51 protein-coding genes and 1 pseudogene are annotated in these 57671 nt (G+C 59.8%); 24 read left to right on the forward strand and 28 right to left on the reverse strand.

What is annotated here, in order from left to right; genetic code table 11:
- Nucleotides 1-253 precede the first annotated feature (253 nt).
- The 3 genes from BK665_RS31740 to BK665_RS31755 all read left to right on the forward strand — a co-directional run bounded on the left by BK665_RS31740 (nucleotide 254) and on the right by BK665_RS31755 (nucleotide 5046).
- A complete protein-coding gene (locus BK665_RS31740; protein WP_123410416.1) occupies nucleotides 254-736 on the forward strand; it encodes a MarR family winged helix-turn-helix transcriptional regulator in 483 nt (160 codons plus the stop codon).
- Between the two features lie 256 nt (nucleotides 737-992).
- Entirely contained in the window at nucleotides 993-1469 is a 477-nt protein-coding gene (locus BK665_RS31750; RefSeq protein WP_123410418.1) for a (2Fe-2S)-binding protein, read from the forward strand.
- 10 nt (nucleotides 1470-1479) lie between these two features.
- Nucleotides 1480-5046: a molybdopterin cofactor-binding domain-containing protein gene (locus BK665_RS31755; RefSeq protein WP_375538966.1), complete on the forward strand. Its 3567-nt coding sequence runs from the start codon at nucleotides 1480-1482 to the stop codon at nucleotides 5044-5046.
- 92 nt (nucleotides 5047-5138) lie between these two features.
- Here the strand turns inward: BK665_RS31755 and BK665_RS31760 are convergent, their stop codons facing one another.
- The 3 genes from BK665_RS31760 to BK665_RS31770 form a co-directional block, all read right to left on the reverse strand.
- A complete protein-coding gene (locus BK665_RS31760; protein WP_123410419.1) occupies nucleotides 5139-5795 on the reverse strand; it encodes a TetR/AcrR family transcriptional regulator in 657 nt (218 codons plus the stop codon).
- A 53-nt stretch (nucleotides 5796-5848) separates the two neighbouring features.
- On the reverse strand, nucleotides 5849-7297 hold the full coding sequence (locus BK665_RS31765) for a nucleobase:cation symporter-2 family protein (protein WP_123410420.1): 1449 nt from the start codon (nucleotides 7295-7297) through the stop codon (nucleotides 5849-5851).
- 286 nt (nucleotides 7298-7583) lie between these two features.
- Entirely contained in the window at nucleotides 7584-8477 is an 894-nt protein-coding gene (locus BK665_RS31770) for a LysR family transcriptional regulator (RefSeq protein ID WP_123410421.1), read from the reverse strand.
- A 100-nt stretch (nucleotides 8478-8577) separates the two neighbouring features.
- Between BK665_RS31770 and BK665_RS31775 the strand changes: the two genes are divergently transcribed.
- The gene (locus BK665_RS31775; RefSeq protein ID WP_123410422.1) at nucleotides 8578-9669 is read left to right on the forward strand and encodes a polyamine ABC transporter substrate-binding protein; all 1092 of its coding nucleotides are present in this window, start codon (nucleotides 8578-8580) and stop codon (nucleotides 9667-9669) included.
- A gap of 13 nt (nucleotides 9670-9682) precedes the next feature.
- The gene (gene speB / locus BK665_RS31780; protein WP_123410423.1) at nucleotides 9683-10642 is read left to right on the forward strand and encodes an agmatinase; all 960 of its coding nucleotides are present in this window, start codon (nucleotides 9683-9685) and stop codon (nucleotides 10640-10642) included.
- A gap of 152 nt (nucleotides 10643-10794) precedes the next feature.
- Here speB and BK665_RS31790 read toward each other — a convergent pair whose 3' ends face one another.
- Nucleotides 10795-11847: an aldo/keto reductase gene (locus BK665_RS31790; RefSeq protein WP_123410424.1), complete on the reverse strand. Its 1053-nt coding sequence runs from the start codon at nucleotides 11845-11847 to the stop codon at nucleotides 10795-10797.
- A 190-nt stretch (nucleotides 11848-12037) separates the two neighbouring features.
- On the opposite strand from BK665_RS31790, the gene BK665_RS31795 reads away from it, so the two are divergent.
- The 5 genes from BK665_RS31795 to BK665_RS31820 all read left to right on the forward strand — a co-directional run bounded on the left by BK665_RS31795 (nucleotide 12038) and on the right by BK665_RS31820 (nucleotide 15613).
- A complete protein-coding gene (locus BK665_RS31795; RefSeq protein ID WP_123410425.1) occupies nucleotides 12038-12754 on the forward strand; it encodes a helix-turn-helix transcriptional regulator in 717 nt (238 codons plus the stop codon).
- Nucleotides 12755-12806: 52 nt separating this feature from the next.
- Nucleotides 12807-13148, forward strand: coding sequence for a nuclear transport factor 2 family protein (locus BK665_RS31800; RefSeq protein ID WP_123410426.1), 342 nt, complete (start codon nucleotides 12807-12809; stop codon nucleotides 13146-13148).
- A gap of 184 nt (nucleotides 13149-13332) precedes the next feature.
- Nucleotides 13333-14451 (forward strand): cell division protein ZapE, encoded by a 1119-nt coding sequence (gene zapE, locus BK665_RS31810; protein WP_123410427.1) that lies wholly within the window; start codon nucleotides 13333-13335, stop codon nucleotides 14449-14451.
- A gap of 18 nt (nucleotides 14452-14469) precedes the next feature.
- Entirely contained in the window at nucleotides 14470-15051 is a 582-nt protein-coding gene (locus tag BK665_RS31815) for a DinB family protein (RefSeq protein WP_123410428.1), read from the forward strand.
- A gap of 70 nt (nucleotides 15052-15121) precedes the next feature.
- Nucleotides 15122-15613: a GNAT family N-acetyltransferase gene (locus tag BK665_RS31820; RefSeq protein WP_123410429.1), complete on the forward strand. Its 492-nt coding sequence runs from the start codon at nucleotides 15122-15124 to the stop codon at nucleotides 15611-15613.
- A gap of 87 nt (nucleotides 15614-15700) precedes the next feature.
- Here BK665_RS31820 and BK665_RS31825 read toward each other — a convergent pair whose 3' ends face one another.
- From BK665_RS31825 to BK665_RS31845, 4 genes are all read right to left on the reverse strand, one after another.
- Complete coding sequence (locus BK665_RS31825) at nucleotides 15701-15907, reverse strand: hypothetical protein (RefSeq protein WP_123410430.1); 207 nt, start codon at nucleotides 15905-15907, stop codon at nucleotides 15701-15703.
- 346 nt (nucleotides 15908-16253) lie between these two features.
- Nucleotides 16254-18494 (reverse strand): TonB-dependent siderophore receptor, encoded by a 2241-nt coding sequence (locus BK665_RS31835; RefSeq protein WP_123410431.1) that lies wholly within the window; start codon nucleotides 18492-18494, stop codon nucleotides 16254-16256.
- Nucleotides 18495-18705: 211 nt separating this feature from the next.
- Complete coding sequence (locus BK665_RS31840) at nucleotides 18706-20454, reverse strand: phosphoethanolamine transferase CptA (protein WP_123410432.1); 1749 nt, start codon at nucleotides 20452-20454, stop codon at nucleotides 18706-18708.
- A gap of 295 nt (nucleotides 20455-20749) precedes the next feature.
- On the reverse strand, nucleotides 20750-20929 hold the full coding sequence (locus BK665_RS31845) for a DUF6026 family protein (protein ID WP_123410433.1): 180 nt from the start codon (nucleotides 20927-20929) through the stop codon (nucleotides 20750-20752).
- A 273-nt stretch (nucleotides 20930-21202) separates the two neighbouring features.
- Between BK665_RS31845 and gnd the strand changes: the two genes are divergently transcribed.
- The 3 genes from gnd to BK665_RS31860 are packed head-to-tail and all read left to right on the forward strand — an operon-like array spanning nucleotide 21203 to nucleotide 24521.
- Nucleotides 21203-22183, forward strand: coding sequence for a phosphogluconate dehydrogenase (NAD(+)-dependent, decarboxylating) (gene gnd / locus BK665_RS31850; protein ID WP_123410434.1), 981 nt, complete (start codon nucleotides 21203-21205; stop codon nucleotides 22181-22183).
- Nucleotides 22180-23703, forward strand: a complete 1524-nt coding sequence (gene zwf, locus BK665_RS31855; RefSeq protein WP_123410435.1) for a glucose-6-phosphate dehydrogenase — start codon at nucleotides 22180-22182, stop codon at nucleotides 23701-23703. Before gnd ends, zwf begins: the two co-directional genes overlap by 4 nt.
- On the forward strand, nucleotides 23700-24521 hold the full coding sequence (locus tag BK665_RS31860) for an HAD family hydrolase (RefSeq protein ID WP_123410436.1): 822 nt from the start codon (nucleotides 23700-23702) through the stop codon (nucleotides 24519-24521). The genes zwf and BK665_RS31860 overlap by 4 nt, the downstream gene beginning before the upstream one ends.
- A gap of 144 nt (nucleotides 24522-24665) precedes the next feature.
- Here BK665_RS31860 and BK665_RS31865 read toward each other — a convergent pair whose 3' ends face one another.
- On the reverse strand, nucleotides 24666-25955 hold the full coding sequence (locus tag BK665_RS31865; protein WP_123410437.1) for an NHL repeat-containing protein: 1290 nt from the start codon (nucleotides 25953-25955) through the stop codon (nucleotides 24666-24668).
- Between the two features lie 264 nt (nucleotides 25956-26219).
- Nucleotides 26220-26486 carry a hypothetical protein gene (locus tag BK665_RS31870; protein WP_123410438.1) on the reverse strand — a complete coding sequence of 89 codons (267 nt, stop codon included), beginning with the start codon at nucleotides 26484-26486 and terminating at the stop codon, nucleotides 26220-26222.
- 343 nt (nucleotides 26487-26829) lie between these two features.
- On the opposite strand from BK665_RS31870, the gene BK665_RS31875 reads away from it, so the two are divergent.
- Nucleotides 26830-28155: a sigma-54 dependent transcriptional regulator gene (locus BK665_RS31875; RefSeq protein ID WP_123410439.1), complete on the forward strand. Its 1326-nt coding sequence runs from the start codon at nucleotides 26830-26832 to the stop codon at nucleotides 28153-28155.
- Nucleotides 28156-28213: 58 nt separating this feature from the next.
- Here the strand turns inward: BK665_RS31875 and fapF are convergent, their stop codons facing one another.
- The 9 genes from fapF to BK665_RS31920 all read right to left on the reverse strand — a co-directional run bounded on the left by fapF (nucleotide 28214) and on the right by BK665_RS31920 (nucleotide 36682).
- On the reverse strand, nucleotides 28214-29494 hold the full coding sequence (fapF, locus tag BK665_RS31880; protein ID WP_123410440.1) for a fibril amyloid transporter FapF: 1281 nt from the start codon (nucleotides 29492-29494) through the stop codon (nucleotides 28214-28216).
- 46 nt (nucleotides 29495-29540) lie between these two features.
- Nucleotides 29541-30308 (reverse strand): fibril amyloid subunit FapE, encoded by a 768-nt coding sequence (fapE, locus tag BK665_RS31885; RefSeq protein WP_123410441.1) that lies wholly within the window; start codon nucleotides 30306-30308, stop codon nucleotides 29541-29543.
- Between the two features lie 32 nt (nucleotides 30309-30340).
- The gene (gene fapD / locus BK665_RS31890) at nucleotides 30341-31021 is read right to left on the reverse strand and encodes a fibril amyloid maturation endopeptidase FapD (RefSeq protein ID WP_123410442.1); all 681 of its coding nucleotides are present in this window, start codon (nucleotides 31019-31021) and stop codon (nucleotides 30341-30343) included.
- A gap of 62 nt (nucleotides 31022-31083) precedes the next feature.
- Nucleotides 31084-32373 (reverse strand): amyloid-like fimbrin subunit FapC, encoded by a 1290-nt coding sequence (fapC, locus tag BK665_RS31895; protein ID WP_123410443.1) that lies wholly within the window; start codon nucleotides 32371-32373, stop codon nucleotides 31084-31086.
- 55 nt (nucleotides 32374-32428) lie between these two features.
- The gene (fapB, locus tag BK665_RS31900) at nucleotides 32429-33001 is read right to left on the reverse strand and encodes a fibril amyloid subunit FapB (RefSeq protein WP_123410444.1); all 573 of its coding nucleotides are present in this window, start codon (nucleotides 32999-33001) and stop codon (nucleotides 32429-32431) included.
- A 1-nt stretch (nucleotide 33002) separates the two neighbouring features.
- Nucleotides 33003-33440, reverse strand: coding sequence for a functional amyloid chaperone FapA (gene fapA, locus BK665_RS31905; protein WP_123410445.1), 438 nt, complete (start codon nucleotides 33438-33440; stop codon nucleotides 33003-33005).
- Nucleotides 33441-33771: 331 nt separating this feature from the next.
- Complete coding sequence (locus BK665_RS31910; protein ID WP_123410446.1) at nucleotides 33772-34296, reverse strand: AAA family ATPase; 525 nt, start codon at nucleotides 34294-34296, stop codon at nucleotides 33772-33774.
- Nucleotides 34293-34856 carry a nicotinamide riboside transporter PnuC gene (gene pnuC, locus BK665_RS31915; RefSeq protein ID WP_123410447.1) on the reverse strand — a complete coding sequence of 188 codons (564 nt, stop codon included), beginning with the start codon at nucleotides 34854-34856 and terminating at the stop codon, nucleotides 34293-34295. The genes BK665_RS31910 and pnuC overlap by 4 nt, the downstream gene beginning before the upstream one ends.
- A gap of 191 nt (nucleotides 34857-35047) precedes the next feature.
- Nucleotides 35048-36682 (reverse strand): methyl-accepting chemotaxis protein, encoded by a 1635-nt coding sequence (locus BK665_RS31920; protein WP_123410448.1) that lies wholly within the window; start codon nucleotides 36680-36682, stop codon nucleotides 35048-35050.
- Nucleotides 36683-36975: 293 nt separating this feature from the next.
- On the opposite strand from BK665_RS31920, the gene BK665_RS31925 reads away from it, so the two are divergent.
- The gene (locus BK665_RS31925; RefSeq protein WP_123410449.1) at nucleotides 36976-37806 is read left to right on the forward strand and encodes an undecaprenyl-diphosphate phosphatase; all 831 of its coding nucleotides are present in this window, start codon (nucleotides 36976-36978) and stop codon (nucleotides 37804-37806) included.
- Entirely contained in the window at nucleotides 37803-38231 is a 429-nt protein-coding gene (locus BK665_RS31930) for a DUF1294 domain-containing protein (RefSeq protein ID WP_123410450.1), read from the forward strand. The genes BK665_RS31925 and BK665_RS31930 overlap by 4 nt, the downstream gene beginning before the upstream one ends.
- Nucleotides 38232-38276: 45 nt before the next feature.
- Here the strand turns inward: BK665_RS31930 and BK665_RS31935 are convergent, their stop codons facing one another.
- Both BK665_RS31935 and BK665_RS31940 read right to left on the reverse strand, forming a co-directional pair.
- The gene (locus BK665_RS31935) at nucleotides 38277-38636 is read right to left on the reverse strand and encodes an MmcQ/YjbR family DNA-binding protein (protein WP_123410451.1); all 360 of its coding nucleotides are present in this window, start codon (nucleotides 38634-38636) and stop codon (nucleotides 38277-38279) included.
- Nucleotides 38633-39541, reverse strand: coding sequence for a LysR substrate-binding domain-containing protein (locus BK665_RS31940; RefSeq protein WP_123410452.1), 909 nt, complete (start codon nucleotides 39539-39541; stop codon nucleotides 38633-38635). Before BK665_RS31940 ends, BK665_RS31935 begins: the two co-directional genes overlap by 4 nt.
- 131 nt (nucleotides 39542-39672) lie before the next feature.
- Here BK665_RS31940 and BK665_RS31945 point away from each other — a divergent pair, with 131 nt between their 5' ends.
- Nucleotides 39673-40284: an FMN-dependent NADH-azoreductase gene (locus BK665_RS31945; protein WP_123410453.1), complete on the forward strand. Its 612-nt coding sequence runs from the start codon at nucleotides 39673-39675 to the stop codon at nucleotides 40282-40284.
- A gap of 263 nt (nucleotides 40285-40547) precedes the next feature.
- Complete coding sequence (locus BK665_RS31950; RefSeq protein WP_123410454.1) at nucleotides 40548-41585, forward strand: alpha/beta hydrolase family protein; 1038 nt, start codon at nucleotides 40548-40550, stop codon at nucleotides 41583-41585.
- A gap of 128 nt (nucleotides 41586-41713) precedes the next feature.
- Here the strand turns inward: BK665_RS31950 and BK665_RS31960 are convergent, their stop codons facing one another.
- Together BK665_RS31960 and BK665_RS31965 are read right to left on the reverse strand one after the other, a co-directional pair.
- Nucleotides 41714-42901, reverse strand: a complete 1188-nt coding sequence (locus BK665_RS31960) for an MFS transporter (RefSeq protein WP_123410455.1) — start codon at nucleotides 42899-42901, stop codon at nucleotides 41714-41716.
- A gap of 268 nt (nucleotides 42902-43169) precedes the next feature.
- The gene (locus tag BK665_RS31965; RefSeq protein WP_123410456.1) at nucleotides 43170-44759 is read right to left on the reverse strand and encodes an ABC-F family ATPase; all 1590 of its coding nucleotides are present in this window, start codon (nucleotides 44757-44759) and stop codon (nucleotides 43170-43172) included.
- A 480-nt stretch (nucleotides 44760-45239) separates the two neighbouring features.
- Here BK665_RS31965 and lpxO point away from each other — a divergent pair, with 480 nt between their 5' ends.
- Nucleotides 45240-46139: a lipid A hydroxylase LpxO gene (gene lpxO / locus BK665_RS31970; RefSeq protein ID WP_123410503.1), complete on the forward strand. Its 900-nt coding sequence runs from the start codon at nucleotides 45240-45242 to the stop codon at nucleotides 46137-46139.
- A 125-nt stretch (nucleotides 46140-46264) separates the two neighbouring features.
- On the opposite strand, the gene ligD is transcribed toward lpxO, so the two are convergent.
- Nucleotides 46265-48784 carry a DNA ligase D gene (ligD, locus tag BK665_RS31975; protein ID WP_123410457.1) on the reverse strand — a complete coding sequence of 840 codons (2520 nt, stop codon included), beginning with the start codon at nucleotides 48782-48784 and terminating at the stop codon, nucleotides 46265-46267.
- Between the two features lie 33 nt (nucleotides 48785-48817).
- Complete coding sequence (gene ku / locus BK665_RS31980; protein ID WP_123410458.1) at nucleotides 48818-49693, reverse strand: non-homologous end joining protein Ku; 876 nt, start codon at nucleotides 49691-49693, stop codon at nucleotides 48818-48820.
- Nucleotides 49694-49896: 203 nt separating this feature from the next.
- On the opposite strand from ku, the gene BK665_RS31985 reads away from it, so the two are divergent.
- Nucleotides 49897-50211, forward strand: coding sequence for a hypothetical protein (locus BK665_RS31985; protein ID WP_123410459.1), 315 nt, complete (start codon nucleotides 49897-49899; stop codon nucleotides 50209-50211).
- A gap of 48 nt (nucleotides 50212-50259) precedes the next feature.
- A complete protein-coding gene (locus tag BK665_RS31990; protein WP_123410460.1) occupies nucleotides 50260-51411 on the forward strand; it encodes a PQQ-dependent sugar dehydrogenase in 1152 nt (383 codons plus the stop codon).
- 116 nt (nucleotides 51412-51527) lie between these two features.
- Here BK665_RS31990 and rimI read toward each other — a convergent pair whose 3' ends face one another.
- Nucleotides 51528-52625, reverse strand: coding sequence for a ribosomal protein S18-alanine N-acetyltransferase (rimI, locus tag BK665_RS31995; protein ID WP_123410461.1), 1098 nt, complete (start codon nucleotides 52623-52625; stop codon nucleotides 51528-51530).
- A gap of 92 nt (nucleotides 52626-52717) precedes the next feature.
- Between rimI and BK665_RS32000 the strand changes: the two genes are divergently transcribed.
- Together BK665_RS32000 and BK665_RS32005 are read left to right on the forward strand one after the other, a co-directional pair.
- Entirely contained in the window at nucleotides 52718-54292 is a 1575-nt protein-coding gene (locus tag BK665_RS32000; RefSeq protein ID WP_123410462.1) for a RimK family ATP-grasp domain-containing protein, read from the forward strand.
- Between the two features lie 7 nt (nucleotides 54293-54299).
- On the forward strand, nucleotides 54300-55223 hold the full coding sequence (locus tag BK665_RS32005) for a magnesium transporter CorA family protein (RefSeq protein WP_123410463.1): 924 nt from the start codon (nucleotides 54300-54302) through the stop codon (nucleotides 55221-55223).
- Nucleotides 55224-55351: 128 nt separating this feature from the next.
- Here BK665_RS32005 and BK665_RS32010 read toward each other — a convergent pair whose 3' ends face one another.
- Nucleotides 55352-55687, reverse strand: coding sequence for a DUF2834 domain-containing protein (locus tag BK665_RS32010; RefSeq protein ID WP_123410464.1), 336 nt, complete (start codon nucleotides 55685-55687; stop codon nucleotides 55352-55354).
- Nucleotides 55688-55962: 275 nt separating this feature from the next.
- On the opposite strand from BK665_RS32010, the pseudogene ilvA reads away from it, so the two are divergent.
- Nucleotides 55963-56925 (forward strand): annotated as a pseudogene (gene ilvA, locus BK665_RS32015) (threonine ammonia-lyase, biosynthetic); the annotation flags it as partial.
- Between the two features lie 31 nt (nucleotides 56926-56956).
- On the opposite strand, the gene BK665_RS32020 reads toward ilvA, so the two are convergent.
- Nucleotides 56957-57262, reverse strand: coding sequence for an NIPSNAP family protein (locus BK665_RS32020; RefSeq protein ID WP_123410466.1), 306 nt, complete (start codon nucleotides 57260-57262; stop codon nucleotides 56957-56959).
- Between the last annotated feature and the right edge of the window lie 409 nt (nucleotides 57263-57671).

Genomic DNA, 57671 nt, shown 5'->3' on the forward strand with positions numbered 1-57671 from the left:
GATGTTTACCTGGATGATCAGGCGGTGGTGATTGGCGGGGTTGTGGTGGCGCCTGAAGCGCCCCGGGTTCGCTGACGTCCTCACAGCCACAGGAGATCCAATGTGGGAGCGGGCTTGCTCGCGAATACGGTGTGTCAGTCGATGTAAATGCTGACTGACACACCGTATTCGCGAGCAAGCCCGCTCCCACAGGGTTATGTGCTATCCCTTCAGACCAATGTCACCCTTGAGTCCACCCGCCAACCTGTCCATCATGCCTCCCCACCACTCATCGCCTTTCGAGTCCGCCGTGCCAGAAACTCCTGATGCTTCCTACGTTTTTTCCGAACAAGTCGGGCATTTGCTGCGCAAGGCCTATCAGCGGCACATGGCGATTTTTCAGCAGAATGTCGGTGATTCCCAGCTCACCGCCGTGCAATTCGTCACCCTGTGCGCCGTGCGCGATCACGGCCCCAGCTCCCTGACTGAGCTGGTCAAGGCCACTGCCGTGGACCAGGCGACCATTCGCGGTATCGTCGAACGGCTCAAGGCCCGGGAACTGATTACCCTCGAACCCGACCCGCAAGATCGGCGCAAAGTCATCGTGGGCCTGTCCGAAGCGGGCGACCGTCTGGTGCAGCAAACCGTGCCTTGCGCCGGGAAAATCACCGAACTGACCCTGAGCAACCTCAACCCGGCAGAACGGGTTGCCGTGCTGTTCCTGCTGCGCAAAATGATCGACGACCCGCAGGACTAAGGCGCAAAACCTGTGGGAGCGGGCTTGCTCGCGAATGCGGTGTGTCAGTAGACAAAAATATTGACTGACCCACCGCATTCGCGAGCAAGCCCGCTCCCACAGTTTTTTGTGTCTGGCATCGTTTTTGCTCCTGTTTCATGTAGTAGCCACTTCACCAGTCGAGTGTGTCGCGACGCCACAACCCAATTTGGCCCGCGACGTTTTTTTCGACCTTTTGGTGTAGTGGCCACTTCATCAAACGAAGCAGGCGAAGCGAATGAGCAGCCAGGAAATCACCGTAGCGCTTGAGGTCAACGGCCTCGTCACCACCGTCACCGCCATGGCGGACACGCCGTTATTGCTGATTTTGCGCAATGACTTGCAGCTCAACGGCCCCAAGTACGGCTGCGGCCTGGGCGAGTGCGGTGCGTGCACGGTGATCATCGACGGCGTGGCGGCGCGCTCTTGCGTATTTCCCCTGGCCGGCGCGGTGGATCGGCAGATTGTCACCCTCGAAGGCCTCGGCACTCGCGCCGAGCCGCATCCGGTGCAACAAGCCTTTATCGACGAGCAAGCGGCGCAATGCGGCTATTGCCTCAACGGCATGATCATGACCACCAAGGCCTTGCTCGACCGCATCCCGCACCCCAGCGAAACCCAAATCCGCAACGAACTCTCGGCCAACCTCTGCCGGTGCGGCACCCATATCGAAATCCTTCGCGCGGTGCTGCGTGCCGCCCGCCAAATGCCTTGAAGGTGGATCAATGACCATGACTGACTCCATCCCGCTTTCCATCCCGACCCGTGACCAACTGCTGGCCAAGACTGGCGTGCTGCTGATCGTCGACGACATTTTGCCGCCCTCCGGCCCGGTGGCGAAGGGCGGTACACCGCTGATCAAACCCAAGGAGCTGGGGCTGTTCATTGCCATCAGCGATGACGGGCGCGTGTATGGGTTCAACGGACATGTGGACCTGGGCACCGGCATTCGCACCTCGCTGGCGCAGATTGTTGCCGAAGAACTCGACCTGAATCTGGATCAGGTGTGCATGGTGCTCGGCGACACCGAGCGTGCGCCGAATCAGGGCGCGACGATTGCCAGTGCGACGTTGCAGATTTCTGCGATCCCGCTGCGCAATGCCGCGGCCGAAGCTCGGCGTTATCTGCTGGTAACAGCGGCGCAGCGTTGGTCGCTCGACGCTGGTAGCCTGAAAATCGAAGCCGGGGTCATTCGCGCCGAGGATGGCCGCAGCACAACCTTCGCCGAACTGGTCCACGGCGAACACGTTGAATTGCGCATCTCCGGCACCGCACCGCTCAAACCCGCCGAAGACTATCGACTGGTGGGCAAGGGCGCTGCGCGGGTGGACATTCCGGGCAAAGCCACCGGGGAGTTGACCTACGTCCACGACATGCGCGTGCCGGACATGCTCCACGGTCGGGTGATTCGCCCGCCCTATGCCGGGCTCGATTGCGGCGACTTTGTTGGCAACAGTCTGCTGGAAGTCGATGAAGCCTCCATCGCGCATATCGCCGGGATCGTGGCTGTGGTGGTGATCCGCGATTTCGTCGGCGTGGTGGCGTTGCGCGAAGAACAGGCGATCAAAGCTGCACAGGCGCTGAAAATCACCTGGAAAACCTGGAATCAAGGCTTGCCGGATTTGAGCGATGTCGAGCAGGCGATCCGCGATAACCCACGGGTGCAGCGGGTCGTCCTCGATCAAGGCAACGTCGACGAAGCCCTGGCCAACGCCAGTCAGCGCATGCCGCGCACTTACCTGTGGCCGTATCAGATGCACGGTTCCATCGGCCCGTCCTGCGCGGTTGCGGACTACCAGCCGTCCGGCAGCCGCGTGTGGTCCGGCAGCCAGAATCCGCATTTGCTGCGGGCCGATCTCGCGTGGTTGCTGGAGTGCGAAGAAGAATCCATCGAAATCATTCGCATGGAAGCCTCCGGGTGTTACGGGCGCAACTGTGCCGACGACGTCTGCGCCGATGCCTTGCTGTTATCCCGCGCCGTGGGCAAACCGGTGCGCGTGCAACTGACCCGCGAGCAAGAGCATCTGTGGGAACCCAAAGGCACCGCGCAACTGATGGACGTTGATGGCGGTTTGAACGCCGATGGCAGCGTTGCCGCCTATGACTTCCAGACCAGTTACCCGTCCAACGGCGCGCCAACATTGGCTCTGCTATTGACCGGGCGGGTCGAGCCGATAGCGGCGATGTTCGAGATGGGCGACCGCACCTCGATCCCGCCCTACGACTTTGAAAACATGCGCGTGACCATCAACGACATGGTGCCGATTGTCCGCGCCTCATGGATGCGCGGGGTGTCAGCGTTGCCCAACACCTTCGCCCACGAGTCTTACATCGATGAACTGGCCTTCGCCGCCGGCGTCGACCCGGTGGAATACCGCTTGCGCTATCTGCACGATGAGCGCGCCATCGACCTGGTGAAATCCACCGCCGAACGCGCCGCCTGGACCCCGCGCACCGCGCCGATGCAAACCCCGAATGAGGACCAGTTGCTGCGCGGTCGCGGCTTCGCCTATGCGCGCTACATCCACAGCAAATTCCCCGGTTTCGGCGCGGCTTGGGCGGCGTGGGTCGCGGACGTGGCGATTGACCGCCAGACCGGCGATGTCTCGGTCACGCGGGTGGTGATCGGCCATGACTCGGGGATGATGATCAACCCGGCCGGCGTGCAGCATCAGATTCACGGCAACGTCATCCAGTCCACCAGCCGCGTACTGAAGGAGCGGGTCACGTTCGAAGAATCGACGGTGGCGAGCAAGGAGTGGGGCGGTTATCCGATCCTGACTTTCCCCGAGGTGCCGCAGATCGACGTGCTGATGATGCCGCGTCAGGACCAGCCGCCGATGGGCGCTGGCGAGTCGGCTTCGGTGCCGAGCGCGGCGGCGATTGCCAATGCGATTTATGACGCCACCGGCATTCGTTTTCGTGAACTGCCGATCACACCGGAGCGGGTCTTGGCCGCGCTGAATGCGGGCACCTGCGATGAACCGCCGAAGTCTCCGACCAAGCGCTCGAAATGGCTGTTCGGTTCACTGTTTGCCGCGTTCGGCGCGGTGCTGGGGATAGCGGCGACAGCGTGGCCATTCCACGGTGAAATCGCGCCGATTGCGCCGCCGAGTGCCGGCACTTGGTCGGCGGCGACTTTGGAGCGCGGACGCCTGCTGGCGGCGGTCGGCGATTGCGCGGTGTGCCACACCGCACCGGGCGGCGCGACCAATGCCGGTGGTTTGGCGATGCAGACACCGTTCGGCACGCTGTACAGCAGCAACATCACGCCCGACGTGAAAACCGGGATCGGCAGTTGGTCCTACCCGGCGTTCGAACGGGCGATGCGCGACGGCATTGGCCGCGATGGGCGCAATCTGTATCCGGCGTTTCCCTACACCGCGTTTCGCAATATCAACGACGCGGACATGCAGGCGTTGTACGCGTACCTGATGTCGCAAGCGCCGGTCAGCCAAGCGGCGAAGGCCAATGACATGCGTTTCCCGTTCAACCTGCGGCCGTTGATGGCGGGGTGGAATGCGTTGTTTCTGCGCAAGGGGGAAATCAGTGTCCAACCGCAACGCAGCGAGCAGTGGAATCGCGGCAATTATCTGGTCAACGGTTTGGGCCACTGCGCGGCGTGCCATTCGCCGCGCAACCTGATGGGAGCGGAGAAGGGTGGTGCATCGTTCCTCGCCGGAGGCATGATCGATGGCTGGGAGGCGCCGGCGTTGAACGGGTTGTCCAGGTCGCCGACGCCTTGGACTGAGGATCAACTGTTCGGTTACCTGAGCACCGGTTATTCCGCTGAACATGGCGTGGCGACCGGGCCGATGGGGCCGGTGGTCACTGAGTTGGCGAAGTTGCCGAAGGAGGATATTCGGGCGATGGCGGTGTACCTGGCGTCACTCAATGGGGCGCAGGCTGAGGCGCAAGTGGTGGAGAAAGCGACGCGCCCGGCTCCAGGTTTGTCCCTGAGTAACGGCCAGCGGGTGTTCGAAGGTTCGTGCAAGGCCTGTCATGCCGATGGCCTGGGGCCGAAGCTGTTTGGCGTGAGCCCGTCCCTGGCCACCAACACCAATGTGCACAGCGATCTGCCGGACAATCTGATCAAGGTCATTCTGCAAGGCATCGATACCCCGGCGACCAAGGATCTGGGGTACATGCCGGCGTTCAAGGACAGTTTGTCAAATACCCAGGTGGCGGAATTGGCGGCGTATTTACGCAACCGGTTTGCGGGGAATGCGCCGGGGTGGGAAGGGTTGGAATCGAAGGTGGCGTATCTCAGGGCTAATCCCGGCAGCCACTAAAAGCTTCGCGAGCAAGCCCGCTCCCACATTGGTTTTGTGAACGCCACAGATCCCATGTGGGAGCGGGCTTGCTCGCGAAGAGGCCGGCCCCGTCACCGCAAATCCAACTCAGGCAACCTCATCACCCCCCTGACCACCAAATCCTGAATAAACCCCAACCAATCCTGCTGCTGCCCCTTGTCCGCCAAATCCTCCCCCAGAAACGAACTCAAGGTATGCCGGTTGGAGTTATAGAAATAACAAAGCGAGGCAATCATCAGATACACATGCTTGATGTCCAGCACCTCACGAAACAGCCCTTGTTCCTGGCCTGCCTCAATAATCGGCTTCAACACCCCGACCGCTTCCCCCGACAACCGCCGCAACTCGCTGGACTGCTGCGCATGCTTGCCGTTATGCAAATTCTCATTGCTCAGGATAGCCACGAATTCCGGGTTCTTGACGTAGTAATGCCAAACGAACGCCACCAGTTCCTGCAACGCCACCAACGGCTGGCTCAGGTCCAGCTTCAATCGGCTTTCGGCCTTGTTGAACTGCTCGTAGGTGTGTTCCAGCACGCAGATAAACAGCTGCTCCTTACTGCCGAAGTAGTAATAGAGCATGCGGTCGTTGGACTCGGCTTCCCGGGAAATGCTCTCGACCCGCCCCCCGGAATAACCGTCGCGGGTGAATACTTTCACCGCCGCTTCGAGGATCCGTGTGCGGGTCTGCTGGGCCTGGGCGGCCCGGATACCGGTTTTCTTGTTCAACGTGCGATCAACCTTGTGCCAGACAGAGTCGCATCGAATGTAGCACGGTCCTTTCAGCGGTTCAGGCTTGGGGCTGATTCGCTGGCCGGCGGGTTTTCCATGACTTGCAGGATCGAGGCTTCCGGGTCGAAATCATCCTCTTCCAGCTCCATGAATTCCTCGGGTAGGAACACGTTCAGGATGATCGCGCACAGCGCGCCGACGGTGATCGGCGATTCGAAGATGTTGTGCAGGGCCAACGGCAACTCGCGCAACACTTCCGGTACGGCTGCGATCCCGAGGCCCATCCCCAGGGACATCGACACGATCAGCATATTGCGTCGATGCAGGCCGGCTTCGGCGAGGATCTTGATCCCGGCCACCGCCACGGTGCCGAACATCACCAGTTCCGCGCCGCCGAGTACCGGTTTGGGCATCAGTTGCAACACCGCGCCGATCATCGGGAACAGCCCCAGCAGCACCAGCAAACCGGCAATGAAAAACGCCACGTAGCGGCTGGCCACGCCGGTGAGCTGGATCACCCCGTTGTTCTGGGCGAAGGTCACCATCGGCATGCTGTTGAACACCGCAGCCATGGCCGAGTTGAGGCCGTCGGCGAGCAGGCCGGACTTGATCCGGCGAATGTAGATCGGGCCTTTGACCGGTTGTTTGGAAATCATCGAGTTGGCCGTCAGGTCGCCGGCGGCTTCCAGCGGCGACACCAGGAAAATCACCGCCACCGGCACAAACGCGACCCAATCGAAATTGAAACCGTACTTGAATGGCACTGGCACGCTCATCAGCGGCACGGCGGGCAAACTGGCGAAATCCACATCGCCCATCAGCCACGCGACGACATAGCCGAGGGTCAGGCCAATCACGATCGCGCCCAGGCGCAGGAATGGCACGTCGACCCGGTTCAGTACCACGATGGTCCCGAGCACCAGCGCGGCCAGGGCCAGGTGATGACTGGCGCCAAGGTCCGCCACGCCGAAGCCGCCGGCGATGTCGGTCATCGCGACTTTGATCAGCGACAAGCCCATCAGGGTGATGATGGTCCCGGTGACCACCGGAGTAATCAGCATCCGCAGCTTGCCGATGAACTGGCTCAGCACCACTTCGATAAACGCGGCGAAAAAACACACGCCGAAGATCGTCGACAGAATCTCATCAGTGCCGCCACCCCGGGCCTTGACCATGAATCCGGCGCTGAGGATCACGCTGATAAAGGAGAAACTGGTGCCTTGCAGGCACAGCAACCCGGAACCCACCGGGCCGAAGCGCCGAGCCTGCACAAACGTCCCCAGGCCGGAGACGAACAACGCCATGCTGATCAGGTACGGGATTTCGCTTTGCAGACCCAGCGCGCCGCCCATGATCAGGGTCGGGGTGATGATCCCGACGAAACTCGCCAGCACATGTTGCAGGGCGGCGAACACCGTGGCGGTCAGGTGGGGACGGTCGTTGAGGCCGTAGATCAGGTCGGAACGGGGCTGGGGTTTTGCGTGTTCGGATGAGGTCACGAGGAAAGCGCCAGGGGCCAGGGTCAGAAAAAGGAGGCGCAGGATGCCAGAAAACTTACAACCTGACACAAATCCCTGTGGGAGCGGGCTTGCTCGCGAAAGCGGTGTGTCAGTTGATATAGATGCTGACTGACACGACGCCTTCGCGAGCAAGCCCGCTCCCACAGGGGATTTGTATGATCGTTCCCACGCTCTGCGTGGGAATGCCTCAAGGGACGCTCCGCGTTCCAATGGGACGCAGAGCGTCCCGGGCTGCATTCCCACGCGGAGCGTGGGAACGATCAGGTCAGGTGAACGCCGCCAGCAAATCCTCTTCAAACGCCTTCTGTGCATCCCCCGGCACTTGCGCCCGATGGCGGGCCAGGTGAAATCCCACGTCGAAACTCATTTCTCCTACACGCACCGCCCGCAGCAACCCTTTGTCTTCCCAACTGCGGGCAAAGTGACTCGGCAGATACCCGACATGTTTGCCAGACAAAATAAACGCCAGCGTGCCCTCGACCTGTTCCGAACGCGCCGAACACAACTTCCCCTGAAACGGCTCATCACTGCGCAGAAACCGATAAGGATGGTCCACCCGGTCACAGGTCTGTAGCGCTTCATCATCCGGCGCCTCGTTGGTGAACAACGGATGCCCCGGCGCGCAGTACAAATGCTGGGTTTCGCTGAACAACTCGCGGTAGTCAAAAGCACTCTGCACCTGTGAGAAATAACCAATCGCCAAGTCCAGCCGCTGTTGCAGCATCAGCCGCTCCATTTCACCGGGCATGGCGCTGATCAGTTCGATGCGCACCGACTCATCCCGCTCGCGAAAGCGCCGGATCGCATCGGCCACCCGTAGCAGCACCGATTGATCGAGGGCTTCGGACAAGCCCAGGCGCACTTCACCAATCAAACGCCCGGCGACGCCGTTGGATTGGTGTCGGAAGGCTTCGATGGACTCGAACAGTCCGCGAATGGCGATCAGCAACTGCTCACCCTTGGGCGTAACCCGGAAACCACCCTTGCCGCGACTGCACAGCCGATAACCGAGGCGGGTTTCCAGCCTGGCCATTTGCTGGCTGATGCTCGACTGGCTCAAACCCAGTTCACCCTGGGCCGCGCTAAAGCCGCCGCATTCCACCACGCTGACAAACAGGCGCAACAGTTGCAGGTCCAGATCGTGGAGTTGGCCGAGCATCACATTACTCCTGGGTAAAGTCAGGTTAACAAACTTGGTATTTTTCCAATGTATCCGACGGCGCACGCTGCAACCACTCCAATAAAGTCAGGTGCTCGTGATGCCTCCTCTTCTCAAGCTGTGTTTTCCCGCATTGTTATTGGCTCTCGCCGCGTCGGCCCAGGCTGAGGAGAAAGTCGTCAACCTCTACAGTTGGGCCGATTACGTGGCACCCGAAACCCTGCAGCGTTTCGAGCAGGAAACCGGCATCCACGTGCGCTACGACACCTTCGATTCCTCGGAAGTGCTGGAAACCAAATTGCTCACCGGCGGCAGCGGTTATGACGTGGTGGTGCCGTCCTCCAGCGTTTTGGCCCGTGGTCTGGCGGCCGGCGCATTGAAGGCGATTCCTCACGAAGGCCTCAAGGGTTACGCCAACCTTGACCCGGACTTGCTGGAAAAACTCGCGGCGGTCGATCCCGGCAACCGCTACGGCGTGCCCTACACATGGGGCACCCTGGGTTTGGGGATGAATGTCGAAGCGGTGAAGCAGCGCTTGCCGAACGTGCCGCTCAACAGCCTCGACCTGCTGTTCAAGCCTGAATACGCCAGCAAACTCAAAGACTGCGGCATTGCCATTCTCGACTCGCCCCAAGAGGTGATCGGCCTGGCGCTGCATTACCTCGGTAAAGATCCCTACAGCACCGATCAGAAAGATCTGTCGGCCGCCGAAGCTCTGTTGCATCAGCTACAGCCGAATGTGCTGTACGTCGCCACCGGCCGGCAGATCAGCGACTTGGCCAACGGCAGTGTGTGTCTGGCGCTGACCTACAACGGTGACGCGAGCATGGCCGCCGATCAGGCGCGCAAGGCCAACAAGCCGTATGAAGTGGCGTACCGGATTCCCAAGGAAGGCACGCTGGTGTGGCAGGACAACCTGGCCATTCCCAAGGATGCGCCGCACCCCGAAGCGGCCCGTGCCTTCATCGAATTCATGCTGCGTCCGGAATCCGTCGCTGCGCTGACCAACACCCTGTTCTTCGCCACGGCCAATACCGCCGCCACGCCCCTGGTGGACGAAGCGGTGCGCACCGACCCGGATATCTACCCACTGGCCGACGTTCGCGACCGTTTGTACGCCGACCGCAGCATGAGCCTCAAGGACATGCGCCAGCGCACCCGCCTGTGGACCACTTTCCGTAGCCGCCAATAATAAGGAACTCACCATGGATGTCCCTGTGCAAAACGACCAGGCCATGACCCGCGACAGCCTCTACGGCACTGCCGCCGAAAGCACCTACGCCGGCATCACCAGTTTCATGCGCCGGCGCTACAGCCGCGACTTGCGCGGGGTCGATGTGGCCGTCAGCGGCGTGCCGTTCGACACCGCCACCAGCAATCGTCCGGGTGCGCGTTTTGGGCCGCGTGGCATTCGCGCCGCGTCCACCGGGATCGCCTGGGAACGCCACTGGCCATGGACTTTCGACCCGTTTGATCACTTGGCAGTGATTGATTTCGGCGATTGCGACTTCGATTACGGCTCGCCGCACTCGATCCCGGAAAGCATCGAAGCCCACGCCGAGCACCTCCTGAGCGCCGGCAGCGCGATGCTGACGTTTGGTGGCGATCACTTCGTTACTTATCCGCTGCTCAAGGCCCATGCGCGCAAACATGGCACCTTGTCGCTGATCCACTTCGACGCCCACAGCGACACCTGGCCGGACGAGGAGGGCAAGCGGGTCGATCACGGCACGATGTTCTGGCACGCGGCCAAAGAAGGTTTGGTCGATCCGTCGCGTTCGGTGCAGATCGGCTTGCGCACCACCAACGACGATCACATGGGGTTTCAAGTGCTGGATGCGCGGCAGGTGCATCGCCAGGGGTGCGAAGCGATTGTCGAGGCGATTCGGGCGCGGGTCGGGGATAACCCGGTGTACCTGACGTTTGATATCGATTGCCTGGATCCGGCGTTTGCGCCGGGCACCGGGACGCCAGTATGCGGCGGCTTGAGCACGGTGCAGGCTCTGGAAATCCTCGGCGGCTTGCGTGGGATGAATTTGGTGGGGATGGACGTGGTGGAAGTGGCGCCGGCCTACGACAGTGCGGACATTACCTCACTGGCAGCAGCGACCTTGGCCATGGAAATGCTGTGCCTGTATGCGGCCAGACACAAAGTCGACAAGTAATACGCAGTTCAAAAATGTGGGAGCGGGCTTGCTCGCGAAAGCGGTGTGTCAGTGGACAAATATGTTGACTGACACGACGCCTTCGCGAGCAAGCCCGCTCCCACATGGAGTGTGGAGATCCGGTAGGAGCGAGGCTTGCCCGCGAAGCTTTTTCAGGCCACCGGAATCTTCGGCAAATCCAGCGTTTCAACCCCGGTATACCGCGCCACCGACCCGGCAATCATCGCGTGGGGCACGCCCGGTTCCACGGCGCTGCTGCCATCCAGCCGCGCCAATTGCTCATCATTCAACTGCACACTCAATGCGCCCAGCGTTGCATCCAGTTGCTCGCGAGTGCGCGAACCCAGGATCGGAATCAACGCCGTGGTCGAACGTTTGGCTTTCTCACGCAACCAGGCAATCGCTACGTGGGTCGGGCTCGAATCCATTTCTGCAGCCACCGCCAGCAACGTATCCAGCAGCGCCGTTTCCCGGGCGCTTTTCTCGGAGTGGATCAACATGCCGAGTTTGGCTGCACGGTTGTTTTCATCGTTGGTGCGGTACTTACCGGTCAGGAAGCCGCCGCCCAGTGGCGACCACAAGGTTGCGGCCAAGCCCAGGGCTTCGGCCATCGGCAGCAAATCCCGTTCGGCGGTGCGCTCGGCCAGGCTGTATTCGGTCTGGATTGCAGCAATCGGCGAGAAGCCGCGCACTTCGGCCAGCACGTCGGCGCGAGCGATGCGCCAGGCCGGGAAGTTCGACAAACCGGCATAGTGGATCTTGCCGGCCCGCACCAGGTCATCGAAGCCCCGCAGGATTTCCTCCATCGGCGTCACGCCGTCGCTGATGTGTGCCCAGAACAGGTCGATGTGGTCGGTCTTCAGGCGCTTCAGGCTTTCTTCGGCGGCGCGGACCATGTTCTTGCGGTTGTTGCCGGTGAAGGAAATAGTCGCCGTGCGATCAGTGCCCATGGTGTATTTGGTGGCGATGACCAGGCGATCCCGTTCGGCGGCAATAAACTCGCTGAGCATGCCTTCCGATTCGCCGCCTTGATAACCGTTGGCGGTGTCGATGAAGTTACCGCCGGCTTCCAGGTAGCCGTCGAAAATCCGTTTGGCTTCATCGCGCTCGGCGCCATGGCCCCAACCGGTGCCGAAGTTGCCGGCGCCCAGCGCCAGTTCCGAAACCCGCAAGCCGGTTTTGCGGCCAAATACTTTGTAATGCATGGGAGGACTCCTGAAGGAAAGCGTCGGGGTTGAATATAAATGTCCAGCAACATGTATTTAATATGATGCGAGTAATATCCAGCGTCAAGGCGCTTTTTCCAGGGGTGATAAAAGGGCGAACACTCCTGCCAGTTTCTGACAGCAGCCTTTGCTAAGCTGCGAGCACTTTTGCCAACAGAGCGTACCGATCGTGTCGCGAACCACTCGCTTACTGACCTTGCTCCAAGTGCTGCGGGGTAAAAGCCGTCCGGCGACCGCTGCGACCCTGGCCAGCGAACTGGAGATTTCCGAGCGCACGTTGTACCGCGACATCGCCGAACTTACCGCCCTCGGCGCACCGATCTATGGCGAGGCGGGGATCGGTTATGTGTTGCGCAGCGGCCTGTTTCTGCCGCCATTGATGCTCAACGCCGACGAAACCGAAGCCATCGTGCTCGGTTTGCGTTACGTCGATCAGCGCGGCGATGAGGTCTTGAGCAAAGCGGCGGCGGATGCCCTGGCGAAGATTGCCGCCGTACTGGCGCCCGAGGCACTCGACGCGTTACACAACCCGACGGTGCTGCCCGGCCCGCCGGGTTTCGGCTTTGCGCAAAACGCGGTGCCGCTGAATGTGTTTCGCCAGGCCATCCGTAATCAGGCCAAGTTGCACATCGATTACGCCGATGCCAACCAGGTGCCGACCCAGCGCTTGATCTGGCCGCTGGCGCTGGGCTTTCTCAACGAGGTGCGGATCATCGTCGCCTGGTGCGAATTGCGCATCGCCTACCGAACCTTTCGCACCGACCGGATTTGCGCCGCGAGTGAGCTGGACGAGCGTTATCCGGGCCGACGCAGCGACCTTTTGCGCACCTGGCGCAAACTGATGCAACTGGATGAAGCCGGGCGCTTCACTCCTGACAAGAACTGACACAGCACTGCTTTAGCATGGCTCCAGAATCACACAACAAGGAGCCTTCACCATGTCTAGCCCAGCCTCTTCACTGGCCCCGGCCATCGCCGCTTACATCGCCGCCGCCAATGCCCGTGACACCTCGCGGGTCGCCAGTTTTTTCGCTGAAGATGCCAACGTCTTCGATGAAGGCGAGCACCAGGTCGGCACCCACGCCATCGCCCAATGGATGCAAGACACCGCGCAACGCTACGAGCCTCGGGTCGAAGTGCTCGACGTGCAACTGCGTACCGGCAAGGTCCTGGTGCACAACCTGATCTCCGGAACCTTTCCCGGCAGCCCGCTGGAACTGCGCTACACCTTTCGCCTGAACGAACAGGGCAAGATTGCGCGGCTCGACATCTCCCTCTAACCCCATCCCGATTAAAAATGTGGGAGCGGGCTTGCTCGCGAAAGCGTCGTGTCAATCGACACATGTATTGACTGAGACCCCGCCTTCGCGAGCAAGCCCGCTCCCACAGGGGAGGGATTTGTGGTGTTTCAAATAGTGGGGCGACTGGCATACTGCGTAGCTTCAGCCCTGAAGCGCGGCCCCTATGACTTTCGATTCCCCGTTAAGCGCCTGGCAGCACGCCGTTGAACACAAGGGTTTCATCCAGGACGAGGCCCAGGAACACGCGGTCTGGGCCCTGCAAAAGTGCCACGAAGCCTTGCACGAAGGACACAAGTCGATCACCGGTGTTTACCTCTGGGGCCCGGTGGGTCGGGGCAAGACCTGGTTGATGGACCAGTTCTACGAAAGCCTGCGGGTGCCGGCCCGGCGTCAGCATTTCCACCATTTCATGGGCTGGGTGCATCAGCGTTCGTTCCAGTTGACTGGCACCGCCGATCCGCTGAAGGCCCTGGCCCGCGAACTGGCCAAGGAGGTGCGGGTGTTGTGTTTCGATGAGCTGTTCGTCAATGACATCGGCGACGCGATCATTCTTGGTCGTCTGTTCCAGGTGATGTTCGACGAAGGCGTGGTGATGGTGTCCACGTCCAACCAGCCGCCGGATCAGCTGTACGCCGACGGCTTCAACCGCGACCGCTTTACCCCGGCCATCGAGGCGATCAAGCAGCACATGCAGGTGATCGCGGTGGATGGCGGCGAAGACCATCGCCTGCACCCCGGCGCGGCGTTGCAGCGCTATTGGGTGGGGGCGCTCGATCAGCCCAGCGGCTTGGCCGAAGCATTCAAGGCCCTGACCGTCGGCCAATCGGTGTCCGCTGATCCGATCCAGGTTGGCTATCGCAGCGTCCATGTGGTTCAGGCCAGCCCCACGGTGTTGTGGTGTCGCTACGCCGATCTGTGCGAGCAACCCTTTGCCGCCATGGACTTCATGGCCCTGTGCGACACATACAGCGCTATTCTGATGAGTGAAGTGCCGAACCTGAGCGCGCAGAAACGCGAAGGGCGGATCGCCCGGGGCACGGAAGACGGGGTGGAGCGGGTTGTGGCCGGTGACCGGGATTTGCCGCAATTGTCGGTGCATGATGACGGCGTACGGCGCTTCATTGCCCTGGTGGACGAGTGCTATGACCGCAAGGTGCCGCTGTATCTCGAGGCGTCGGTGCCGATGAACGCCCTGTACACCGAGGGCTACCTGGAATTCCCGTTCCGCCGCACCCTCAGTCGCCTGCAGGAAATGCAACTGCAACGCTTCGCCGACGCTTGAGCACCCGGAGGTGCGACGATGAATCAGCCTTTGTCCCACCATTTGCTGACCATGGCCTACCAGAATGCCTGGGCCAACCATCGACTGGCCAAGGCCTGGGGCCAGTTGAGCGCGACGCAATTGACGGCGGCGCGGGTCAGTTTCTTCCCCAGCATCGTCGCCACCCTCAATCACATCCTGACCTGCGACTGGTTCTATGTGGATGCGCTGGAACGCGAATTGCGCGGTGACGTGCCGCATCCTGACTGCTACGTGTTTTTCAAGGACCAGCAACCGTTCACGGATGCCGATGACCTCAAGCGCGAACAGGCCAGCGTCGACCGGCGGCTGATCGCCTACTGCGAACAACTGCGCGATGCCGACCTCGGACAAATGGTCACCATCGCCCGGGATACGCCGCAGCACGACAGCCGTTTGCGCATGCTGTCCCATCTGTTCGAACATCAGATCCATCATCGCGGACAAGTCCACAGCATGCTCAGTGGCACGTCGGTCAAGCCGCCGCAACTGGACGAGTTTTTCTGCGCCGGTGAAGCAGCGTTGCGAGCACAGGATTTTGCCGAGCTGGGCTGGACCGAAGATTTGATCTGGGGGCGTTAAGACCGGGTTGTCGCCACGCCATCGTCGCGCTAATGTCCGGGGCCAATTTGCTGTGTGATCGAGGCTGGAAATGGAATTCGCGGAAATACTGGTACTGCAGGCCAGCTACACCAACCCGATTCACGCCGAGGCCATTTGCCTGGTGTTGAACAATTACGCCGAAGACCCGATGGGGGGCGGCGAACCGTTGGACGCCGATGTATTGCGCCAAGTGCCAGCGGAACTGGCCAAGCGTCCTTATGCATTCAGCGTTCTGGCGTTTGTGGGCGGTGAGCCGGCGGGGCTGGTCAATTGCTTCGAAGGCTTCTCGACCTTCGCCTGCCGGCCACTGGTCAATGTGCACGATGTGGCGGTGGTGCCGAAGTTTCGCGGCTTGGGCCTGAGCCAGAAAATGCTGCAGAAGGTCGAGGACATCGCCCGCCAGCGCGGTTGCTGCAAGATCACCCTCGAAGTGCTGGAAGGCAACGATGTGGCCCAGGCGTCCTATGCCAAGTTCGGCTTCGCCCCTGGCATGTTCGACCCGGCCCATGGCCGCATGCTGTTCTGGATCAAGGCGCTGTAGATCCCGGGCATAAAAAAGGGCGTCCGTCAGGACGCCCAAATGTTTCAACTCTGGCGACGGAGCAGGGGCCACCAGAGGTCCATCGATTCAGTTTCTGTAGGTTTCGGTCACTTGCGCGGTTTGATCGTCCGGAACCCGCAGCTCACCGTTTTGGCGATGATCGCTTTGGGGTTGCGCGCTGTGGACCGGGAAGTTGTCCCAGTGATGCTTCATCCGTTCGGCACCGCCTTCGGCAAATGCACTGGCGGAACCAACTAGGAGCAGGCTGGCGAAGATCAGGCTGACTGGTTTCATGGTGAATCTCCCACTAAGAATGACGGGGTGCCTTTCATCCGTGATTCGAGGGCGTGGGCGCAGTATCGGCAGACCCTATTAAGTCTGAGTTAACGCCGATCAACTTGTGGGAGCGGGCTTGCTCGCGAAGGCGTCAGGACATTCAACATCTCTGGCGACTGTCCGGCCGCTTTCGCGAGCAAGCCCGCTCCCACAGTTGATCTGTGGTGTACCGGGTATTGCGTTCGACGCAGATCCCTGTGGGAGCGAGCTTGCTCGCGAAAGCGGTGTGTCAGGCACCATCCATGGTGGATGGGCCATCGCCTTCGCGAGCAAGCCCGCTCCCACAATAGATTGCGGGCAGGTCTTAGAGTTTCCAGTCCAGGCTCAGCGTCACGGTCCGTGGGTCGCCCCAGAACACGCCGTTATAAAAACCGACGTTGTCGTAATACTTTTTATCGAACAGGTTATCGACGTTCAGCGAGGCGGACAGGTGCCGGTCGAACGCGTAGCGCGACATCAGCTTGACCACGGTGTAGGCCCCTTGGCGGATTTTCGCCCGTTCGGTGATCAGCTCACCGTCGGTATCGCGGCCGATCGGGCGGTTGGAGTTGCCCCAGATATCGCTCTGCCAATTCACCGCGCCGCCCACCGTCAACCCATGCCATTGCCCAGGCAGGCGATAGGCCGTGGACAGGCGCAACAGGTTCAACGGTTCCGCCGTATTGGCCCGCTGCTTGTCACCGCTGGCCGCGTGGGTGTAGGTGTAGCCGGCGGTCATGTTCCAGTCGGGCATGACTTCGCCGGAGACTTCCACTTCAAAGCCCTGGACCTTTTGCCCCTTGCCCCCGGATTTGTAGAACTCTTCACCGGTCGCCGGGTCCGGCGGCACCGAATCATCGAGCTCGGCAACGTTGTCCTGCTTGCTCCAGAACAGCGCCGTGGCAACGTTCAGGCGTTCGTCCAGCAGGCTGCCCTTGAGGCCCAATTCATAGTTGCTGCCGACCACCGGTTCCAGGTATTTGCGGTTGGCATCGCGGTTGTCCTGGGGTTTGAAAATGTCGGTGTAGCTGACGTAAACGGTGTACTGCGGCGTGAGGTCGTAGAGCAGCCCGGCGTAGGGCGTCCAGATATCGTTTTGCGCTTGGGCCGTGGTCTCGGCGCGGGTCAGTTGCAGGTCGTCGTTGAACGCGTATTCGTTTTTCGAGGATTTCCAACTGCCATAGCGGCTGCCGAGCACGGCGTGAAATTTATCGGTCAGGGTGAGCCGGGTGGCGAGGTAGCCGGCCTTCTGCAGGGTTTTGTCCGATGAGCCGGTGCGGTTGGTCACCGTGTCGGGGAACTTGGCGATATCGCCCATGTATTTCCAGTCGGGAATGTTGCCGTACCCGTCGGGGACATCGCCCGGCACCGTGTAGGGCGATTCGGAGCTGCGTTCGGCTTCGCCATAGCCGAACATCAATTCGTGCTCGCGCCCGAACAACGCGTAAGGGCCTGCGACGTTGAAGTCATAGGCCTTCATCTTCTGTGTGCCGAGCATGTGCCCACGGTAAGCGAGCATGCCGCTGCGATCATCATTCGGGAAGCCACCGCCGCCGTAGTAGACCTTGCCGTCGGTATCACTTTCGCGGTGGGTGTAGGCCGCTTTCAGATGCCAGCCGCCGCCCAGTTGCTGATCGAGGTTGGCGAAGGCGGTCTTGTCTTTCAGCGGCCAGGAACTCCACGAAGTGGCCATGTTGGTGGAGCGACCGAGGTTGGCCTTGCCACCGGAGGCGTTCCAGTAGGGCACCGTGCCCCAGGACGTACCCTGGACCTGTTTGTCCTGATAGTCGTAACCCACCGCCAGCAGCGTGTCGTCGGTGAGATCCGCCTCAAGCACCCCGTAGCCGACTTCCCGCTGCGACTGGTAATGGTCGCGGAACGACTGGCTGTCGCGATAAGCCAGCACGCTGCGCCCGCGCAAACGTCCGTCGAACGCCAGCGGCCCGCCGACATCCACGTAGCTGTAGTAATCGTCATAGCTGCCGCCACTGACGCCGGTCTGGGCCTGCCACTGCGCGGTCGGGCGCTTGCGCACCATGTTGATGGTGGCCGACGGATCGCCCGCACCCGTCGTCAGCCCGGTGGCACCGCGAACCACTTCGATGCGGTCGTAGATGATCGTGTCGGAGTCGGACTTCATCCGCCCGAAGGTATTGAGCATCCCGTCAATCTGGAAGTTGTTGATCTCATAGCCACGGGACGAATAGCTCACCCGGTCGGAGTCATTGTGCTGCACCACTACTCCGGTGGTCTGGCCCATGGCTTCGGACAAGGTGCCGAGCTTGAAGTCGTCCATTTGCTGGCGAGTGACCACGGACACCGATTGCGGCGTTTCCTTGATCGACAGATTAAGGCGGGTCGCAGTGCTCATGGCGCCGGTGGTGTAGGACTCGGTGTGTTCGGTGGTGCTGCCCAGGCCTTCGGCAGTGACGCTGGTGGCGGCGAGCTCCAGGGCGCTGCTCGCCGGATCCTTGTCGGGATCGGTTTCGGCCAGCAAATCCGGGCTTATGGCTGCACTGCACAGCCCGAGGGTCAAGGTCATGGAACGGGTGATAGGCGCGAACATCGCAGCCGACTCCTTGTCTTCGAGGGAAAATTTCCGTTTGCTCAAAGACGAAGGGGAGAGGGGAGATTTAGCGATAAACGAGAATAATTATCATCGGAAGGCAACCTGTAGGAGCGAAGCTTGCTCGCGAAAGCGGTGTGTCAGGCAACATCCATAGTGAATGTGCTGACGTCTTCGCGAGCAAGCTTCGCTCCTACAGGAGGTTGCGGGGTTATTGCTTGACCACTGCCGGTGTTTCCACAACCGCTGCCTTTGGCTTCATCAGGCTGAAATCGATCAGCGGACGTTCCTGGCGCTCATACGGGTTGCCGATCATCAGTGGTCGCGGCTTGAAGCTGTCGCTGACCAGGCTTTTGCTGCGGTCCAGTTCATCGAAACTCAGGCCGGCCATATCGGCCCAGGTGTGGATCAACTGCGAGCTGCTGTAAGGGCGGCTCAGGTCGGCGGCAAAGTTCCAGTCGTGGGTTTCACGCCACTTCGGCGAGGCCCAGGCCATGAACGGAATGGTGTACATCGGCGCCGTCGGCTTGTTCTCGTTACGCCCCAGGGTGTTGTGGCCCGGAGAGTCGAACACGTCTTCGCCGTGGTCGGAGAGGTACATCAGGAAACCGTTCGGATCGACCTTGGCGTAATCCTTGATCAGGCTCGACACCACGAAGTCGTTGTACAGCACCGCGTTGTCGTAGCTGTTGTAGGTCGGCACTTCGGCGTCTTTTACGCCGGCCGGAACCCCGGTGCGGTCCTTGAACTTGTCGAAGGTTGGCGGGTAACGGTACTGGTAGCTCATGTGCGTACCGAGCAGGTGCACGACGATCAACTTGTGCGCCGCCGGATCCGTCAGGGCCTTGTTGAACGGCTCGATCACGTCGCCATCGTACTGGGCGGCGTTCTGGTTGCGGTTATTGTTCAGGTACACCTGCTCGTCAGCCTGTTCGGAGAACGTGGTGAGCATGGTGTTGCGCTTGGTCATGGTCTGCTGGTTGGTGATCCAGAAGGTCTTGTAGCCCGCCTGTTTCATCATGCTGACCAGCGACGGGGTCGACAGGTAAAGGTCCGGGTTCTCTTCGTCGGCGAAGGTCAACACCTGTTGCAACGCCTCAATGGTGTAGGGGCGCGGGGTGATGACATTGTTGAAGATCGCCAGTTGATCCTTGAGCTTGTCCAGTTCCGGGGTGGTTTCCCGGTTGTAACCGTAGAGGCTCATGCGCTGACGGTTGGTGGACTCGCCGATCACCAGCACCAGGGTCGACGGTTGGTCGGCCATGGTGTTCTTGAGGTTTTTCAGCGGCGCGATCTTGCTTGCGCTGTCGAGCATGTCTTGCATGCCGGCCAGGGTATCGAGGTAACGGTGATAGGCCACGGCCATCTGCCACGGCACTGCCGGCTCGATGCGGGTTTCGAACTTCTCGAAACCGCCGGCGAAACTGCCGGTGCGGGCGGTTTGCTTGATCAGCGGATAACCGACCACCGCGATCAGGATGGCGGTCGCAGCCACCAGCGCACGTCCGCGGGGCATGTACACCGGGCGCAGGCGGGTCCAGAGGAAGTAGGCGAACGCGGTGTGGGCGAGGAACGCGAACACCATCCACCAGGCAAAGTACTGGGTCATGTACTCGCCGGCTTCAGAGATGTTCGACTCGAACATGATGAAGATGACGCTCTGGGAGAACTCCTGCTGATAGATGAAGAAGTAGCCCAGGCTGGCCATGGAGCAGGCCCACAGCACGACGCCGATCAGCGCGGCCAGCAGGCGGGTACGTTTGGGGAATAACAGCATCGGCGCGAGCCACACGGCACTCATCACGAATGCCTGGCGGAACCCGGTGAAGCCGGAAGTGCCGGTCAACTGGATCAGCAGTTGGGTTATGCCGGAAAAGTACCAGAAGAACACAAATAGCCAGATGAACCCGGCCCAATCGAAACCTGTCGCAGACGTTTTGCTGCGTTTGAGCAATGCCATTAAGAACGTACTCCCACCGGCGTCATGGATTCACCAGCGTCATAAAACGAACCTATGAGAAAGCGCTGCACGAGAACCGAACAGCCACAAGGATCGGGAGTATCGCTAGACGGATGTGAAAACTTTGTGAGTTTCGTTCAGGAGCGCGACAGGAAGCGCCGGCGTGAATGGCTTTTCATGTGGGAGCGGGCTTGCTCGCGAAAGCGCTGGGTCAGTTGCATAAATGCTGACTGACAGGACGCCTTCGCGAGCAAGCCCGCTCCCACAGGGAATGGTGCGGGGTAGTGAAGGAGATTCAGGCGCTTAGCGATGGCATCGGTTGCCCCGACAGCTGAGCCTGTTGCTGCAACAATTGCCGAAGCTGTGTCACCTGTTGCTTCAAGGTGTCACGCTCGTCTTTCAATTGGCGCAGTTCATCACGACGAATCGTGACGTAGAGAGTTTGTGGGGGACGTGCGGTAACGATTGTGTCCATTGCTCACCTCGCAAATGGCCTGCATCAACTGTGATTGTGTCGTTCTTGCAAGCGACACCCTCACTATCGGCGCCGATTTTGATTTCTTTTGCCTGTGAATGGAACTTTTTTATTTTTCGCGGTCGGTGTGTCTTTAGCACGATTCCCGACGTTATCAGTCTGGATCGGGCACAATGCCCGGAAACTTCATCCCGGCGCTCTGGACTAACCCACATTAGTCGCGTTGGGCTATAACCTTTGACACACATTATTTGTAGTAAGGAGCATCAGCACATGCAACTCGGGATTATTGGACTGGGCCGCATGGGCGGTAATATTGCGCGGCGCCTGATGCTCAACGGGCACACCACCGTTGTTTACGACCGCAATACCGCCTTCGTCGAAAACCTGGCCAAAGAAGGCTCCACAGGCGTCGCCGACCTGCCGGCCCTGGTGGCTGGCCTGGCCAAGCCGCGTGCAATCTGGGTCATGCTGCCGGCCGGCGCACCGACCGAAGACACCATCGAAACCCTGAGCAACCTGCTCGAAGCCGGCGATACCATCATCGACGGCGGCAACACCTTCTACAAAGATGACATCCGCCGGGCCAAGACCCTCTCGGAGAAAGGCCTGCACTACATCGATGTCGGCACCTCCGGCGGCGTGTGGGGCCTGGAACGCGGCTACTGCATGATGATCGGCGGCGACGCCGAGACCGTGAAGCGCCTCGATCCGCTGTTCGACAGCCTGGCCCCGGGCCTGGGCGACATTCCGCGCACCAAGGACCGCAAGTCCGATGACGATCGCGCCGAACGCGGCTACATCCATGCCGGCCCTGCGGGCTCTGGCCATTTCGTGAAGATGATCCACAACGGCATCGAATACGGAATGATGCAGGCCTTCGCCGAAGGCTTCGACATCCTCAAGACCAAATCCAGCGAAAACCTGCCGCAAGATCAGCGCTTCGACCTCAACGTCGCCGACATCGCCGAAGTCTGGCGTCGTGGCAGCGTGGTGTCCTCCTGGCTGTTGGACCTGACCGCCGATGCCCTGGCCAGCGATCCGAAGCTCGAGGGTTACTCCGGTTCCGTGGCGGACAGCGGTGAAGGCCGCTGGACCATCGAAGCCGCCATGGAGCAATCGGTGCCCGTTCCGGTACTGTCTAACTCGCTGTTCTCCCGCTACCGTTCACGCGGCCAAGGCACGTTTGGCGACAAGATCCTGTCGGCCCAGCGCTTCGGCTTTGGCGGCCACGTAGAGACTCCGAAAAAATGACCAATACGATCCGCAGGAAATCCAAGGCAGAACCCGCACCACCGACCACGCTGTTCCTGTTCGGTGCCCATGGTGACCTGGTCAAGCGTCTGTTGATGCCGGCCCTGTACAACCTCAGTCGCGACGGCCTGCTGGGCGATGGACTGCGGATCATCGGCGTTGACCACAACGCCGTCAGCGATGAAGCCTTCGCGCAAAAGCTCGAAGACTTTATTCGCACCGAAGCGGCGAGCAAGGTCGGCAAGGGCGATCAACTGCTTGATCCGGTCTTGTGGGCCAAGCTCGCCAAAGGCATCAGCTACGTCCAGGGCGACTTCCTGGACGACAGCACTTATCAAGCCCTGGCGGCGAAAATCGCCGCCAGCGGCACCGGCAATGCGGTGTTCTACCTGGCCACCGCGCCGCGTTTCTTCAGTGAAGTGGTGCGCCGCCTCGGCAGCGCCGGTTTGCTGGAAGAGACGCCCGAAGCCTTCAGAAGGGTGGTGATCGAAAAACCGTTCGGCTCCGACCTGGCGACTGCCGAAGCCTTGAACGCCTGTTTGCTCAAGGTGATGTCGGAGAAGCAGATCTACCGGATCGACCATTACCTGGGCAAGGAAACCGTGCAGAACATTCTGGTCAGCCGGTTTTCCAACAGCCTGTTCGAAGCGTTCTGGAACAACCATTACATCGACCACGTGCAAATCACCGCCGCCGAGACCGTCGGCGTGGAAACCCGTGGCAGTTTTTACGAGCACACCGGCGCCTTGCGAGATATGGTGCCCAATCACCTGTTCCAGTTGCTGGCGATGGTGGCCATGGAACCGCCGGCCGCGTTCGGCGCCGATGCGGTACGTGGCGAGAAAGCCAAAGTGGTCGGCGCGATCCGGCCCTGGTCAGTCGAAGAGGCGCGGGCCAACTCGGTGCGCGGCCAGTACGCCGCCGGTGAAGTCGATGGCAAACCGTTGACCGGTTATCGCCAGGAAAACAACGTCGCCCCCGACAGCACTACCGAAACCTATGTCGCGCTGAAGGTGATGATCGACAACTGGCGCTGGGTCGGCGTGCCGTTCTACCTGCGCACCGGCAAGCGCATGAGCGTGCGCGATACCGAGATCGTCATCTGTTTCAAACCGGCGCCGTACGCGCAGTTCCGCGACACCGAGGTCGATGAGTTGCAGCCGACCTACCTGCGGATCCAGATCCAGCCCAACGAAGGCATGTGGTTCGACTTGCTGGCCAAACGGCCGGGGCCGGCGCTGAAAATGGCCAACATCGAGTTGGGGTTCGCCTACAAGGACTTCTTCGAAATGCAGCCGTCCACGGGCTACGAGACTCTGATCTACGATTGCCTGACCGGCGATCAGACGCTGTTCCAGCGCGCCGACAACATCGAAAACGGCTGGCGCGCCGTGCAGCCGTTCCTCGACGCCTGGCAGCAAGACGCGAGCGTGCAGAGCTATGCGGCAGGCCAGGACGGCCCGCAAGCCGCCGAGGACCTGCTGACCCGTGATGGCCGCGTATGGCACAGCCTCGGATGAGTGAAGCCACGCACCAACCCATCCGTTTTCTGCTCAGCGACATGGACGGCACTTTGTTGCGGCCTGATCACAGCCTGAGCCCGCGCACCATCGACGCGGTCCGCGCCTTGCGTGAGGCCGGCGTGCTGTTCAGCCTGGCCACCGGCCGCCCGCCGAAAGCCATGTTGCAACAGATTGAAGCCCTGGGCGTCGATGTGCCGACCGCTGCGTTCAATGGCGGCACCATCGTCAACCCCGACGGCAGTTTGCTGGTCGCCCATTACTTGCCGGCGACGGCGGCCCTGACGGCGCTGGCATTGTTTGCCGACCGGCCGGACATCGAAATCTGGGTGTTCAGTGGCGGTGACTGGCTGCTCAAGGATCCCCACGGCCCGATGGTTCCCCGGGAGCAACACGGGCTGGGCTATCCGCCGGTAGTGGTCGAGAGTTTTGAACCGTATCTGGAGCGCATCGACAAGATTGTCGCCACCAGTAACAACACTGACTTGTTGATCGAACTGGAAGCGCTGTTGCTGCCCAAGGTTGAAGGCCAGGCCCAGGTCTCCCGGTCACAGCCGATTTACCTCGACGTGACCGCTATGCAAGCCAACAAGGGCGCGGCGCTGGCGACACTGGCCGAATTCCTTGGCGTGCCGCTGGAGCAAACCGCGGCGCTGGGCGATGGCGGCAATGACCCGGCGATGTTCCATCGCGCCGGGTTGTCGATTGCCATGGGTCAGGCGGAAGAAGCAGTGAAGCGCCAGGCGGATGTGGTCACCGCTGCCAATACCGAAGACGGCGCGGCGCAAGCGATCGAGCAATACATCCTCCCCAAATAAAACCACCAAACCCCTGTGGGAGCGGGCTTGCTCGCGAAGGCGGTGTGTCATTCAATCTATGCGTTGCCTGACACGGCCTCTTCGCGAGCAAGCCCGCTCCCACATTTTTGGCCGGTGTTTACAGCCAGTGGTTTGGGCCATTGACTAACCCAGGTAACGCGCCACCACCGCCCGATAATTGCCGTCCAGCGAGTAGCCGCCGACGATGATCCGGCCATCATCCTGCACTGCCAGGGAGGTGGCGGTGTCGAGGCTGCGCCCCAGCCGCGTGCGAACCCAGCCGATGCCATTGGCAAAGCTGCGATCCAGCTGCCCCTGGGGCAGATAGCGCGCGACAATAAAATCCGCTTCAACACCGCCGATGGTCGCGCCGACCGCCAGTACGCTGCCGTCCGGCTGGATCTGCGCGGCGGTCCATTGGCTGCCGCTGTGGCCAATTTCCAGGCGTTGCGGTTGACCGCCGTTGCAATGTCTATCGGGGCGGCCATTGCTGTGCAGTTTCAGGGACAGACAGTGCATCGGGTCGCGGCTGCTGCCAAAGCAGTGCAAGTCGTCATTGTCCTGCTGGACGATCTCGCTGATCTGGGCGCTGCGGCCCTGGGTTTTGAAGGTCATGAAACCGTCCACGGCGAAGCTTTCGTCCAGCCGGCCATCAGCGTGATAGCGCGCCAGCAGGCCTTCCTCGGGGAAATTGATCGAGCCTCCCGTCACGATTCGCCCGTCCCGTTGCACCATCAGGCTGCTGAGCCAGGAGTTCATCAGCAAATGCCTGACCAACACGAAACCACGGCCATTGAATTCACGGTCCAGGGTGCCGTCGGCATTGAGACGGATCAGCAGCCCGACGTGATCGGCCAATTCGAAATGATGATTGGCCACCAGCAGGATTCGACCATCCTCCTGCACACGGATCGCACAGGCTTCGGCCCCGGGAACGCCCGGTGGCAGCCAGTCATCGCGCAGGCCCATGGATAGATCACCGGGCAGGCGCACGATCAGTCGGCCATTGTCGCCAAAGTCTCGAACCGGGTGGCCATGGGCGTCGAACATGGCCAAGGCTGGCAAGGTGCGGTGAGCGTTTTCGTAATGCAGGCCGGCCAGCAGGATCGAGCCGCCGGGGAGGACGTGGACCTCGCTGCCCATGGCCTCGAAACCCAGGGTGAACTGGCCGAGCAGGCTGCCCTGATTGCCAAAGGACAGGTCTGCCGAGCCATCCTCCAATAGCCGGGCCAGGCCGAAGCGGCTGCCGCCAGGGGTGCCGATCTTGGCCGCGACCAGCACACGGCCTTGCGCGTCGAGGGCGACACCGTTGGCCATGCTGGAGGAACTGCCGGCGAAATACACTTGGGTTTTGCCGCCCGCGGCAAATTCCGGATCGAGGTGCCCGGCTTGATGCCGGGTTGCAGGGCAGGCGAAAGCAGACGGGGTTGGCATGCACGCATCTCCTTGCCAGTCGACCTGATCCCGGTAGCCGGGGAGGGTGACTGCGCGTGCGAAACATTCAATCCCTGAATGCCTGGGCGCACAACTGTCATAACTAACAGGTGGTGCGACGCTGTGTGCCAGAACAGTGTCTTTTGGAACCAGTTGTATTGAGCTAACAGCAACAGTAGGAGCAAAGCTTGCTCGCGATGGCGATTTTTAGGGCGCCATCGCGAGCAAGCTTTGCTCCTGCCGGGAATATATCCGACGCAATAATTAGTGCGGCATGGACCAGGACTGAAGTGTGTAACCTTCCTGGCTCAGCTCTTTACGTGCCTGTTCCAGCAGATGTTCAAGTTGCACCGGATCGGAATAGGCGCTGCTTGGGATCTGGGCGTGGCTAACGCGGTTTTTAGTGCGGTCGACAACGCTCAGGCTGAGTTCGCCGTTGCCGTCTTGTGGAGCCCAGGCCACGCATTCAAATGGTTCGAACGCGAGTTTGGCAATCAAAAGAGCTTCGTTGATACGGAGCGGGGCGGTCATGGGATCTTCTCTCTGTATGCCCAATCAAGTGATGTGCCGTCGGTTGGGCTTACCGTTCGGCTGGTTACTTGTACTGATGCCCTCAATAGGGGCTCGGGTCACACACAATCCAAAGAAAATTCAACTTTCTTTCATATACTCAATATTCAGGCTTTTTTTGAAAGCTGAATGAAAGGTTCAGGTCGTTAGGTAACTAACAAAGTTCCTTCTTATAACTAACCAGTTACAACTCCTATAATCAATTGATACAAGGCCCTGTCAAATTCTTGCTAATGTTACAGCCAGGTCCGCCAAATGACTGTTTTTAATAATATTTCCTTAAATTTGGCGCCAAGGAACAGTCATGATCGAAGCGCCTGCCTTACGACGTCTGTTAGTGGTTGACCCTTGCGACGATTGCCATCGTCTTTTGCCGGGCTTGCGCTCTGTGGGTTGGGATGTCGACAGCTGTACGCTGGAAAACGCCGCCGACCGCACGTGCGATGTCGGCCTCTTGCGATTGCAGCCGTTCCACCTCGAACGTCCGGAAGCCGTCAAGGAGCTGATCAGCCGCAGCGGCACGGAATGGATCGCCGTACTCAACCAGGAAGTCCTGCGGTTGCAGAACGTCGGGGACTTTGTGTGCGAATGGTTTTTCGACTTCCACACCTTGCCGTTCGATGTGTCCCGGGTCCAGGTGACCCTGGGACGAGCGTTCGGCATGGCGCGGTTGCGCGGGCAGGGCACGGTTCATATCGATCAGCCAGAACACGAGTTGCTCGGTGACAGCAAGCCGATCCGCGAACTGCGCAAGTTGTTGAGCAAATTGGCGCCCACCGAGTCCCCCGTATTGATCCGCGGCGAAAGCGGCACCGGCAAGGAGCTGGTCGCCCGCACCCTGCATCGACAATCCCAGCGTCACAGCAAGCCGTTTGTGGCGATCAACTGCGGCGCCATTCCCGAACACCTGATCCAGTCCGAACTGTTTGGCCACGAGAAAGGCGCGTTTACCGGCGCGCACCAGCGCAAGATCGGGCGGATCGAAGCGGCGAACGGCGGCACATTGTTTCTCGATGAAATCGGTGATCTGCCACTGGAATTGCAGGCCAATCTGCTGCGCTTCCTGCAGGAAAAACACATCGAGCATGTGGGCGGCAGCCAGCAGATTCCGGTGGATGTGCGGGTATTGGCGGCGACTCACGTTGACCTTGAGGCGGCCATCGAGAAGAAACGCTTTCGCGAAGATTTGTACTACCGCCTCAACGTGCTGCAAGTGGTCACCGCGCCACTGCGCGAGCGCCACGGCGACCTGTCGATGTTGGCCAACCACTTTGCCCATTTCTATAGCCATGAAACCGGTCGCCGCCCGCGCAGTTTCAGCGAGGACGCGCTGATCGCCATGGGCAAGCACGACTGGCCGGGCAATGTGCGCGAGCTGGCCAACCGGGTACGTCGCGGCTTGGTACTGGCCGAAGGCCGGCAGATTGAAGCGCGGGACCTGGGCCTGATCAGCCAGCAGACCATTGCCGCGCCAATGGGTACGCTGGAAGACTACAAAACCCGCGCTGAACGCCAGGCCTTGTGCGATGTGCTTAACCGCCACAGTGACAATTTGAGCATCGCCGCCAAAGTGCTGGGGATCTCCAGGCCTACCTTCTACCGTTTGTTGCACAAACATCAGATCCGTTAGCAAGACAAAAAAAAGCCCCGCCGGGATTGAAGTCCCGGCGGGGCTTTGCCGTTGTGGATCAGAAGTAGTACGGGAATTTCAGGCTGAAGGAAAAGTCCGGCGAGTCCTCGGTCAAGCCGATTGACAGGTTAGGCACGATTGTCAGGTTATCGGTGGCGGCCAGGGTCATGCCGATGTTGAAGTTGGCGGCGTTGTAATCGCTGTTGGAAATCGATTGCCAATCACCACCGTCCGGCTTGATTTTGCTTTTGCGGGCGAACTGATCGGTGAACGAGAACGACATACTCATCTTCTCGTTCAAGGCGAACGCAATGCCGGCGCCGACCTGCCAGGAATCACCCAGTTTCACGTCTCCCTTGACCTTGGAGCCGACCTGCGGGCTGATATCGCTGAAAGAGTCCTGCATGTTGTAGGTGTAGGACAGCGTGCCGAACAGCACGGCAGGGTCGAAGGTCTTGACCAGCGAGAGCCCCGGGGTAATCGCCCAGACACCATTGCCCGTAGGCAAATCCTCTGGGACCGAGAGGTTATCGTTGGTCGGGTCACTGACCAGCTTGATGCCGTAAGGGTCCTTGCCGGTCGGTGCCTTGACGCGCAACGTCGCGACCGCGTCGGGCCAGTTGGCCGACTCATCCAGAAACTTGTAAGCCACGCCGACGTTAACATCGCCGATGGTCGGGTCCCGGGTTACGGTTGCGTCCGACGTCACCGGGCCTGCGCCACCAGCGCCTCCGGAGGAATACGTGGATTCGCGATAAACGATCGGGACGTTAATGTCGAATTGCCAGCGCTGCGCCACGTTGTAACGGGCGGTCAGGTCCAGGGTCCAGTTGTCGGCCTTGATACGGTCGAGGTTGATGTTGCCGAGAAAAATCGAGTCCAGTGCCAGGAAGCCGTTGAGCGTCAATGCCCGGGTATCGTAGTGCGTGTAGGTCACGCCGGTTTCGAGGCTGAACTTGCCGCCACCGAAGAAGCCGCTGGCTTCGTCATACAGGTTGGACACGCTTTGCGCAGGCTCCGAATCATCCTTGAGCGATTGCCCATAGGAACTGCCTGAGGTGCCCGGCGCGCCGGTGGCCACCGTCTGACCACCCCTGGCCGGCTCGGCGGGGGATTTGGTCAGACGTTTGGGCGCCGGTGTTGCGGGTGTTTCTTCGACCTGGCGAACGCGTTGTTCAAGCACCATCAGCGCGTTCTGTTGTGCTTCGTAACGTTGTTTCAACTCCATGAGTTCTTGTTTTAATTGTTCGACCTGGGGGTCCGGCGCTGCGTAGAGCAGTGTGGCCGGGCTCAGGCTACTCAAACAGACGATAGCTCTGAACGTTAACGATCGGTGCATGGGTAAGCCGTCCCTTCTGATTAAATCCGATGAGACAGAGCGTAGATCAGAATCCGATAGTGCGAAGGCCTTTGAGCTGGTCCAGATTGCCGCTTACTGCCCCGGCTGTCGGTACGTTGTCACGCAGTACGACATTGAGGGACGTGAGGTTGCGGACCTGGTTGCTACTGCCAAGCAAAGTCGTGTTCTGCATCAGTCCACCCTGGGCCAGGCGTTGCATGGTGGCGCCCTGGTTGTTGTTTGCCACGATATTGAGTTGCACACCCGTACCGCTTGAGGAAACGCTGAGCGAACCTGCGTCGTTGGAGCCGACCACCGTCGAACCTGCGGCCAATACCTGGCCTTGCGGTTGCGTTGCAGGGGCCTGATCGACCTGGCTCGCCTTCGCGACGTTGATATCAACGTTGTTGTAGGCGATGTTGTTGTCGCCGGCAGCGCGCACGACTTGCGTGACGCCTTCGGTGCTGTTGAGGCCGTTGCCGCCCGTGACGGTGCCTATGTTTGTGTTTGCGCCGGAGCCTTGCGAGCTCGTGGAGCTACCGGGTTTTTCGTCAATCATCGACACATAGAACTCAGGTTTGACGGTCGATTGCTGGACTTTCATCGCGGAGGTCGCACCGATCAGTGCACCGTTGGCATTTTGCCAAGTGGTGGTCATGACAATGCCGAAACTGACGATCCGTCCCGGCATGACAAATCGGCCTCGCAGGGTTGCCAATTCCTGATCCTTCAGTTCGATGGGTTTGAACGTTTGTGCCTGGGTGGGAAGGCTGGCGGCCAGACAAACCAGGGCCAGCCAGATTGGAGTCTTCATTGGATGCTCCCGGAGCTTCGTGCTCCTTATCATTAGAAGAAGTCGCTTTGGATGAATCCGAAATCCATCAACTCTGCGTCTTGCACCGGGCTGAATGCGTTGACACGGCTTTTGGCCGTTAGTGGCAGGGGTGGGTCGAGCAACGCATTGGTTTTGTCGTAGCCCTGGCCTATGACGGCAAAGATGATGCCGTTCCAGCCTTTGACAAAATCTTCGACTTTGTAGCGTTTATGTCCGAGTACCGGATCGCCGATATAGACCCAGTCCTTTTGCACTCTTTGCAGGACTACAAAATGCTTGTAGCCACGGATATCCATGAGTACCACCACTGGGATTTTGACTTCTTTCAGCGTTTCTGTGGCTACCCGGTAGCCCCGGGCGCGCATGCCGATACTTTCCACGTAGTGCTTCATGTCGAGCATGGAAAAGCCCTGGACGCGGACAAGATTTTGATCCGAGTGGGCCAGCATGCCTTCAATGATCTGATTCTCACTCACGTCCAGCCAATAGGCCTGGCGCAAGATGGTTGCCAGCGCAGCGGCGCCACAACTGAAGTCGGTTTTCTGTTGCACCAGATCAGCAAATTTACGCTCGCGTATGCTCTGGATCGGCTTGTACACCACCGCGCCGCCCGGCAGGACGGAAAGCGGCAATTGTGCAGCCTCGATCACACTGGCCACGCAAAGCAAAAATGCCAAGGCGATAATGCGCATGGTAGGACGCCTTCTGGTTGTTGCTGAAAAAGGCCCCCGTAAGGGGGCCTCTAGAGACAGCATCAGAACGAGTTGTTGGAAATGGCCAGCGAGTTGCTTTGTTGGTTGCCCACACCAGCAGCCACGTTGACGCCCAGGTTGCCGCTGCCGCCATTCACCGAACCGCTCAGGGTTGCAGTGTTGGTCACAGGGTTGGCCCAGCCGGTTGGAGTCAGCACTTGATAGGAAACGGTGTTGCTCAGATCAAATGAACTGCTCTCAGCGTAGGCTTTGGACTTGTCATACTCGGACTGGTGGGATTTGCTGCCGGATTTTTCGAACGAGGAGTCGAACGACTTATCGAACGAAGAACTGCCCGAACTGTTGTGCGATTTATCGACCGACACGTCCAGCGTTGCATCAAGCGATGCGTTCAGAGCAGCGGCGGAAGACGAACTGCTGCTACCCGAATGGTGATAGCCATTATCCCAGGCAGCATTTTGAGCAGCCGCAGCCGAAGCATCCAGCGTAGCGTTCAACGAAGCATTCAAATTAGAGCTAGAAGAGCTGCTCTTCTCGTAGCTTTTTGAGCCACTGGCATCGAAGCTTTTCGAACCGCTCACGTCAAAGCTCGATGAAGAGCTTTTACTGCCGTTCGCTGCACTGGCCTTGGCGTAGTTGGTACTGCCGCTGGCCGAGGTGGTAAAGGTCAGCGTATCCACGCGATAGGTACGATCGGCGTTGTTATTCACAGTCAGGCCAGGACCCGTTTGAGAGGCAGAGGCGGTGGCTGTTGCGTTACCCAGTGGAGCATTGGTGTTAGCAATGGCCATGGTGTTTTTCTGTTGGTTGAGGTCGCCGGCCGCAACGTTGACACCCATGTTGCCGCTGCCGCCATTAGCCGAACCGCTCATAGACGCAGTAGCTTGGCTGCCGTAGTTGTCGACCCGGTTGTTGCGGCTGGTTTGGGTGACGGAAGCCGTGGCACTGGCGGTGCCGAACACAAACGCATTATCAGGAGCGGCAGCTGCGGCGTTTGCAATAGCGGCCGCGTTGTCTTGTTGGTTGCCGTCGCCGCCAGCCACGTTGACGCCGACGTTGCCGCTGGTGCCTGTGGCGGAGTTGTTCATCTCGGCACTGTTGACGGTCCCGGCGTTGCCAATGCGGTTATCGGTACTGCTTTGGGTATCCCATGCATTCGCTGTGGCGTAGACAGGGATTCTGGTTGGAGGAGGGGTGTGCTGACCGTTGTTATTGTTATGGCCGTTGTGGTGACCATTGTGATCGTCATCACGCTGCCCAGCTTGTACAGCAACAGCCATGACCGCAGCAATTGCGAAAACCAGAGGCTTGATTGCCATCGAAGGTTTCATGGTGATTCTCCGTACTGATTTTAGGTTAAGTGTTGTTTTTTTTACCTGTTTTGGGTCAATCCGCGACCCGTACGCTCACGGTGTTGGCCGTTCGGTTTCCCACCCCGGCGCTCTGATTCAACTGAATTACTCCACGGCTACCGGTGAAGGCCTGATCGCTGGTAGCGACCCGGCGATAGCCTGGTGCGGAGTCAGTTGGATCGGAGTTGTTGAGCAGCGCCACGTTCTGTTGCAGGAGGACGCTGTCGTCGATACTTTGCGGCTGTGTGCTGATGCTTATCCGCAGGGCATTGGCCTGCTGGTTGTTGCCGCCCGCGCTCTGGTTGACGCCCAGCACGCCGTTACCGTTGCTGAAGGCGTTACCTTGAATGCTGGAGCTGGCGTCGATTCTGGGGTCTGCGGGTGAATGCAGCCGTTGGCGAATCTGTGTGGATGCATTGGCGTTGGTGCCAATCGCGATGGCCCGGGCGTTGACCTGTTGTTGCTGATCGCCGGCGGCCTGGTTGACCCCGAGATTGCCCTGGTACTGCGCGCCCGAACTGTCGATGTCGGCGTTATCGATGACGGGAGACTGGGCGAAGGACGATGCACTGCAAAACATGGCGATAATCAGCAGAGAGCGATTCATGCTAACGGTCTCCCGTTATGATTTTCAGAGCACCCAGGCCTTGCTGGACGTTCGAATTGACCATGTTGGCGATGCCGCTGCCCGAATTGCCTGAACGCCCGCCGGGCAGGTTGGAAAGTTGGGTCTGGTTGCTGATATTGCCGCCCAGGTTGTTGGTGTTTTGAGTGACCAGGTTGCTGATGCCTGCACCACTGGCGACACCGGCAAAGTCGCCGTCGCTCAACTCGTTCGTTTGATTGAGGATATGTTGCGACGGGTTGGCATTGACGGTGGTCGGGTGAGGGTCGGGGATCAGCGGAGGAACCACGGCGTTGCGGGTCTGGACATCACGTTTGATCGTAATGATGCCGTTGTCAGCCTGAGCAGGCAGGCAGAAACTTGAGCCTAATGCGCATCCGATCAGCAGGAGGCGGTAGATGCTTCTATCAAATTTCCCCACGGCGGCAATTCCTTCTGTAAATGGAACGCTGGCCCTTATCAGCGTTGCGAGGTAGAGAGCAGAAGGTGTGCCGCTTTTGGCTTTTCTTTTAAAAACAGAGGGTTGGCTTTTATTGCCGGGGTGGCCAACACAGCGTTGTAACGCCGCTGAGACAGAGGCATGGGAAAACGCCTTCCCATGCGGGCGGCCTTGCTTGCTAAGCGCCCCCAAGGCAGGTTGTATCAGTGGCTTAACACTTTTTTGCTGGCGAGTCCGGGCCGCTTTAGCTCAGGGGTTTGCGCAGGGATGGGTGTTTCAGAAATGGACAGGTGCGACGGGGCGCAATACCCCGTCAGGCCTTGAGCAAGCGCGTCACGGCCTCGAATGCCGCGTCCTTGCGTTGTTTCCAGTCACCTTGCAGTACCTGGTAAGGCTGGCGGTGCAGGTCCAGCCATTGTTGGCTGGCTTGGAAAAACGCCTGGCGTTCTGCCAGTTGCGGTTGGCAACGTTGCCCGTCGTCATGCCAGGCCACGGTTTCAGGGCTCAGCAACAAATGCAGATCATAGTGGCGTGCCAGCAAGGCTTGATCGATCCACGACGGGCAAGCGCCAAATAACGTGCGACTCCACAGGATGTTGCTCAAAAGGTGCGTATCAAGAATCAACAGGGACGGTTGCCGGGCGCGTGCTTCATCCTCCCAGCTCAGTTGGCCCTGGGCTATTGGGGTGATGTCGTCGTAGCGGGTTTCGCGGGCTTCAATGTCGATGAAATGCCGAACGTACTCACCGACCAACAGGCCGCCAAAATGGGCTTGAATCTCGCTTGAAAGCCAGCTTTTGCCGCTGGATTCCGGGCCGGTGAGTACCAGTACTTTCATGCGTGCAGCGCCGGATCGGCACGCCATTCACGCCAGCCTTGCACGGCAATCAGGGTGAACAAGCCGTAGAGGGTCGCGGTCAGGTACAGGCCTTTATAGATGAACAGGCTGACAAAGATCACATCCAGGACGATCCACAAGGGCCAGCATTGCACGCGTTTCTGCGCCATCCATAACTGCGCGACCAGGCTGAAACCGGTCAGCGCGGCGTCGAGCCAGGGTTGCGCGGCGTCGGTCCAGTGAGCCATCGCCGCGCCCAGCAGCAGACTGCCGATGGCGCCCACGGCCAGCCCGAGCATGATCGAACGGCCATCCAGCGCACTCACTTGCCGGCCATCATGGGCATCGCCGGCGCGGGTCCATTGCCACCAGCCATAGACTTGCAATGCGGCGTAGATCACTTGCAACAGCATGTCCGAATACAACTTCACCTCGAAGAAGATCCAGCTGTAGAGCAATACCATTACCAGCCCGATGGGCCAGCACCAGGGATTCTGTTTGACCGTCAGCCAGACGGCGATCACGCCGAGGGCGGCGGCAAACAGTTCAAGCCCGGACATGGCGGTTCCTTGGGGAAGTCGAAGAGGGGGGCGATTGTACCCAGATTGGCCTGTGTGGGCTCGCTCAACTCTGTCAGGCAACGCACAGAACTGTGGGAGCGGGCTTGCTCGCGAAGGCGGTGTGACCGTCAACATCAATGTTGAATGATCGACCGTATTCGCGAGCAAGCCCGCTCCCACAGGGTTGAGTGTCAGACGCGGAATTGCTTCAGGAGCCCGTTCAACTGCTCACTCAATTCCTTGAGGTGAACACTGGCCAGGCTCGACTGCTCCGCCGCCAGCGCGGTGCTGTGGGACAACCCGGCCGCCTGGGTGACGTTCTGGTTGATGTCTTCCACCACATGGGCCTGTTGCAGGGTGGCGCTGGCGATAGAGGCGTTCAACCCGTTGAGGTTGCGCAACGCCTGGCCGATGGCGCTCAGGCTTGCGCCGGCCAGGCCCGCCTGTTCGATGGTCAGTTGCGATGCGCGGCTACTGTCGCCGATCACCTTGACCGCCGCCTCGGAGTGGTTTTGCAGGCGTTCGATCATGGCCTGGATTTCCGCCGTGGACTTCTGGGTACGCTGGGCCAGCAGGCGTACTTCATCGGCCACCACTGCAAACCCACGCCCTTGCTCGCCGGCACGGGCCGCTTCAATGGCGGCGTTGAGGGCCAACAGGTTGGTTTGCTCGGCAATCGAGCGGATGACCTCCAGCACGCTGCCGATCTGGGTACTTTCGGCGGCCAGGGTACGAATCACTTCGACGGCTTGATCGATGGTGCCGGAGAGTTTATCGATCTGCTGCAAGCTGCCATCGATATTGACCTGGCCTTGCTGGGCCTGGGTCTCGGCGTCGCGCATTTCGCTGGCGGCCTGCTCGGCATTCTTGGCCACGTCATGCACGCCGTAAGTCACCTGGTTGATGGCCGTGGCCACCAGTTCCATTTGCTGGGATTGCTGCTGACTACGTTGCTGCGCCTGTGCGGCATCGTTGCCCAGTTCACTGGACGACTGGCCCAGGGCGCTTGCAGACACCTGCAATTGGCTGATCACCTGGCGCAGCTTGGCGGTAAAGGCGTTGAAGTGGTGCGCCAGTTGCGTGACTTCGTCCTGACCGTGGGTGTCGAGGCTGCGGGTCAGGTCGCTTTCGCCGCTGGCGATGTTGGCCATGGCGTTCACGGTTTCCTGCAGCGGCCGCACGATGCTGCGGGCAATCATGATCACCAGCAACGCCATGATCAGGGTAATCGCCATGCCGATAAACGAGGCTTTCCAGACCTGGCCGTAGAATTCGGCTTGCAGGTCATCGACGTACACGCCCGAACCGATGATCCAGCCCCAAGGCTCGAACAGTTTGACGTAGGAGGTTTTTTCCACCGGCGCACTGGCGCCCGGTTTCGGCCAACGGTAATCGACCATGCCGGCGCCCTTGGCCTTGGCGATGGCGACCATCTCGTTGAACACGGCAAAGCCATCCGGGTCGCGGATCGCCGAGAGGTTCTGGCCTTCGAGTTTCGGGTTGGCCGGGTGCATGATCATCACCGGCGTCAGGTCGTTGATCCAGAAGTAGTCGTTCTGGTCATAGCGCAGGCCGCGAACCACGGTCAGCGCCTGTTTCTGCGCCGCCTCACGGGTGAGGGTGCCGGCGGTTTCCAGGTCATGGTAGTAGTTGAGAATGCCACTGGCCGTCTGCACCACATGCTGGGTTTTCTGCGCCTTGGCGTGATACAGGTCGTCGTGGATCTGTTTGAGCATCAGCAGGCCCAACGTCAATAACATCACGATGGCCACGACCAAGATGAGCCACAAGCGTCGGCTGATCGACACACTGCGCAAGCTGTTCATAACGCTGTCACTCCCTATTCTTATTCTTGTCATAAACGATCGCCAGCATCCAACCACGCTTTGCGGGCTGCAAGTATGCGACACAAGTCCAATTACGCAGCGGCGTTAATCAGGCATCTCTGATAGGATTTCGGCCTCGCAAGGAAAAACCTGAATCCAAGTTGATTTTTCACGGAATTTTTACCGTTTCGTGTGGATCCTGTGCGCGCGCGACTTCAGCTACGCTGACCGCCAGTGAACGCTCTAAAAAATATTAACGGGGCATGCCTTGCGCATCGCTTCTTGGGGGATTGATGGATCTTTGGACCGCCTTTCAGGCACTGATTCTTGGAGTAGTGGAAGGGCTGACGGAGTTTTTGCCCATTTCGAGTACCGGACACCAGATTATCGTCGCGGACTTGCTCAACTTCGGTGGCGAGCGGGCGATTGCGTTCAACATCATTATTCAGTTGGGCGCGATTCTGGCGGTGGTCTGGGAGTTTCGCCGCAAGATCCTCGAGGTGGTGACCGGTTTGAAAACCCAGCCGAGTGCCCGCCGCTTCACCGCGAACCTGCTGATCGCCTTCATGCCCGCCGTGGTGCTGGGGGTGATTTTTTCCGATTTGATCCACGAGTACCTGTTCAACCCGATTACGGTCGCGGCGGCGCTGGTGGTGGGCGGGATCATCATGTTGTGGGCCGAGAAGCGCCAGCATGAAGTGCATGCCGAAACGGTCGACGACATCACTTGGAAAGACGCGCTGAAAGTCGGCTTCGCCCAGTGCCTGGCGATGATTCCGGGGACTTCCCGTTCCGGCTCGACCATCATCGGTGGCCTTTTGTTTGGGCTGTCGCGCAAGACCGCCACCGAGTTTTCGTTCTTCCTGGCCATGCCGACCATGGTCGCGGCGGCGGTGTATTCGGGCTTCAAGTACCGTCATTTGTTCGTGCCGGCAGACTTTCCGGTGTTTGCCGTCGGTTTCATTACCGCATTTATCTTCGCGATGATCGCGGTCAAGGCACTGCTCAAGTTCATCGCCAGCCACAGCTATGCGGCGTTTGCCTGGTATCGCATTGCCTTTGGCCTGGTGATCCTGGCGACCTGGCAGTTCGGTTGGGTTGACTGGGCTGCCGCCAAGCCATGAGTGATTCCAGTGCGCGGAACAACTCCGGACGTCCGTCCGGGGGGCAGATCCAGCAGCCTCGCTTGAAGCTGCTGGTGTTCGTCGCCCTCTGCGTGCTGCCGCTGTATGGGTCGCTGGCGTTGTGGCTGCGCGGGATTTCCGTGATCCCGCTGGCGGCCTACGGGCTGGTCAGCGTGATCGCGTTTTTCCTGTACTGGAGCGACAAGCGCAAGGCCCGCGCCGACACTTGGCGCACCCCGGAAAACGTCCTGCACGCAGTGGAACTGGCCGGTGGCTGGCCGGGCGCATTAGTGGCCCAGCAAGTATTTCGACACAAGACCCGCAAAGTCTCGTTTCAACTGGTGTTCTGGCTCATCGTGTTGTTGCATCAGGTGTTCTGGATCGACCAGTTGTTCCTCGGCGCGCATTTGCTGGCCTTCTTCTAAAGAACACGCACGTCTCGTGACTTGCATTCGGCTCAGGGTGTATTGCTACAGAAGCAATCCGACCTGGGTGCGCTTGGGCAATTTGCTGACCACCAGTTGATGGGAGCGTTGCAGCAAGCCTTGCAGTTCTTCGGCGCCCAGCGGGTAGGGCACCTGCATGATGATCCATTGCGCCCGGGCCAGGTACGGCGCCGGGTGAATGCCCGGTCGGTCGCAATGACCGAGGAACAGATCCTTGTCGACCTTGAACGCCAGGGAATCGCCCCGCAGGTTCTGCAGCGCAAACATCTTGTTGCCGGCAATCGAAAACACCTGCACGCCGCCCCACTTGTAGTCTTCCCGGGCACCGGGCAAGCCCAGGCAAAATTGCGCGACATCCTCTTCGCTCATGCGTCCAGCCTTCATATCAATCGGTCCCCACAGGCATTGAATGATTCGATCAAATGGTCCAGCCAGGCGCGCACGGCTGGCATGACGCCGCGCCGATGAGGGTAGACCGCTTGCAGCCAACCGCCGGGCATCGACCAATCGGGCAGCAACTGAATGAGTGAGCCGTCCGCCAGCTCCGACTCGCAATACATCATGGGCAGCACCGTAAACCCCTGGCCCGCGAGGGCGCAGGCCCGGCGCACGATAAAGTCGTCGATACCCAACCGCGCCTCCAGCGCCAGGTCATGGCTTTTGCCCTGTTGATCGAGCATACGGATATGCACCATGCGATCGGGCTCCAGCGCCCCGAGTACCGGCAAACCCTTGAGATCTTCCGGATGGTTGATTTCCCGACCCTGCAGGAAGGCGGGGCTGGCGACCATCAGTGTTTGCGCCTGACGCAGGCGCCGGGTCACCAGCAATGGGTCTTCATCCCCCAGTTCACGGACGCGCAGGGCGACATCGACGCCTTCGGTGACCAGATCGACCCGGCGGTTGACCAACATGACCTCAAGCTGGACCTGCGGGTATTTCTCGAGAAAGTCGCTGATGATCGTCGGCAACATTTGATTGGCCAGGCCAACCGGGCAGGACACCCTTAGCCGGCCCCGGGGCTCGCTGGACATGCTGGCCACCGCTTCGTCGGCCATTTCCGCCTCCAGCAACATGGCCTGGCAATGGCGCAGATAACGTTCACCCACGGCGGTCAGCTTGAGTTGGCGAGTGGTGCGTTGCAGCAGGCGTGCGCCCAGGCGTTCTTCCAGCTCGGCGATGCGCCGGGACAGCCGTGACTTGGGAATCCCCAGCAAGCGCCCGGCCGCTGCGAAGCCACCGGCTTCGACAACTTTGGCGAAATAGTAGAGGTCGTTCAGGTCTTGCATGATTTGAAACTCGACTGTTCTATCAGTGAGACGAACTATCGCATTGTTGCGGGCTAATCAGCTATTAGATTCATCTGTAGGATCCCCTCCATCAGATCGCCCGGTGGCGATCCTCACCTGGAGATCCTTCTATGAAACTGTTGCATATCGATTCGAGCATTTTGGGTGACAACTCGGCATCCCGTCAGTTGAGCGGCGAAGTGGTCAAGGCCTGGCAAGCTGCCGATGCTTCGGCTGTCGTCACTTACCGTGACCTGGCTGCTGACGCCATCAGCCATTTCTCCGCCAACACCCTGGTCGCCGCTGGCACCACTGCTGAACTGCGCAACGCCGCGCAACAGCACGAAGCCGAGCTGAGCGCTTCGACCCTGGCTGAATTCCTCGCTGCTGACGCCATCGTCATCGCTGCGCCAATGTACAACTTCACCATCCCGACCCAACTCAAGGCCTGGATCGACCGCATCGCCGTTGCCGGCCAGACTTTCCGCTACACCGAAGCTGGCCCTGAAGGCCTGTGCGGTGGCAAGAAGCTGGTGATCGTTTCGACTTCGGGTGGCCTGCACGTCGGTCAAGCCACAGGCGTAGCGCACGAAGACTACTTGAAAGTGCTGTTCGGTTTCCTGGGCATCACTGATATTGAATTCGTTCGCGCCCATGGCCTGGCTTACGGTGACGAAGTGCGCACCAAAGCCCTGAGCGACGCTCACACGCAAATCAGCGAGCAACTGTTCGCTGCGGCATAAAGCCTGTGTAAGGCTTGCGTAAAAAATACTAAACAGCTCAGGCAATACCCGAAAAACTCTGTATTCTGGTCATCGTAATGATCAGTTACAGAGTTTTTTTGTTTTTGATTGTTTTTCATGTTGTGGCCCAGGTTATGCAGTCGAGGGTTTAACGTCCCCGTTGCGCAACGACCTTGGTGGCCGCAAACACTGGCACAAGGCCGCGTCCTCCGCTTAGCGGAGCACTACGGGCTTTTCAGTCAAGTAACAAGGTGGGGCATCCCATGGTGCGTCTTTGTGCAACGTTACTGATATGCCTGCTCAGCAGCCTGATTTCAGTGCACGCCGCGCCTGGGTTGCATGCCCACTGGAGCGTCGGCTATCACGAGATGACGTTCCTCGATCCGCTGGACTTGCAGCCGATGCGCGCCATCGCCTTCTATCCTTCCAGCGACAAGGATCACACCAGCAAACTCGAAGGCTACACGGTCGAAGCGGGTGAAGACGCCCGGGTCGCCATCGGCCGTTTCCCGATGCTGATGCTGTCCCACGGCAACGTCGGCACGCCGCTGGCCTTGCACGACCTCGCGACCTCCCTGGCCCGCAAAGGCTTTGTGGTCGTGGCAGTGATCCATCCCGGCGACAACTCCAAGGACCACAGTCGTCTCGGCACCTTGAGTAACCTGTACGGTCGGCCGCTGCAAATTTCCGAAGCGATTACCGCCACCCTGGGCGATCCCATGCTCGCGCCGTTCGTCAACGCTGAACAGGTGGGGGTGATTGGGTACTCGGCAGGCGGCGAAACGGCGTTAATCCTGTCCGGCGCTACGCCAGACCTGGATCGCCTGCGTCGCTATTGCCAGGAACGCCCGGATGACCGCGATGCCTGCAACACTCAGGGCGAGCTGATTGTCGACCGTGACGACTTGCAGCCCGTGGCCGACCCGCGTGTCCACGCCTTGCTGCTGATGGCGCCGCTGAGCCTGAAGTTCGGCCGCCATACCCTGGCGGATGTGCATGTGCCGGTGCTGCTGTACAGCGGCGACGGCGACAAACTGGTGGCCTTCGACAAAAACGCCGCCGCCCTGGCGCGCAAACTGCCAATCGCGCCGGACTTCAAGTTATTGGCTGGGGCAGGGCACTTCGTGTTCATGGCGCCGTGCAATGAAGAGCAGATTATTGCCATGCCTGCGCTGTGTACCGATGCGGATGGGGTGGATCGTGAGGATATTCACCGCAACCTGATCTCCGAGGCGGGGCGGTTCTTCTCCCATGCCTTGGGTAAACCGAGTCGGGCCGGGATGCAGACGGCGGATCAATAATTCAGTGAACACTGCTAAACCCCCTGTGGGAGCGGGCTTGCTCGCGAAGGGGCCCTTTCAGTCGACATTGATGCTGAATGACACACCACATTCGCGAGCAAGCCCGCTCCCACAATGGATTGTGGTGGTCAGGTGATTGCGCGGCGTTTGAGCATCAACGTCAAACCCAGCCCAGTCACCGACAACACCGCCGCACTGAAGAAAATCCACGAATACCCCAGGTTCAACGCCACCGCCCCCATCAATGGCCCGGCAATCGCCAGCGCCAGATCGAAAAACACCGCATAAGCACTCAACCCCGCGCCGCGACTGGAGTTGGGCACTTGCTTGATCGCCTCGACCCCCAGCGCCGGATACACCAGCGACAGACCGAACCCGGTCAACCCGGCGCCGATCAAGGCGTAACCGGTGGACGGCGCCAGCCACAGCAGCACCAGGCCAACGGTCTCGATGGTCATGCAGGCAATCGCCGAGGTAAATCCGCCGAAACGGCTGATGGCAGAGATAAACAACAGCCGCGACAGAATGAAACAGACGCCGAACACCGTCAGGCAATACGCCGCGCCGGTCCAGCCACGGTTGAGGTAATACAGGGTAATGAACGTGGTCAGGGTGCCGTAACCGATGGACGCCAGGCTCAGGCTCGCGCCGAACGGGGCAATGCGCCCGAACACCGCCCAGAATGGCAGGCGCTCGCCGCGAATCACCGGCACCGACGGCTTGTTGCGAATCAGCAACAGCGCGCCGAGAGCTAATACCGACAGGACAATCCCCAGGCTTTCAAAGCCGTACTCGGCGACCATCACCACCCCCAGCGGCGCACCAATGGCAATGGCGCCGTAGGACGCGATGCCGTTCCAGGAAATCGACCGCGCCGTGTGCTCGGCGCCGACCTGGCCCATGCACCAACTGATGGTGCCGACGCCGATCAAACCTTGGGCGATCCCCAGCAACAGCCGTCCGGCGATCAGGATCAACAGACTCAGCAGCGGGAAACTTTGCAGCAAGGTCGACACCAGCGTCAGCACGCCGCTCAGCACAATCCCCGACAGCCCATAAACAATCGCACGCTTGGTGCCAACGGTATCCGACATACGCCCGGCCATTGGACGGCTGAGGAGGGTGGCCAGGTATTGGCAGCCGATGGTCAGCCCCGCAATGATCGCGCTGAAACCCAACTGTTCATGGACATAACCCGGTATCACCGCAATCGGCAGGCCGATGCAGAGGAAGGCAATAAAGGTATAGAAAACGATGGAGACGATCTGCAGGGTGATCGCCATGGAGCTTTGCGGAGGCAGTTGCTGCACAGTCATGGGGCTCGTTCGCGGGCGGCGGTGGGAGACCTGCATCATGGCGTGGGTCGGGAATAAAAGGAAGCAGGCTAACTATATTCGGTGCCCTTGAGGGCCTCTTCGCGGGCAAGTCCGCTCCCACAGGGGAGCGCATTCCAAATGTGGGAGCGGGCTTGCTCGCGAAGGGGCCCTCAATAACACCGAAGAACAAAAAGCCTGAATGCAAAAAGCCCCGTCACCAGGACAGGGCTTTTACTTGCCGCTTGCAGCTTGAAACCAATCGCTGCTCTTAAAACACCACGCCTTGGCTGCGCAGGTAATCATCGTAAGTACCGCTGAAGTCGATCACGCCGCTAGGGCTGAGTTCGATAATGCGGGTGGCCAACGACGATACGAACTCACGGTCGTGGCTGACGAAAATCAGCGTGCCCGGGTAGTTCTCCAGCGCCAGGTTCAGCGCTTCGATGGATTCCATGTCCAAGTGGTTGGTCGGTTCGTCCATGATCAGCACGTTCGGCTTTTGCAGGATCAGCTTGCCGAACAGCATGCGACCTTGCTCACCACCGGAGATGACCTTGACCGACTTGAGGATTTCGTCGTTGGAGAACAGCATCCGGCCGAGGGTGCCGCGAACCATCTGCTCGCCGCCCTGGGTCCATTGGCCCATCCAGTCGAACAGGTTGCAGTCGTCTTCGAAGTCGTGGGCGTGGTCCTGGGCGTAGTAGCCCAGTTCCGCGGCGTCAGTCCACTTCACGGTGCCGGCATCCGGGGTCAGTTCGTTGACCAGGGTGCGCAGCAGGGTGGTTTTACCGATACCGTTCGGGCCGATGATCGCTACGCGCTCGCCAGCTTCAACCTGGAAGCTGAAGTCCTTGAACAGTGGCTTGCCGTCAAAGCCTTTGGCCATGCGCTCGACGATGACCGCCTGACGGTGCAGCTTCTTGTTCTGTTCGAAACGGATGAACGGGCTAACACGGCTCGAAGGCTTGACCTCGGCCAGTTGGATCTTGTCGATCGCCTTGGCGCGGGAGGTGGCTTGCTTGGCTTTCGAGGCGTTGGCCGAGAAGCGGCTGACGAACGATTGCAGCTCGGAAATCTGTGCTTTCTTCTTGGCGTTGTCCGACAGCAACTGCTCGCGGGACTGGGTCGCCACGGTCATGTACTCGTCGTAGTTGCCCGGGAACAGGCGCAGCTCGCCGTAATCCAGGTCAGCCATGTGGGTGCACACGCTGTTCAGGAAGTGACGGTCGTGAGAGATGATGATCATCAGGCTGGAGCGCTGGGTCAGGATGTTTTCCAGCCAGCGGATGGTGTTGATGTCCAAGTGGTTGGTCGGTTCGTCGAGCAACAGCACTTCAGGATCGGAGAACAGCGCCTGAGCCAGCAATACGCGCAGTTTCCAGCCTGGGGACACCTCGCTCATCGGGCCGAAGTGCTGCTCGATGCCGATACCCAGGCCCAGCAACAATTCGCCGGCACGGGATTCGGCGGTGTAGCCGTCCATTTCGGCGAACTCGGTTTCCAGTTCGGCCACGGCCATGCCGTCTTCTTCGGTCATTTCCGGCAGCGAGTAGATGCGATCGCGCTCAGCCTTGACCTTCCACAGCTCTTCGTGACCCATGATCACGGTGTCGATCACGGTGAATTCTTCGTAGGCGAACTGGTCCTGGCGCAATTTACCCAGACGCACGTTCGGCTCGAGCATGACCTGGCCGCCGGACGGCTCGAGATCGTTACCGAGGATTTTCATGAAGGTCGACTTGCCGCAACCGTTGGCGCCGATCAGGCCGTAGCGGTTGCCCGCCGCGAATTTGACCGAAACGTTCTCGAATAACGGCTTGGCGCCGAACTGCATCGTGATGTTAGCTGTAGAAATCAAAGGTTTTTCCTGCGAAGCATTCAGAGTAGCTAGGGGTGCGGCAGTACCGATTCAGTACCCGGTTCCGGTTTTCAAACCACGGGAAATGCATCCCGGTCAGAAGCGGAAGGTCCATCTGGCAATAAGTGGACAGCAGCAATGGAGCGCTTGGCCCGAGTCGAAGTGCGCTGAGGCGGGGTTCATTCCCGTCATCAACCAAGGGGGGCGCGTAATGTTTGGCGGCGATTGTACTGGTCTGGCTCTTTAAACGATAGGGCGTTGAGCCTGCGCGGGCACTTTGGCAGCATCAGCGGACACATTTTCACAGTTGTAAGCTAACTATTTGTTACAAACGGGGGCTAAAATGCCACCTTTCACCCAATGCCATGATGGCCTGGGCTCAAGGACGCGCCACCGGGACCGCTGTTTCGTATTCAGACACTGCGTCAGACCGCTTGGCCGGCAGCGCAGTTTGTTCACTTCTGACGTGTGACGATTGCCGTGAAACTTATTATTGCCGCTATTTATGTTGTCTCCATCGCGTACGTTCACCTGCGCGGTCGTGTCCGCCACAAACTGGGTCGTCAACTCAGCGATCACTCGACGTTCCTGGCGCCGATCAATTGCTTCCTTTATATGTTCTCCAAAATGCCCAGCAAACCCTATCTCAACCCGGCGGACTTTCCGGACCTGAGCCCGTTGCAGGCGCACTGGGAAGAAATCCGCGAAGAGGGGCAGAACCTGCTGCGGGCCGGAGAAATCAAGCGCTCGAACCAATACGACGACGTGGGTTTCAACTCGTTCTTCAAGAGTGGCTGGAAGCGTTTCTACCTGAAGTGGTACGGCGACAGCCATCCTTCAGCCGAGAAACTCTGCCCACGCACCACTGAACTGGTGCAAAGCATCGGCTCGATCAAGGCCGCGATGTTCGCCGAGCTGCCACCGGGTTCCAAACTGGTGCGCCACCGCGATCCGTATGCAGGCTCCTACCGCTATCACCTGGGCCTGGAAACGCCGAACGATGCCGGCTGCTACATCAATGTCGACGGCGAGAACTACCACTGGCGCGATGGCGAAGCGGTGATGTTTGACGAAACGTTCATCCACTACGCGGAAAACACCACGGATCAGAACCGTATCATCCTGTTCTGCGACGTCGAACGCCCGATGAAGTACCGCTGGGCGGCGGCGTTCAACAGTTGGTTCAGCCGCAATGTGATGTCGGCGGCGGGCGCGCCGAATGATGCGGGCGACAAGACCGGTGGTATCAATCGGTTGTTCACCAAGATCTACAAGGTACGGTTGCGGGGCAAGGAGCTGAAGAAGCGCAACCGGGCGCGTTACTACCTGGAGAAATGGGCGATTTTTGGTGGGCTATTGGCGGTTTTCGTGCTGATCTGAGTTTTGTATCTGAGCGGCTGACGCCTTCGCGGGCAAGCCCGCTCCCACATTGGATCTGTGGTGTTCACAAATCCCCTGTGGGAGCGGGCTTGCTCGCGAAGAGGCCGTTACATTCACCACAAAGCCTAAGGCTTCTTGGCTCCCAACTGCTTCCACATCTTCGCCGTGATCTTCTGCCGATTGGCATACCCCTCCCACGGATCCCCCTTCAACCCCTCAAGCCGCTCCAGCAAATTGGCCACGGTCCATTCCTGGGAACCGTGTAATTCAGTCAACTCGTCCCGACTGATGGGCACCGACACCGGCAACCCTGGCCGAGCCCGCACCGAATACGCCGCCACCGTACTGGCCCCTCGGGTGTTGCGCAGGTAATCGACGAAGATCTTGCCGACCCGATTCTTCGGGCCCATGGTCGCGGTGATCCGTTCCGGCAGTTGCTGCGCCATGAACTGGGCGATGGCCTTGGCGAACGCCTTGACCGTGTCCCAGTCATCCTTGCGCGCCAGCGGCACGATGATGTGCATGCCTTTGCCGCCGCTGGTTTTCAAGAACGCCTCCAGGCCGATTTCGTCCAGCACCGACAGGGTCAGTTGCGTGGCCTCGACCATGCTTTTCCACGGCAGCGCCGGATCGGGGTCGAGGTCGAGGACAAACAGGTCCGGGGTTTCGATCTTGTCGTGGGTAGCGCCCCACGTATGCAACTCGATAGTGCCCATTTGCGTTGCGCCGATCAGCGCCTGGACCGTGTCGATTTCCATCAGCCGCGCATGGCCCAGGTCGATGTTCGGGTCCAGGTGCTTGATGTTGGGGATCGCCAGGCGTTCGGCATGTTTCTGGAAGAACTGTTCGCCTTCGACTCCTTCCGGCGCCCGCAACAGCGACACCGGGCGGTCGCGCAGGAACGGCAGGATCCACTGGCTGATGCTGTCGTAGAACTGCACCAGTTGCAGTTTTTGCGTGCCGCTGTCCTTGTCGATCACCCGCTCGGGATGAGTGATCTTGACCCCGGCGACGGTGCTGTCCTTGCTGATGGGTTTCTTCTCGCTCACAGGTTTGCTCGCTTTGGGGGATTGCGGTTGTTCACGAACAATCTCTGTTGCCGGTTTGTCGGTGCGCATGGCAATGAAGGCCGCTTGCCGGACCACGCCTTCACGGGTCCACTCGGCAAATTCCGCTTCGCACACCAGCGTCGGCTCGACCCATTGCACGCCCCGGGCCTGGGCGGACGTCAGGGGCTTGGCCAATGGCGAGGTCTTGCGTTCTAGTTTCTGCAGTTGCCCATGGAACAACTTGAGATTGGCCTGATTGAACCCGGTGCCGACCCGACCGGCATAAACCAGTCCGGTATCGTCGTAGACCCCGAGCAACAGGGCGCCAAAACCGCTGCGCGAGCCTTGCGGCGCGGTATAGCCGATGATCACGAACTCCTGGCGCAAGCGGCATTTGAGCTTGATCCAGTCGGGGCTGCGTCGAGACACGTAAGGGCTGCCGGCGCGCTTGCCGATCACGCCTTCCAATGACAGCGCACAGGCACTCTCGATGATGTCCTGGTGCTTGGCGGTGAACGCCTCGGAAAAGCGCAACACCTGCCGCGACTTGCGCCCCAAGGCTTTTTTCAACGCGCCACGGCGATCTTCCACCGGTAATTCGCGCTGATCGACGCCGTGCAAGAAGGGCGCGTCAAACACGAAATAGACGATATCCACCGAGCGGCCGATTTCGAAAGCGTTCTGCAACGCCTGAAAATCCGGAAAGCCTTTGTCGTTCAACACCACCACTTCGCCGTCCAGCCAACTGCCGTCGAGTTTCATATCGGCCAGAGCCTTGGCTTGCAGCGGTAATTTGGCGGTCCAGTCGTGGCCGTTGCGGGTCAACAACCGAACTTCGCCGTTGTCGATTCGGGCGAGGATGCGGTAGCCATCGAACTTGATTTCATAACGCCAGTCGCCGGCCGGGGCCTTGTCCATCAGCGTCGCCAGTTGAGGGCTGAATGTTTCGGGCAGGGTGGCTGGTTTGGGTTTTTTAACGGTTTTTTTTGTGGCTTTTTTGGTGGCTTTTTTGGTGGTCTTATCGCCCACCGTGGCATCGCTCAATACGCTTTTCGGCAGCTCGGCCACCACATCAAACTCACTGATCGGCCGCGCCTGTTGATCCTTTTCCTTGATCAGCAGCCATTGTTCCTTGTCGCCACTGCCGCGCAGGTGAGTGCGCACCAACGCCCAGTCCCCCGAGAGCTTTTCGCCGATCAAGGTGAATTTCAGTTTGCCGGCCTTGTAGGTTTCCTGCGGATCACCAATGGGCTGCCAGACGCCGTGATCCCAGACGATCACATCCCCGGCGCCGTACTGACCCTCGGGAATACTGCCCTCGAAGGTGCCGTAGCTGATGGGATGGTCTTCGACATGTACCGCCAGGCGCTTTTGCGTCGGATCGAGGCTCGGGCCTTTGGGCACGGCCCAGCTCTTGAGGGTGCCATCGAGTTCCAGGCGAAAGTCATAATGCAGGTTGCGCGCATCGTGTTTCTGGATCACGAAACGCAGGGCCGACGCGGTTTTCTTGCCGCGTTTGGCCGGCGCCGATTCGGGCGGCTCCGAGGTGATCTCGAAGTTGCGTTTGCGCGTGTATTCACTCACCGGTTTAGCCATGGCGGACTACCCTGTGCTGCGAGTCCCGGGCCGTCAGCCGCGAGAACTCTTCGTGGCTTTTTTCGCCGGAGCCGGTTTGGCCGCAGCTTTGCGCGGCTTGGCCGCCGGTTTGCTGGCTGCCTTGCCGCCGAGGCTGCGTTTGAGCAGTTCGGTCAAGTCAATGACATCCGCCGTTTTACGTTCCTCCTCGCCAGTGGTGCTCTCGACGTCTTCGATCTTGCCTTCATGGGCCTTTTTCTCCACGAGGGCCATGATCTTGTCTTCGAAACTGTCGCGGTAATCCTCGGGTTTCCAGTCGGCGCTCATGTCTTCCACCAGGCGCTTGGCCATCTCCAGCTCTCCTTTTGCCAGTTCGGGTTTGGTCACCTCGCTGCCCAGTTCCAGTTCATCCAGGCTGCGCACTTCCGCCGGCCAACGCAGCATCACCAGCACCATCGCCGACTCCAGTGGCATCAGCGCCGCCAGGTGCTGACGGGTGTGCAGCACGACATGGGCGAGGGCGACCTTGTTGGTCTTGCTCAGGGTTTCACGCAAAAGTGCGTAGACCTTGCCACCGCGTTTGTCCGGCGCCAAGTAATAGGGTGTGTCGATGTTTTGCAGCGGGATCTGCTCGCTGTCGACGAAGGCGAAGATGTCGATGGTCTGGGTCGACAGCGGGTGCGCGGAGCGGATTTCCTCTTCGCTGAGCACCACATAGCGACCCTTTTCGTAGGCCACGCCTTTGACGATATGTTCCTTGGTGACTTCCTTGCCGGTGACCTTGTTGACGCGTTTGTAGCCCACCGGGTCCATGCTGCGGCTGTCGAGCCAGTCGAAATCCACCCCTTGGGATGAGGTTGCCGACACCAGTGCCACGGGGATGTGCACCAAGCCGAAACTGATTGCGCCTTTCCAGATTGCTCGGGCCATCTTCGTCTACTCGCAAGTGATGATCAGGTGACCTTTGGCCCCGCGCAAAAGTTTCAGCGGCTTGCGCCCAGGCGCTGCGGGGGGATCAGCGGTGCAGGTAAACCGGTGTTACATCTGTGAAGGAGGTTTCAGTTAACAAATCCGAACGTCGGGCGTAGCGTGGCATCGAAGACTCTATTCCCGTGTCCGCAGAGAGGCTCCCCATGAACAGATTTGTGCTCGGTAGCACCGTGTTGGCCTTGAGCGCTGTGCTCGGCCAGACGGCCCTGGCCCAGAGCCCGACGGGCAGCAGTAACAACAACCCCTACAACAGCCCGATTCACCGGGCCAACCCCAACAGTATGCAAGGCACGCAGCCGGCCACCCGACAGCCCACGTTCGCCCCCGTGCCGCGCCCGCCAACCCTGGAAAACGGCGGCATCGGCAACCGCTATCCCCAGGACAAAGCAGCGCCCAGCTCGCCACCGAAATTCATTCCCAACCCACCACCCCGGGACTCGGACAGCAGCAACCGTTGACCGGCAGATTGATTCTGTCAGCCATTCGAACGACAAAAGGAAGCGTGCATGTTGCGTAAAACCCTCCTGGCGACCTTCTGCGCCAGCGTACTGATCACCGCCGCGGCGCCTGTTTTCGCGGCGCCCGCCCAGGAACTCAAAAGCGAACAAGGCACCCTCGAAGTCACGCCGATTACCAAGGGCCTGGAACACCCGTGGGCCTTGGCATTTCTGCCGGATCGCCAAGGGATGTTGGTGACTGAACGGCCCGGCAACCTGCGGGTAGTCAGCACCGATGGCAAACGCTCAGCGCCGATCAGCGGCGTGCCCAATGTCTGGGCCAAGGGGCAGGGCGGTTTGCTCGATGTGGTGCTGTCACCGGATTTCCAGCAGGACCGCATGGTTTATCTGTCCTTCGCCGAGGGCGGTGGCGATGGCGACAAGGCCGGGACGGCGGTGGGTCGCGGGCGTTTGTCCGAAGACCTGACCACCCTCAAGGATTTCAAGGTTATTTTCCGCCAGGAGCCGAAGCTCTCGGTGGGTAATCACTTCGGCTCGCGGCTGGTGTTCGACCGTGACGGTTATCTGTTCATCACCCTGGGTGAAAACAATGACCGCATGACCGCCCAGGACCTCGATAAGCTGCAAGGCAAAGTCGTGCGGATCTACCCGGACGGCAAGGTGCCGGACGACAACCCCTTTGTCGGTCAGGCTGGCGTGCGTCCGGAGATCTGGTCCTACGGCCATCGCAACCCCCAAGGCGCGGCACTCAACCCCTGGAACGGCACGCTGTGGGAAAACGAGCACGGCCCCAAGGGGGGTGACGAGATCAACGTCATCGAGCGCGGCAAGAATTACGGTTGGCCCCTGGCAACCAACGGCATCAACTATTCCGGCCAGCCGATTCCGGAGGCCACGGGCAAGACCGCCGAAGGCACCGTGCCGCCGCACCATGTCTGGGAAGTCTCTCCTGCCATCAGCGGCATGGCGTTCTACGACGCCGACCGCTTCAAGCCTTGGCAGCACAACGTATTCATCGGCGCGCTGGCGAGCCAGGAGCTGATTCGCTTGCAATTCGATGGCGACAAAGTGGTGCATGAAGAGCGTTTGCTGGGGGAACTCAAGGCGCGGATTCGCGATGTACGGCAGGGGCCTGACGGGTATTTGTATGTGCTGACGGATGAGGAAGACGGGGCTTTGTACAAAGTCGGGTTGAAGTAAAACTCATCTACCGCTTTCGCGAGCAAGCCCGCTCCCACAGAGGGAACGCATTCCAAATGTGGGAGCGGGCTTGCTCGCGAAGGCGGCTTCATACGCACCAAAAATCCAGAGCTGCTTCACTGTCGGCTATACAGAATCACCGCCGCCCGAAGCTTCCCCCGTCCAAAACTGCACATCTTCTCAAACTCCCCATGACTCACCGGCAAGTGCTGACAGTCCATGGGCTGGCGATGCTGGCTGTGATCCACATCCGGGTCGTGCAGGTAGACAAACTCCTCGTCGCAATCGGTGACCATCACCCAGTGCGGCGCCTTTGAGCGGGTCAGGCGATAGCTGCTGATCAACACCAGCGGCTGCCCGCCCGCATCCAGCAGTCGGGGCAGATCCAGCGGCCCGCCAATCACCCGTTCCACGTCGGTGTCCTGCAATTGCGCGGTGAACTCCTCGTGGACCAGACGCATTACGTCCTTTTTATGTTCATCGCGCACGCCATCGAGAAACAACGGCCCGGCCATGCTCAATTGCAACCGCACGCGAAAGCCGCGTCGCCACGCCGCCAGCGCCAAACCTTGGGGGCTGCAACCACCGTGCCCCGAGGTCATGAACACCGTGGTCGCCTCGCGCCAGATTTGCAGTTCTTCACGCCGTTCCAGCAATCGGCCCTGTTGCAGCGCGCCCATGGCCATCAGCAAACAGGCCGGGCCGCAGGTGAAATCGGTGGTCTGGCGATACCAGGGCACCTGGATATTGCGCGAATCCCGGTGCTGGAGGATGCGTTTCTCCAGGCGCAGCGCGTCGGCGTGGTCCTGGTAATAGTCATGAATCAGCGCAAAGCGCCGGTAACCGTTGCGCTCATACAGGGCAATCGCCGCCGGGTTGTCGATGCGCACCTCCAGCCGCAGGTAAGCGCAATCGTGCTCAAGGGCACAGGCCTCGACCCGCTCCAGCAACTGCTTGCCCAAGCCATTGCCTCGAGCTTCGGCGGCGATGGCAATCGAATACAGCCGCGCCAGGGACGTGCCGCGATGGAACAACACCACCGCGTACCCGAGCAGCGCCTCGCCGACCTCGGCGACCAATAGTTGTCCATGGGCACGGGTGATCATCCACTGAAAACTGCGACTGTTGAGCCGATCCGTGGTGAAGCATTGCTCTTCGAGTTTGAGCAGCGCCGGTAAGTCGTCAACTACCGCCAAGCGAAAGACAGGATGCATATGACCACCGTAAAAGTTGCGTAACGAAACGGGACTTTCGAAAAAGTTCGTGCTTAATAGGAAAGGTCTTGTTCTCCAACGGATCAATCACTATGTCAGCGGTACAAGGTCATTGGCGCGAAGTATCCGAGCAAACTTTGCCGGCGGCAACTTATTTAAATGACGCGGTTAGAACTTCCAGCCAGTTGATTATCATCGTCGAACGCAAGGAAGACTGGGCGTCGTACTTTCCCAGCGAAGACATCGTCACCGCCCAGGAATACCTGGAGCAAACCCGCGACAACGAGCAGGGAAAACGGGTCCAGGTGATCAACCTGTGCCGCAGTTACAAGTACCTGGGGCACGGCTACTACTGCTCGCTGCTGGCCGAAGCCCGGGGGCACAAGGTTATTCCATCGGTGCGGACCATCAGCGAGCTGACCCGTAAATCCCTGTACGGCCTGGCGCTGGACGACCTGGATAAACCCTTGGAAAAAGCCCTCAGTAATCATCTTTACAGCGACACTGAAGGCTTTACGCTAACCCTTTATTTTGGCAAGACTAATATCGAACCTTTGCAGGATCTGGCGCGGCAGTTATTTGAAGTGTTTCCGTGCCCGATTTTGTTAGTTGAGTTTCGGCGAACTAACGGCTGGCACATTGAAGGTATAAAGTCCGGCGCACTGCACAAGTTGCGTGAAGATCAGGAAGATCAGTTCGCTAACTCCCTGGACAGCTTCAGTCGCAAGATATGGCGCGTGCCGCGCTCCCGGCGCCTGGCCCGTTATGACCTGGCGATCCTGCATGACCCGCAGGAAGCCTTGCCGCCCTCTAACGCCAAGGCCCTGGACAACTTCGTCCGTGTCGGCAAAACCCTGGGCATCGATGTCGAGCTGATCGAGCGCAAGGATTACGCCCGCATCGCCGAATACGACGGCCTGCTGATCCGCGAGACCACTAGCGTCGACAACCATACCTACCGTTTCGCCAAGAAAGCCGAGAGCGAAGGGCTGGTGGTGATGGACGACCCGACGTCGATCCTGCGTTGCACCAACAAGGTCTATCTGACCGACCTGCTCAAAAGCCATCAATTGGGCATGCCTGCCACCGAAATCCTCTACAAGGAACGACCGGAAGACTTCGAACGGGTCGGCGAACGCCTGGGCTTTCCGCTGGTGTTGAAAATCCCCGACGGCTGTTTCTCCCGGGGCGTAATCAAGGTCGAAAGCCAGCAAGCCTTGCTCGAAGCCACCGCCGAACTGTTCGAACATTCGGTATTGCTGCTCGCTCAGGAATTTTTCTACACCGAGTACGACTGGCGCATCGGCGTGCTCAACCGCAAACCGATCTTTGCCTGCCAGTACTTCATGTCCAAGGGCCATTGGCAGATTTACAACCACAAGGCCAAGGGCCAGGACATCAACGGCGAATGCCGCACCCTGGCGGTCCACGAAGCACCGCGCGCGGTGGTGGAGCTGGCGGTGAAGACCGCCAATCTGATCGGCGATGGCCTCTACGGCGTCGACCTCAAGCAGTCCGGCGACAAAGTGGTGGTGATCGAGGTCAACGACAACCCGAACATGGACGCCGGCATCGAAGACGCCTATTTGCAGGACGATTTGTACTCGCTGGTGCTGGAAGAGTTCGTCCGCCGCCTGGAGCTCAAGCGACGCGGCCAGGCCTGGTGAACGGCCAATGATCAAGAGCTTTCAACTGACCCACGGCGTCCTGCATACCGTCGAACGACTGGACGCCGAAGTGATGCTGTTCAGCAACCCCGATGCCGCCGAGCGGGACCTGCTGCACAGCCATTTCAAGCTCGATGAGCATGCCCTGGCCTCGGCCCTGGACCCGGACGAGGTGTCGCGAATCGAGTTTCACCCCGACAACCTGTTCCTGATCTGGAAACGTCCGGAAAACTATTCCGGCGTCGGCAGCCTGGCCTTCGAGGTGTCGTCCTGCGGCTTGCTGTTCTCCCCGGGCCGCTTGCTGGTGATCGCCACCGACGACTCGCCGCTGCATGGCCTCGGCACGCGCCAGCGGCTCAACACGCCGCTGGATGTGTTGCTGGATTTGTTGTTCAACAACATCCATCACTACCTGGGCCACCTGAAGGTGATCAAACTGGTTGCCCGGGAGTTGCAGCAGAAATTCAACGCCTCGATGGAAAACCAGCATCTGATCCAGATGTTCAACCTCAGCGAGAGCCTGATCTATTACATCAATGCCATCCACAGCAACGGCGCGGTACTGACCCGGCTGCGCAACCACGCGGAAAAGGAACACTTCAGCAGCGAGGCCATCGGCCTGATCGACGACCTGATCATCGAAAACAACCAATGCTACAAACAGGCGGAAATCTACTCCACGGTGTTCTCTGGGCTGATCGATGCCCGGGGCAACCTGATGAACAACAGCATGAACAACTTGTTGCGAAAGCTGACGTTGATCAACGTGGTGTTCCTGCCGTTGAACCTGATTGCCAGTATTGGCGGCATGTCCGAGTTCAGCATGATGACGGCGGGGACGCCGTGGTGGATTTCTTATCCGTTGTTTCTGACGGCGATGATGTTGGGGGCGGGGGTGATGGTGCTGGGGCTCAGGCGCTTGGCCAAGTAACTTTGTTGGCCTTCAGGCCGCCTTCGCGAGCAAGCCCGCTCCCACAGGGGGGCTTGTGAACGCCACAGATCCAGTGTGGGAGCGGGCTTGCTCGCGAAAGCAATATCAACATCACAGCAGATTCCGAATCAAACTGCTTGGCCTGGATCGACACGAACTGAACGGTCTTGAACCCCCCGAACCACCAAGTACAACAAAGGCCCAACCGAAACGAAAATGGCCGTGAGCAAAAGATACGGAATCACCGACAACCCCGACCTGCCGCGTTGACGCGCATCCCGATACATCCAGATGCCCGCCAGCGTCGCCAGCAGATAAAGATCAATCACCACCTGCGCTGTATCCGGCCGCGACATCAGGCTGAGGCCAAACTCGATCAACGACTGCTCCGCCTGCAACATCACCGATACGGTGTAGCCGGCAAACGCAATCAGGGCAATCAGGGGCAGGGTTACAGACTTCATGGTGACCTTCCTTGGGGACAATGAGCAGAATCGCCAGCCTACAGAGGCCCGACAAAATTGGCCATTGACTTGCCACCAACGCCCGGCTAATTTCCAGCCATGACTTCCACCGTATTGCGCTGCCAGCCAAGCATTATTACCGCCATTCCTTATTTGGCGGGCTAGCTCACGACTGCAGCACCCAACCCGCCCTAGAGGCGGGTTTTTACTTTCTGTCTCCTGGGCCTGATCAACGTCAGGAGACGACCATGAGCAGCACCACCGCCCAGCAAGCCTTGCTTGAGCATTACGTGAAAAAAATCCTGGCCGCGCCGGTGTACGAACTGGCCGTGCGCACGCCGTTGCAGCTGGCGTCGGCGCTGTCCGAGGCGTTGGGCAATCAGGTCCTGCTCAAGCGCGAAGATTTGCAGCCAACCTTTTCCTTCAAGATCCGTGGCGCCTACAACAAACTGGTGCAACTCAGTGAAGAGCAAAAGGCTCGCGGGGTAATCACGGCCTCGGCCGGCAATCATGCCCAAGGCGTGGCACTGGCGGCACGTGAATTGGGAATCGCTGCCACCATCGTCATGCCCTGCACGACGCCGGAATTGAAGGTGCTCGGCGTGCGCAGTCGCGGTGCCGAGGCGGTGCTGCAGGGCGAGAGTTTTCCGTTTGCCCTGGAGCATGCCCTGAGCCTGGCCCGCCAAACCGGCCGCACCTTCGTCTCGCCGTTCGACGACCCGGACGTGATCGCCGGGCAGGGCACCGTCGCCATGGAAATCCTGCGTCAGCATCAAGGTCCACTGGACGCCATCTTCGTCCCGGTAGGCGGAGGTGGCTTGGTCGCCGGCATCGCTGCCTACGTCAAATACCTGCGGCCAGAGGTGCGCATCATCGCCGTCGAGTCGGAACATTCCGCGTGTTTGCAAGCGGCGCTACAGGCTGGCGAACGGGTAGTCCTGCCCACCGTAGGAACATTCGCCGATGGCGTGGCGGTGGCGCAGATTGGCGCTTATGGCTTCGAGGTGTGCCGGTTCTGTGTCGATGAAGTCATCACCGTCAGCAACGACGAACTCTGCGCGGCAATCAAGAACATCTACGACGACACTCGCTCGATCACCGAGCCTTCCGGCGCCTTGGCCGTGGCGGGGATCAAGAAATACGTAGCGCAAACCAGCGCCCGGGGGCAGACCCTGGTGGCCATCGACTCCGGAGCGAACATCAATTTCGACAGCTTGCGCCATGTCGCCGAGCGCGCCGCTGCTTGCGCAGCTCCGGCATGAACGGACGTCAAGCCAACATCGGGCGCAGGAACGTGCGTTCGTAACTGAAGATAAACTTCTTTTCCACCAGCGAGGCCACGAGCGCGGTGCTTTGCGGGTCGGTCATGGCGATGTGGCGGTAACTTTCGTAGTCCGCCAGGGAAGGGAAACTGAACAGGCAGTAAGCGATATTGCTAGCGCCCTCGGATGGCAGGAAGTAGCCGTGATGCGTCCCGCCCAAGCGCTCGACGATACCGAGCCAGGCCTGGGCATAGGCTTCGAATTCACTGAGTTGGTACGGATCGATGACGTATCTGACGTGGCAGGTGATCAAAGGAAAGCTCCTGTTTTTTATAGGTCAACACAATTCCCCTGTGGGAGCGGGCTTGCTGGCGAAGGCGGTGTGTCAGTCGCCATTAATGCTGTATGTGACGCCCTCTTCGCGAGCAAGCCAGCTCCCACAGGTTTGATCGCATGACAGCCCGGTAAGTATTAGCCCAACGGTCTTACAAAAGGGCCAACAACCCATCATGCCTCCTTGCGTGAAAGTAGGGTCAGCGGATACTGAAATATTGGGTAGCATTTTTTTTACCTCCATGTCTGGCAAATGCAACCCGCGCCTGATACCGGCAATTTGCAGGGCTTGCACAGGCCTTTCTTGCACATTGCATGAGAGCATTCTGATGGCTCCCTCGCTAAACCCTTGATTTGCCGACGAGGTGCAGAGCGAAATTCCGGGCATG

Source organism: Pseudomonas frederiksbergensis (genome assembly GCF_003732665.1).
In the GTDB taxonomy this organism is placed as follows: domain Bacteria; phylum Pseudomonadota; class Gammaproteobacteria; order Pseudomonadales; family Pseudomonadaceae; genus Aquipseudomonas; species Aquipseudomonas frederiksbergensis_G.

Coding starts and splice junctions, on each gene's coding strand:
- BK665_RS31740 (WP_123410416.1), top strand. CDS start 254: ATGCCTCCCCACCACTCATCGCCTTTCGAGTCCGCCGTGCCAGAAACT.
- BK665_RS31750 (WP_123410418.1), top strand. CDS start 993: ATGAGCAGCCAGGAAATCACCGTAGCGCTTGAGGTCAACGGCCTCGTC.
- BK665_RS31755 (WP_375538966.1), top strand. CDS start 1,480: ATGACCATGACTGACTCCATCCCGCTTTCCATCCCGACCCGTGACCAA.
- BK665_RS31770 (WP_123410421.1), bottom strand. CDS start 8,477: ATGCTCGGCCAACTCCACGATCTGGACCTGCAACTGTTGCGCCTGTTT.
- BK665_RS31775 (WP_123410422.1), top strand. CDS start 8,578: ATGCCTCCTCTTCTCAAGCTGTGTTTTCCCGCATTGTTATTGGCTCTC.
- speB (WP_123410423.1), top strand. CDS start 9,683: ATGGATGTCCCTGTGCAAAACGACCAGGCCATGACCCGCGACAGCCTC.
- BK665_RS31790 (WP_123410424.1), bottom strand. CDS start 11,847: ATGCATTACAAAGTATTTGGCCGCAAAACCGGCTTGCGGGTTTCGGAA.
- BK665_RS31800 (WP_123410426.1), top strand. CDS start 12,807: ATGTCTAGCCCAGCCTCTTCACTGGCCCCGGCCATCGCCGCTTACATC.
- zapE (WP_123410427.1), top strand. CDS start 13,333: ATGACTTTCGATTCCCCGTTAAGCGCCTGGCAGCACGCCGTTGAACAC.
- BK665_RS31815 (WP_123410428.1), top strand. CDS start 14,470: ATGAATCAGCCTTTGTCCCACCATTTGCTGACCATGGCCTACCAGAAT.
- BK665_RS31820 (WP_123410429.1), top strand. CDS start 15,122: ATGGAATTCGCGGAAATACTGGTACTGCAGGCCAGCTACACCAACCCG.
- BK665_RS31825 (WP_123410430.1), bottom strand. CDS start 15,907: ATGAAACCAGTCAGCCTGATCTTCGCCAGCCTGCTCCTAGTTGGTTCC.
- BK665_RS31835 (WP_123410431.1), bottom strand. CDS start 18,494: ATGTTCGCGCCTATCACCCGTTCCATGACCTTGACCCTCGGGCTGTGC.
- BK665_RS31840 (WP_123410432.1), bottom strand. CDS start 20,454: ATGGCATTGCTCAAACGCAGCAAAACGTCTGCGACAGGTTTCGATTGG.
- BK665_RS31845 (WP_123410433.1), bottom strand. CDS start 20,929: ATGGACACAATCGTTACCGCACGTCCCCCACAAACTCTCTACGTCACG.
- gnd (WP_123410434.1), top strand. CDS start 21,203: ATGCAACTCGGGATTATTGGACTGGGCCGCATGGGCGGTAATATTGCG.
- zwf (WP_123410435.1), top strand. CDS start 22,180: ATGACCAATACGATCCGCAGGAAATCCAAGGCAGAACCCGCACCACCG.
- BK665_RS31860 (WP_123410436.1), top strand. CDS start 23,700: ATGAGTGAAGCCACGCACCAACCCATCCGTTTTCTGCTCAGCGACATG.
- BK665_RS31865 (WP_123410437.1), bottom strand. CDS start 25,955: ATGCCAACCCCGTCTGCTTTCGCCTGCCCTGCAACCCGGCATCAAGCC.
- BK665_RS31870 (WP_123410438.1), bottom strand. CDS start 26,486: ATGACCGCCCCGCTCCGTATCAACGAAGCTCTTTTGATTGCCAAACTC.
- BK665_RS31875 (WP_123410439.1), top strand. CDS start 26,830: ATGATCGAAGCGCCTGCCTTACGACGTCTGTTAGTGGTTGACCCTTGC.
- fapF (WP_123410440.1), bottom strand. CDS start 29,494: ATGCACCGATCGTTAACGTTCAGAGCTATCGTCTGTTTGAGTAGCCTG.
- fapE (WP_123410441.1), bottom strand. CDS start 30,308: ATGAAGACTCCAATCTGGCTGGCCCTGGTTTGTCTGGCCGCCAGCCTT.
- fapD (WP_123410442.1), bottom strand. CDS start 31,021: ATGCGCATTATCGCCTTGGCATTTTTGCTTTGCGTGGCCAGTGTGATC.
- fapC (WP_123410443.1), bottom strand. CDS start 32,373: ATGAAACCTTCGATGGCAATCAAGCCTCTGGTTTTCGCAATTGCTGCG.
- fapB (WP_123410444.1), bottom strand. CDS start 33,001: ATGAATCGCTCTCTGCTGATTATCGCCATGTTTTGCAGTGCATCGTCC.
- BK665_RS31910 (WP_123410446.1), bottom strand. CDS start 34,296: ATGAAAGTACTGGTACTCACCGGCCCGGAATCCAGCGGCAAAAGCTGG.
- pnuC (WP_123410447.1), bottom strand. CDS start 34,856: ATGTCCGGGCTTGAACTGTTTGCCGCCGCCCTCGGCGTGATCGCCGTC.
- BK665_RS31920 (WP_123410448.1), bottom strand. CDS start 36,682: ATGAACAGCTTGCGCAGTGTGTCGATCAGCCGACGCTTGTGGCTCATC.
- BK665_RS31925 (WP_123410449.1), top strand. CDS start 36,976: ATGGATCTTTGGACCGCCTTTCAGGCACTGATTCTTGGAGTAGTGGAA.
- BK665_RS31930 (WP_123410450.1), top strand. CDS start 37,803: ATGAGTGATTCCAGTGCGCGGAACAACTCCGGACGTCCGTCCGGGGGG.
- BK665_RS31935 (WP_123410451.1), bottom strand. CDS start 38,636: ATGAAGGCTGGACGCATGAGCGAAGAGGATGTCGCGCAATTTTGCCTG.
- BK665_RS31940 (WP_123410452.1), bottom strand. CDS start 39,541: ATGCAAGACCTGAACGACCTCTACTATTTCGCCAAAGTTGTCGAAGCC.
- BK665_RS31945 (WP_123410453.1), top strand. CDS start 39,673: ATGAAACTGTTGCATATCGATTCGAGCATTTTGGGTGACAACTCGGCA.
- BK665_RS31950 (WP_123410454.1), top strand. CDS start 40,548: ATGGTGCGTCTTTGTGCAACGTTACTGATATGCCTGCTCAGCAGCCTG.
- BK665_RS31960 (WP_123410455.1), bottom strand. CDS start 42,901: ATGACTGTGCAGCAACTGCCTCCGCAAAGCTCCATGGCGATCACCCTG.
- ligD (WP_123410457.1), bottom strand. CDS start 48,784: ATGGCTAAACCGGTGAGTGAATACACGCGCAAACGCAACTTCGAGATC.
- ku (WP_123410458.1), bottom strand. CDS start 49,693: ATGGCCCGAGCAATCTGGAAAGGCGCAATCAGTTTCGGCTTGGTGCAC.
- BK665_RS31985 (WP_123410459.1), top strand. CDS start 49,897: ATGAACAGATTTGTGCTCGGTAGCACCGTGTTGGCCTTGAGCGCTGTG.
- BK665_RS31990 (WP_123410460.1), top strand. CDS start 50,260: ATGTTGCGTAAAACCCTCCTGGCGACCTTCTGCGCCAGCGTACTGATC.
- rimI (WP_123410461.1), bottom strand. CDS start 52,625: ATGCATCCTGTCTTTCGCTTGGCGGTAGTTGACGACTTACCGGCGCTG.
- BK665_RS32000 (WP_123410462.1), top strand. CDS start 52,718: ATGTCAGCGGTACAAGGTCATTGGCGCGAAGTATCCGAGCAAACTTTG.
- BK665_RS32005 (WP_123410463.1), top strand. CDS start 54,300: ATGATCAAGAGCTTTCAACTGACCCACGGCGTCCTGCATACCGTCGAA.
- BK665_RS32010 (WP_123410464.1), bottom strand. CDS start 55,687: ATGAAGTCTGTAACCCTGCCCCTGATTGCCCTGATTGCGTTTGCCGGC.